55 protein-coding genes, 1 rRNA gene, 1 pseudogene and 2 riboswitches (1 of these 59 running past the window's edge) are annotated in these 57,671 nt (G+C 46.2%); of the genes and pseudogenes, 53 read left to right on the top strand and 4 right to left on the bottom strand.

From position 1 onward, the window contains the following. Positions 1 to 2,858 carry the 3' end of a cellulose binding domain-containing protein gene (locus ACFVSO_RS27540; protein WP_387479939.1) on the top strand. 3,706 nt of this gene lie to the left of the window's left edge, so 2,858 of the gene's 6,564 nt are visible here — the last part of the coding sequence; the start codon falls outside the window, past its left edge; it ends in the stop codon at positions 2,856 to 2,858. Positions 2,859 to 2,888: 30 nt separating this feature from the next. Further along, positions 2,889 to 3,515 carry a hypothetical protein gene (locus tag ACFVSO_RS27535; RefSeq protein WP_387479938.1) on the top strand — a complete coding sequence of 209 codons (627 nt, stop codon included), beginning with the start codon at positions 2,889 to 2,891 and terminating at the stop codon, positions 3,513 to 3,515. A 1,012-nt stretch (positions 3,516 to 4,527) separates the two neighbouring features. Here ACFVSO_RS27535 and ACFVSO_RS27530 read toward each other — a convergent pair. The 3 genes and pseudogenes from ACFVSO_RS27530 to ACFVSO_RS27520 all read right to left on the bottom strand — a co-directional run. Further along, a pseudogene (locus ACFVSO_RS27530) lies at positions 4,528 to 4,674 on the bottom strand (IS3 family transposase); the annotation flags it as partial. Then, on the bottom strand, positions 4,675 to 4,899 hold the full coding sequence (locus ACFVSO_RS27525; protein ID WP_387479937.1) for a helix-turn-helix domain-containing protein: 225 nt from the start codon (positions 4,897 to 4,899) through the stop codon (positions 4,675 to 4,677). A 39-nt stretch (positions 4,900 to 4,938) separates the two neighbouring features. Continuing rightward, positions 4,939 to 5,166, bottom strand: a complete 228-nt coding sequence (locus ACFVSO_RS27520) for a helix-turn-helix domain-containing protein (protein ID WP_387479936.1) — start codon at positions 5,164 to 5,166, stop codon at positions 4,939 to 4,941. A gap of 375 nt (positions 5,167 to 5,541) precedes the next feature. Between ACFVSO_RS27520 and ACFVSO_RS27515 the strand changes: the two genes are divergently transcribed. Then, complete coding sequence (locus ACFVSO_RS27515) at positions 5,542 to 5,781, top strand: hypothetical protein (RefSeq protein ID WP_387479935.1); 240 nt, start codon at positions 5,542 to 5,544, stop codon at positions 5,779 to 5,781. 109 nt (positions 5,782 to 5,890) lie between these two features. Here ACFVSO_RS27515 and ACFVSO_RS27510 read toward each other — a convergent pair whose 3' ends face one another. Next, positions 5,891 to 6,490 (bottom strand): DJ-1/PfpI family protein, encoded by a 600-nt coding sequence (locus ACFVSO_RS27510; RefSeq protein ID WP_387479934.1) that lies wholly within the window; start codon positions 6,488 to 6,490, stop codon positions 5,891 to 5,893. Between the two features lie 308 nt (positions 6,491 to 6,798). On the opposite strand from ACFVSO_RS27510, the gene ACFVSO_RS27505 reads away from it, so the two are divergent. From ACFVSO_RS27505 to ACFVSO_RS27260, 50 genes are all read left to right on the top strand, one after another. Next, entirely contained in the window at positions 6,799 to 7,533 is a 735-nt protein-coding gene (locus tag ACFVSO_RS27505; RefSeq protein ID WP_387479982.1) for a vWA domain-containing protein, read from the top strand. Next, positions 7,517 to 8,446 (top strand): serine/threonine protein kinase, encoded by a 930-nt coding sequence (locus tag ACFVSO_RS27500; protein WP_387479933.1) that lies wholly within the window; start codon positions 7,517 to 7,519, stop codon positions 8,444 to 8,446. The genes ACFVSO_RS27505 and ACFVSO_RS27500 overlap by 17 nt, the downstream gene beginning before the upstream one ends. Positions 8,447 to 8,466: 20 nt before the next feature. After that, on the top strand, positions 8,467 to 9,879 hold the full coding sequence (gene tilS, locus ACFVSO_RS27495; RefSeq protein ID WP_387479932.1) for a tRNA lysidine(34) synthetase TilS: 1,413 nt from the start codon (positions 8,467 to 8,469) through the stop codon (positions 9,877 to 9,879). Between the two features lie 50 nt (positions 9,880 to 9,929). Beyond that, positions 9,930 to 10,469 carry a hypoxanthine phosphoribosyltransferase gene (gene hpt, locus ACFVSO_RS27490; protein ID WP_387479931.1) on the top strand — a complete coding sequence of 180 codons (540 nt, stop codon included), beginning with the start codon at positions 9,930 to 9,932 and terminating at the stop codon, positions 10,467 to 10,469. 100 nt (positions 10,470 to 10,569) lie between these two features. Then, on the top strand, positions 10,570 to 12,585 hold the full coding sequence (gene ftsH, locus ACFVSO_RS27485) for an ATP-dependent zinc metalloprotease FtsH (RefSeq protein ID WP_387479930.1): 2,016 nt from the start codon (positions 10,570 to 10,572) through the stop codon (positions 12,583 to 12,585). Positions 12,586 to 12,837: 252 nt separating this feature from the next. Next, the gene (locus ACFVSO_RS27480; protein ID WP_387479929.1) at positions 12,838 to 13,878 is read left to right on the top strand and encodes a BMP family lipoprotein; all 1,041 of its coding nucleotides are present in this window, start codon (positions 12,838 to 12,840) and stop codon (positions 13,876 to 13,878) included. A gap of 132 nt (positions 13,879 to 14,010) precedes the next feature. Further along, positions 14,011 to 15,546, top strand: coding sequence for an ABC transporter ATP-binding protein (locus tag ACFVSO_RS27475; protein WP_387479928.1), 1,536 nt, complete (start codon positions 14,011 to 14,013; stop codon positions 15,544 to 15,546). Positions 15,547 to 15,551: 5 nt separating this feature from the next. Then, on the top strand, positions 15,552 to 16,634 hold the full coding sequence (locus ACFVSO_RS27470) for an ABC transporter permease (protein WP_387479927.1): 1,083 nt from the start codon (positions 15,552 to 15,554) through the stop codon (positions 16,632 to 16,634). A 1-nt stretch (position 16,635) separates the two neighbouring features. Then, the gene (locus ACFVSO_RS27465) at positions 16,636 to 17,598 is read left to right on the top strand and encodes an ABC transporter permease (RefSeq protein ID WP_387479926.1); all 963 of its coding nucleotides are present in this window, start codon (positions 16,636 to 16,638) and stop codon (positions 17,596 to 17,598) included. A 201-nt stretch (positions 17,599 to 17,799) separates the two neighbouring features. Next, a complete protein-coding gene (locus ACFVSO_RS27460; RefSeq protein ID WP_387479925.1) occupies positions 17,800 to 18,192 on the top strand; it encodes a VOC family protein in 393 nt (130 codons plus the stop codon). Between the two features lie 288 nt (positions 18,193 to 18,480). Next, positions 18,481 to 19,419: a quinolinate synthase NadA gene (nadA, locus tag ACFVSO_RS27455; protein ID WP_387479924.1), complete on the top strand. Its 939-nt coding sequence runs from the start codon at positions 18,481 to 18,483 to the stop codon at positions 19,417 to 19,419. A 75-nt stretch (positions 19,420 to 19,494) separates the two neighbouring features. Next, positions 19,495 to 21,108 (top strand): L-aspartate oxidase, encoded by a 1,614-nt coding sequence (gene nadB / locus ACFVSO_RS27450; protein WP_387479923.1) that lies wholly within the window; start codon positions 19,495 to 19,497, stop codon positions 21,106 to 21,108. Continuing rightward, positions 21,101 to 21,985, top strand: a complete 885-nt coding sequence (gene nadC, locus ACFVSO_RS27445; RefSeq protein WP_387479922.1) for a carboxylating nicotinate-nucleotide diphosphorylase — start codon at positions 21,101 to 21,103, stop codon at positions 21,983 to 21,985. The genes nadB and nadC overlap by 8 nt, the downstream gene beginning before the upstream one ends. Continuing rightward, positions 21,982 to 22,752, top strand: a complete 771-nt coding sequence (locus tag ACFVSO_RS27440; protein WP_387479921.1) for a type III pantothenate kinase — start codon at positions 21,982 to 21,984, stop codon at positions 22,750 to 22,752. The genes nadC and ACFVSO_RS27440 overlap by 4 nt, the downstream gene beginning before the upstream one ends. 3 nt (positions 22,753 to 22,755) lie before the next feature. Further along, positions 22,756 to 23,661, top strand: a complete 906-nt coding sequence (gene hslO / locus ACFVSO_RS27435; protein ID WP_387479920.1) for an Hsp33 family molecular chaperone HslO — start codon at positions 22,756 to 22,758, stop codon at positions 23,659 to 23,661. A 19-nt stretch (positions 23,662 to 23,680) separates the two neighbouring features. After that, positions 23,681 to 24,643 carry a peptidylprolyl isomerase gene (locus ACFVSO_RS27430; RefSeq protein WP_387479919.1) on the top strand — a complete coding sequence of 321 codons (963 nt, stop codon included), beginning with the start codon at positions 23,681 to 23,683 and terminating at the stop codon, positions 24,641 to 24,643. A 139-nt stretch (positions 24,644 to 24,782) separates the two neighbouring features. Beyond that, complete coding sequence (gene cysK, locus ACFVSO_RS27425; RefSeq protein WP_387479918.1) at positions 24,783 to 25,721, top strand: cysteine synthase A; 939 nt, start codon at positions 24,783 to 24,785, stop codon at positions 25,719 to 25,721. Positions 25,722 to 25,852: 131 nt separating this feature from the next. Then, complete coding sequence (locus ACFVSO_RS27420) at positions 25,853 to 27,442, top strand: anthranilate synthase component I family protein (RefSeq protein ID WP_387479917.1); 1,590 nt, start codon at positions 25,853 to 25,855, stop codon at positions 27,440 to 27,442. A gap of 53 nt (positions 27,443 to 27,495) precedes the next feature. After that, on the top strand, positions 27,496 to 28,077 hold the full coding sequence (gene pabA / locus ACFVSO_RS27415; protein WP_387479916.1) for an aminodeoxychorismate/anthranilate synthase component II: 582 nt from the start codon (positions 27,496 to 27,498) through the stop codon (positions 28,075 to 28,077). Beyond that, a complete protein-coding gene (locus ACFVSO_RS27410) occupies positions 28,074 to 29,006 on the top strand; it encodes an aminotransferase class IV (protein ID WP_387479915.1) in 933 nt (310 codons plus the stop codon). The genes pabA and ACFVSO_RS27410 overlap by 4 nt, the downstream gene beginning before the upstream one ends. A 48-nt stretch (positions 29,007 to 29,054) precedes the next feature. Then, positions 29,055 to 29,903 carry a dihydropteroate synthase gene (gene folP, locus ACFVSO_RS27405; protein ID WP_387479981.1) on the top strand — a complete coding sequence of 283 codons (849 nt, stop codon included), beginning with the start codon at positions 29,055 to 29,057 and terminating at the stop codon, positions 29,901 to 29,903. A gap of 57 nt (positions 29,904 to 29,960) precedes the next feature. Continuing rightward, positions 29,961 to 30,347 carry a dihydroneopterin aldolase gene (gene folB, locus ACFVSO_RS27400; RefSeq protein WP_387479914.1) on the top strand — a complete coding sequence of 129 codons (387 nt, stop codon included), beginning with the start codon at positions 29,961 to 29,963 and terminating at the stop codon, positions 30,345 to 30,347. Then, positions 30,325 to 30,879 (top strand): 2-amino-4-hydroxy-6-hydroxymethyldihydropteridine diphosphokinase, encoded by a 555-nt coding sequence (folK, locus tag ACFVSO_RS27395; RefSeq protein ID WP_387479913.1) that lies wholly within the window; start codon positions 30,325 to 30,327, stop codon positions 30,877 to 30,879. Before folB ends, folK begins: the two co-directional genes overlap by 23 nt. Then, positions 30,831 to 31,043 (top strand): helix-turn-helix domain-containing protein, encoded by a 213-nt coding sequence (locus tag ACFVSO_RS27390; RefSeq protein WP_116050149.1) that lies wholly within the window; start codon positions 30,831 to 30,833, stop codon positions 31,041 to 31,043. The genes folK and ACFVSO_RS27390 overlap by 49 nt, the downstream gene beginning before the upstream one ends. Before the next feature lie 8 nt (positions 31,044 to 31,051). Beyond that, entirely contained in the window at positions 31,052 to 32,083 is a 1,032-nt protein-coding gene (dusB, locus tag ACFVSO_RS27385; protein WP_387479912.1) for a tRNA dihydrouridine synthase DusB, read from the top strand. Positions 32,084 to 32,367: 284 nt separating this feature from the next. Then, positions 32,368 to 32,844 (top strand): transcription elongation factor GreA, encoded by a 477-nt coding sequence (gene greA, locus ACFVSO_RS27380; protein ID WP_387479911.1) that lies wholly within the window; start codon positions 32,368 to 32,370, stop codon positions 32,842 to 32,844. A 76-nt stretch (positions 32,845 to 32,920) separates the two neighbouring features. Further along, complete coding sequence (gene lysS / locus ACFVSO_RS27375; protein WP_387479910.1) at positions 32,921 to 34,432, top strand: lysine--tRNA ligase; 1,512 nt, start codon at positions 32,921 to 32,923, stop codon at positions 34,430 to 34,432. Positions 34,433 to 34,780: 348 nt separating this feature from the next. Further along, positions 34,781 to 35,575, top strand: coding sequence for a tyrosine-protein phosphatase (locus ACFVSO_RS27370; protein ID WP_387479909.1), 795 nt, complete (start codon positions 34,781 to 34,783; stop codon positions 35,573 to 35,575). Between the two features lie 117 nt (positions 35,576 to 35,692). Beyond that, the gene (locus ACFVSO_RS27365; protein WP_387479908.1) at positions 35,693 to 37,804 is read left to right on the top strand and encodes an S-layer homology domain-containing protein; all 2,112 of its coding nucleotides are present in this window, start codon (positions 35,693 to 35,695) and stop codon (positions 37,802 to 37,804) included. 98 nt (positions 37,805 to 37,902) lie between these two features. Then, the gene (locus tag ACFVSO_RS27360) at positions 37,903 to 38,670 is read left to right on the top strand and encodes a YveK family protein (RefSeq protein ID WP_387479907.1); all 768 of its coding nucleotides are present in this window, start codon (positions 37,903 to 37,905) and stop codon (positions 38,668 to 38,670) included. Continuing rightward, positions 38,651 to 39,343 carry a CpsD/CapB family tyrosine-protein kinase gene (locus tag ACFVSO_RS27355; protein ID WP_387479906.1) on the top strand — a complete coding sequence of 231 codons (693 nt, stop codon included), beginning with the start codon at positions 38,651 to 38,653 and terminating at the stop codon, positions 39,341 to 39,343. Before ACFVSO_RS27360 ends, ACFVSO_RS27355 begins: the two co-directional genes overlap by 20 nt. A gap of 221 nt (positions 39,344 to 39,564) precedes the next feature. After that, positions 39,565 to 40,446 carry a UTP--glucose-1-phosphate uridylyltransferase GalU gene (galU, locus tag ACFVSO_RS27350; protein ID WP_387479905.1) on the top strand — a complete coding sequence of 294 codons (882 nt, stop codon included), beginning with the start codon at positions 39,565 to 39,567 and terminating at the stop codon, positions 40,444 to 40,446. 25 nt (positions 40,447 to 40,471) lie between these two features. After that, positions 40,472 to 41,182, top strand: a complete 711-nt coding sequence (locus ACFVSO_RS27345; RefSeq protein ID WP_387479904.1) for a sugar transferase — start codon at positions 40,472 to 40,474, stop codon at positions 41,180 to 41,182. Positions 41,183 to 41,208: 26 nt separating this feature from the next. Then, complete coding sequence (locus ACFVSO_RS27340; protein WP_387479903.1) at positions 41,209 to 42,459, top strand: glycosyltransferase; 1,251 nt, start codon at positions 41,209 to 41,211, stop codon at positions 42,457 to 42,459. 29 nt (positions 42,460 to 42,488) lie between these two features. Next, positions 42,489 to 43,751 carry an oligosaccharide flippase family protein gene (locus ACFVSO_RS27335; RefSeq protein WP_387479902.1) on the top strand — a complete coding sequence of 421 codons (1,263 nt, stop codon included), beginning with the start codon at positions 42,489 to 42,491 and terminating at the stop codon, positions 43,749 to 43,751. Between the two features lie 18 nt (positions 43,752 to 43,769). After that, complete coding sequence (locus ACFVSO_RS27330) at positions 43,770 to 44,381, top strand: acyltransferase (protein ID WP_387479901.1); 612 nt, start codon at positions 43,770 to 43,772, stop codon at positions 44,379 to 44,381. 19 nt (positions 44,382 to 44,400) lie between these two features. Next, a complete protein-coding gene (locus ACFVSO_RS27325; RefSeq protein WP_387479900.1) occupies positions 44,401 to 45,516 on the top strand; it encodes a glycosyltransferase family 4 protein in 1,116 nt (371 codons plus the stop codon). A 6-nt stretch (positions 45,517 to 45,522) separates the two neighbouring features. Then, positions 45,523 to 46,680 carry a glycosyltransferase gene (locus ACFVSO_RS27320; RefSeq protein WP_387479899.1) on the top strand — a complete coding sequence of 386 codons (1,158 nt, stop codon included), beginning with the start codon at positions 45,523 to 45,525 and terminating at the stop codon, positions 46,678 to 46,680. A 31-nt stretch (positions 46,681 to 46,711) separates the two neighbouring features. After that, on the top strand, positions 46,712 to 47,914 hold the full coding sequence (locus ACFVSO_RS27315) for an O-antigen ligase family protein (RefSeq protein WP_387479898.1): 1,203 nt from the start codon (positions 46,712 to 46,714) through the stop codon (positions 47,912 to 47,914). Between the two features lie 12 nt (positions 47,915 to 47,926). Further along, positions 47,927 to 49,012, top strand: coding sequence for a glycosyltransferase family 4 protein (locus tag ACFVSO_RS27310; RefSeq protein ID WP_387479897.1), 1,086 nt, complete (start codon positions 47,927 to 47,929; stop codon positions 49,010 to 49,012). Continuing rightward, positions 49,012 to 50,202: a polysaccharide pyruvyl transferase family protein gene (locus ACFVSO_RS27305; RefSeq protein WP_387479896.1), complete on the top strand. Its 1,191-nt coding sequence runs from the start codon at positions 49,012 to 49,014 to the stop codon at positions 50,200 to 50,202. Before ACFVSO_RS27310 ends, ACFVSO_RS27305 begins: the two co-directional genes overlap by 1 nt. Then, a complete protein-coding gene (locus tag ACFVSO_RS27300; RefSeq protein WP_387479895.1) occupies positions 50,199 to 51,131 on the top strand; it encodes an NAD-dependent epimerase/dehydratase family protein in 933 nt (310 codons plus the stop codon). Before ACFVSO_RS27305 ends, ACFVSO_RS27300 begins: the two co-directional genes overlap by 4 nt. A 23-nt stretch (positions 51,132 to 51,154) precedes the next feature. Beyond that, positions 51,155 to 52,531 carry a sugar phosphate nucleotidyltransferase gene (locus ACFVSO_RS27295; RefSeq protein ID WP_387479894.1) on the top strand — a complete coding sequence of 459 codons (1,377 nt, stop codon included), beginning with the start codon at positions 51,155 to 51,157 and terminating at the stop codon, positions 52,529 to 52,531. 78 nt (positions 52,532 to 52,609) lie between these two features. After that, positions 52,610 to 53,668 carry a hypothetical protein gene (locus ACFVSO_RS27290; protein WP_387479893.1) on the top strand — a complete coding sequence of 353 codons (1,059 nt, stop codon included), beginning with the start codon at positions 52,610 to 52,612 and terminating at the stop codon, positions 53,666 to 53,668. A 19-nt stretch (positions 53,669 to 53,687) separates the two neighbouring features. After that, positions 53,688 to 54,638: a copper amine oxidase N-terminal domain-containing protein gene (locus ACFVSO_RS27285; RefSeq protein WP_387479892.1), complete on the top strand. Its 951-nt coding sequence runs from the start codon at positions 53,688 to 53,690 to the stop codon at positions 54,636 to 54,638. A gap of 226 nt (positions 54,639 to 54,864) precedes the next feature. Next, positions 54,865 to 54,943, top strand: a riboswitch (cyclic di-GMP riboswitch). Positions 54,944 to 55,022: 79 nt separating this feature from the next. Next, positions 55,023 to 55,101, top strand: a riboswitch (cyclic di-GMP riboswitch). 319 nt (positions 55,102 to 55,420) lie between these two features. Further along, complete coding sequence (locus ACFVSO_RS27280; RefSeq protein WP_387479891.1) at positions 55,421 to 55,921, top strand: transglutaminase-like domain-containing protein; 501 nt, start codon at positions 55,421 to 55,423, stop codon at positions 55,919 to 55,921. Positions 55,922 to 56,071: 150 nt separating this feature from the next. Further along, on the top strand, positions 56,072 to 56,311 hold the full coding sequence (locus ACFVSO_RS27275; RefSeq protein WP_387479890.1) for a TetR/AcrR family transcriptional regulator: 240 nt from the start codon (positions 56,072 to 56,074) through the stop codon (positions 56,309 to 56,311). After that, complete coding sequence (locus ACFVSO_RS27270) at positions 56,308 to 56,523, top strand: hypothetical protein (RefSeq protein ID WP_387479889.1); 216 nt, start codon at positions 56,308 to 56,310, stop codon at positions 56,521 to 56,523. The genes ACFVSO_RS27275 and ACFVSO_RS27270 overlap by 4 nt, the downstream gene beginning before the upstream one ends. Positions 56,524 to 56,863: 340 nt before the next feature. Continuing rightward, positions 56,864 to 57,295 carry a hypothetical protein gene (locus ACFVSO_RS27265; protein ID WP_387479888.1) on the top strand — a complete coding sequence of 144 codons (432 nt, stop codon included), beginning with the start codon at positions 56,864 to 56,866 and terminating at the stop codon, positions 57,293 to 57,295. Between the two features lie 284 nt (positions 57,296 to 57,579). Further along, positions 57,580 to 57,671 (top strand): 16S ribosomal RNA (locus ACFVSO_RS27260); the annotation flags it as partial.

Raw genomic sequence — 57,671 nt, 5'->3', positions numbered from 1 at the left:
GCGAGAAGATCGTAAGAGATGGGTTCGGTCAGATCACTGCAAGAATCAATAAGCTGAACCAGAAGACGGAGTACAAGTATGATGCGCTGGGGCAACTGCTGTCGACGACTGATCCCGCAGGTAAGACGACCCGATACGAATATGATCCGATTGGCCAGGTCAAACGTCAGATTCTGGCGGACGGCTCTGTTTCTTCTTATTCGTATGATGGCTCCGGTCTGATCGTTGAACAAAACGATCAAAGCGCCATAACCCGGTATGAATATGACGAGCGTGGTGCACTCATTAAGGAAACGAATGCACTCGGATATTCGATTTCCAGGGTCTACAACGCAAATGGTTTAGTAGAGAAAGTGTTTAATGCTTCCGGTCATGAGACTTCTTATGAATACGATGCATCGGGGCGTTTGTCGAAGAGTATCAACGCGCGTAGTCAGGCTACCACGTATGAAAGAGATAAGCTGGGCCGAACGCTTGCCGTTACCGATCCAAGCGGTATGGTTACACGATATGTGTATAATGACAGTGGTCAGGTAGCTGGTGTCGTGAATGCGGAAGGACATGCCACTGAGTACCAGTATGATGCACTGGGCCGCAAGTTGTCTGAACGCGACCCGCGAGGCAACATCACGCGTTATGACTATGATGCTTTGGGACAATTAACTTCGGTGACGGATACATGGGGGACGAAGGCGATTTACCGATACGATGCTGCAGGCAATCTGGTGAAGCAGGTTCGTCAGGACGCTAGCGGAGTGAAGGAACAAATTACGTCGTATACGTATAATGCGATCGGCCAGCGCCTCACCATGACGAACCCGTTGGGCAGTGTTACTAAGTATGCCTATTATGGCACAGGTGCATTGGCATCCATGACGGATGAGGATAGTTATATTACAAGTTATGCATATGACGAAATGGGACGCAGAACGGCTATAGACTATAATGGGGTCTCCTCGGAGACATTCCGTTATGACGAGAAGGGAAGGCTTGTTGAGACAGTCGATGCCTCCGGCAAAACCACATATGCTTATGATGTGCTGGGTCAATTGTTGACAAGCACCAACCCTAATGGAAAAGCAGTAAACTATACCTGGACACCGACAGGTCGAAAAGCTTCAGTTGCTTACCCTGGTGGAAACAAGTTCTATTATGAATACAACGAACTGGATCAGATCATCAAAGTAACAGGGCCGAAAGATATGTCGGCTGAATATCGTTATGATGCCAATGGCAACGTATCGGAAAAATATTCGGCTGACGGTGTTACCACATCTTATAACTATACAACGCTTGGTCAACTGGAGTTGCTGAAAGAGCAATTACCTTCCGGAGAATTGTTGCGGTCGATTACGTACAGCTACGATGCTGCTGGCAATATCGTTAAACAGGATGAGAAGGCAAGAGGCAGCGCTCGCAATCGGCAATATGCGTATGACGGTTTGAATCAGCTTGTCGAGGCGACAGATCAAGGTGTTAAAACTTCTTATGCGTACGATGCCTTCGGCAACCGCACTCAGATGCAAGAAGGAAGCTCATCTCCGGTCCGTTATGAGTATAATGGAGCCAATGAATTGCTCAAGCGAACACAGGGTATGGATGTGACAGCCTATAGTTACGACAAGCGCGGTAATCTGGTGGAAGAGAAACGGAATAGTGTGACAGCTGCGGCGTATACCTTCAACGAAGCGAATCGTCTTATTGAACTGAAGAAGAATGGCTTGACTACGACCTATTCGTATAACGTTGACGGTCATCGCACGGGCAAATCTACAGGAGCAGATCATTTCGTTTACTTGCTTGATCCGCTGAGTCATTATGGAGAAGTGCTTGAGACGTATCGAAACGGTATTCAAACCGACACCATCGTATATGGTGAGGACCGTTTGGGCGTAGTGAACGAATACGGCGATTTCTATGGCTATAGCCTTGACCATCTAGGCAGCGTGCTTGAGCTTCGCGATTCGGACGGGACTGCCGCGGAGAGCTATAAGTATGATGCATATGGTAGGTTGCTTGCGGAGCCAATTGGGGATTCTGTCGTAAAGACTCATCTGTCCTACACTGGTCATGAATATGACCCTGAAAGCCATTTGTATTATGCTAAGGCACGATATCTGGACGCTGAATTAGGTAGGTTTGTTAGTGAGGATACGTATGAAGGAGAGTTCGATATTCTTCTTAGTCTGAATCTCTATACGTATGTGCATAATAATCCTTTGAAGTATGCTGATCCAACGGGCCATAAAGTTTGGCTTATTCATGGGACATTTTCAGATCCTGACACTTGGGGTAAAGAAACTGGGGATTTTGTAAATTATATTGAATTACTGTTCGAGGAACCTGTAGAGAGATTAAAATGGAATGGAGAAAACAAAGAGGATGAACGTTCAAAAGAAGCTAAGAGGTTGACGGAGAATATTTATAAGTACCATAAAAAGAAAGAGAATTCCGGGGAACCGATTAGGTTGGTTGGTCATAGTCATGGAGGGAACGTAGCGATACTAATTACAAATCTTTTAGCGGACAAAGGTTTATCGGTAGAAACATTAATTACAATTGCAACTCCAGTACGTGAATATCAACTTGAAACAACAGTGAGACAACGTATAAACGTATATAATGAATATGATGATGTTCAAATTAGTGGCGGGAGGAAGGGGAATTTATTAATAGCTAATCGACAATTTAATGATGCTGAGAATGTATTGGTAACGATGCCTGCATATCGAAGAAACACCTGGTATGGGGTCTCTAATCATTCATACATGCATAGTAATAAAAAAGTTTGGAAGGAATATATTGAACCCGCCTTAGGTATATCCTCTAAGGGTAAGGGTTCAAAAGGCTCATTTTAATATCGGAGGTTATAACGCGGGAGGGAGACTGTGCAGAACTTCAAAAAAAGAATGTTCATATTCTCTACTTTGACAATTGGAATCTCTATTCTTTGGTTTTTACTTGGTACTACCGCTAACTTTCAACGAGGAATAGATTTAGTCACAACCATTAAATTTGCAGTAATTTGGGTTCCTGCTATTCTATTATTCTTGATTCCTCTAATCATCATAAAAAGTCGAAAGGGAACGGCATTTCAAATTCTAATATGGCCGCTAATAATCGCGCATTTTTTTCTAGCCATACAACTATTCAAATCTGTTGAGATTGAAGGCTGGTTAATAAATGGAGTATCTAGCGAACCCGTTAAAACAACATCAGATGGTTTGTTGGATTATCGTCTAGAGTTAATAAACTTGTATCAAAAAAATAGTCGTGTTCGGCTTTTCATCCATGATAACAGTACGGGACAGGATATTTATATACCAATAGATGCTGAAGCAAGCGAAGTCCAAAGAGAATGGGTTGGTGAAGGAGAGATGTGGCAATGGTCTTCATTGTCAGGCATAACTGATAATAATCATCGTCAGTTGAGTGTCTGGCGCATGGAACCTTTGCCTCAACTAGAGTTTCTAATAGATATCGAAGATGTAATCTCAACCCGTTTAACACAATAAATTTGAATACTGCTGTTACAAAAACCACGTGTGAGTATGAACTGCATTCCATTTGTTTAGATGCTATCTAACGTAAGGGTGCGGTTCATAACTCTAAGTGGTTTTTCTAATTCCATTCAAAAAAAAGTTTTTGGATGCTGACAATATCACGATATATCAAACGGGGTTCAAAAACAGAGATTTTATAGTTAAATTCAAAGATGAATACTATATCAATGAGGAAAAGTATTTAGAGCTGGTTGAAATTGCAAATTCCACTTAGAACAGCGAAATCGAACATATCATCTAGGCAACACAGTCGGATTGCGTAAAAGTGCAACCGATCAATATGCAGTCACAGTGGATGCGATCGAGGTGGAGACGGTTGATGAAGTGGGATATACACAATTAAATTTTCCGTAGACCATGTTGATTATGCAAACCAGAGGATGCAGTTTTTGGATCATGTTGAAACGGAAAGCGGCCAGATGATTAAGGATTTTATCTTTGTAAATGAGGAACAGTGCAAGTTAGACTTCCAGCAGGGGATAAAATCAGGTAAATCTCTTCGTATTACTACTTTTGATTATTATTTTTCTATCATTATTATTTTTACCCTCGGTGCTTATCTATGTTGTAAATCTATTTGAAAAGAGTCCGGAAAAACCTGCAATTACCTACGGTGAATTTCCATTTCGATTAGTATATGATATAAATGGTCGGAGGGAAGTTATGGAAGACACCTTAATAATAGAGTATAAGGGTGTTGGAATAGATGCAGGTCGTGGTAAATTCAGAAGATGGGAAGATAGATTAGCAAGCGGAAATGAGAGAATCACATTATTCAAAAGTGATCTCATTGAAATATACTACCCACATGGCGGTTCCAAATATTACATGGGAGATTTAGAGGAATACGTATCGTTCAATCCAGCTTTTCCTAATGCAGCATATATGACAATTGAGAAGAATATAACTCAAAGCGGTTTAATCACTGAAGATGAATTGATGGGGCAACATGGAATTAAATTAATTAGTTGGGACATTGCTGACCCGATTGTAATTCATTTAAGTAATAGTAGGCGGCTTCTAGGGCATGAGTCCGGTACTGTACCGGACTCATGCCCTTTAGTTTTGCTTTAACCGGCTTGTGATTATAGTACGTTATATATTGGTCTAATTAGGTCTCTGACTCTGAACAATCCTCAACCGAAACAACCAATTGATCGACCGTAATTTCCAGTGCCGTACAGATTTGTTCCAGCGTGCGGATATAGACCCTGTCCACAGAATCGGAGCAGAGGTGGTTGATGGTTGCAATTCGCATATTCATGGAAAGCGCGAATTGCCTTTGAGAGATGCCGCGTTCCGCCAGTATTTCACGCAAGCGTATATGAATTTTCATACTTCCTCCATTACCGTTAAGCAGGGGGTTAATCATTGATCAATTATCCTCAGAATCTGCATCATCTTCAACGGAAACAATCAGTTGATCTACAGTAATATCCAATGCGTCACATATCTGTTCCAACGTACGAATATAAACCCTGTCTACGGAATCGGAACATAGATGACTAATGGTTGCGGGGCGCATATTCATTTTAAGGGAGAGTTGACGTTGGCTAATGCCTCTCTTTTCAAGAATCTCTTTTAAGCGGATTTTGATTCTCAATATAAGTTCCTCCACAAAATATTACGTTTAACAGTATACATCTGAAAGTAATATATCATAAGCATTAAAGAATATCATTGAAACTTACGCTTAAAAGTAATATAATATTTACATACTCTTAAGAGTAATACTTATAAGCGTAACAACAACGATTGGTTATATTGTTACTATCGGAGGAGGAATCGATATGAGAGGCAACCAATATGTCAGCATTTCAACATGCGTACAAGCAACAGACGAAGACAACTTATATCAACAGGATAAAATCAGAATTTACGATCTGGAGCCAAGTTGGAGATTTCAAAACAATACGATTGACGTTGCGAGGGAGGAGCCTCGAATTCCTTCATATTTTAGTCGCCCATGACCAAACCAATGGACACCTACAATCTCTACATCGAGCAGGAGGATACGTTCTATCAACAGCTGGAAACGCTGGAGCAATGCCAGGTTGCTGTGTATGACCATATCTTTCGTTATGGCGAGCGCTTCAACAAAGCGATGGTCGAGGAAGTGCTGAGGAGCGTTCACCAACTGGAAGTGAACGTACGGCTGGAATTGATGCAATTGCGGCTGGACAAAGCATTCTTAGCCTACGACATGAAACATAACTAAACGCAATAACCGAACCGCTCTTACTCAATCCCATGAAGAAAGGCTACCCCAACAGGCCCCAATGAACCCGCTAGAATAGCCTACTGCCTTCTTATAGCACTAATGTCTCTTATAGCACTAATGTCTCATCTTCTTGACGTGCAACCTGCTCTTCCCGAACAAGCCGGATGAACTCTCTCATGAAGCCTGGCAGGTCCGGCCAGGCGTGGCCGCTCACCAGCTTGCGGTCGGCATGCAGCGTGTCCGTCGTGTACGTGGCGCCCAGGCGCTCGACATCCGTCTTCACGGCGTTGTAGCACGTCATCGTGCGGCCCTCGAAGTAGCTTGTATCCTTCAATGCCATGAACACCAGCGCGCCGTGGCAGATGACGCCGATCGGCTTGTCCTCTTGGAGGAAATGCTCGACGATGCGCGGCAGCTCAGGATGGTTGCGTATATATTCCGGGGCGCGGCCGCCGGGAATGACAAGTGCGATATATTCTGACGGATCGATATCCGCGAAGGAAGCATGAGACGGCAGCAGATGGGCAGGCTTCTCCGTGTAGGTCTCCCAGCCCTCGATAAAGTCATGAACGACGGTATTCAGCACTTTTTTCTCCGGGGATGCAATGACAGCATCATAACCTTCCTCTAGCAGGCGGTAATAGGGATAAAAAATTTCCAAAACCTCTGTTCCGTCACCCGTAATCAGCAGAACCTTGTTCGACATGCGCTCACTCCTTCAAGGAATTTTTTGGCATACACTCCTATTATCTATGGGGCGTCCAAGTCTGTAAATCTATCCGAAGTCACCGTGTCCTTCTGCCCAATTCGGTTCGAACCCTGTCAGATTCGGGCGATGGCAACCCCCGATGGGATGGGCTATACTAATATGAAGCTTACCTTGGAGCGGCGAAAAGCCGATAAATACGGGTAAGGAACAGGAAAATGATAGGTAAGAGGCGTTTATCTCTCTCAAAAAAGGCAAAGCTGATAGAAAAGGCTTTATAACTTTGCTATGCGGAGGGATAGACGATGATGAGGCAAATATTGCTGATAACAGATGGCTGTTCGAATGTGGGACTCAGCCCGGTGGTGGCGGCGGCTCATGCCAAGTCGGAGGGCATTCATGTCAATGTGGTAGGTGTGCTCGACCATGGGGATGTAGGCGAGCTAGGCGCGGCAGAGATTGAAGAGATCGCGCGTGCCGGCGGCGGACTGAGCCGTATGGTCAATACGCGGCAATTATCGCAGACGGTCCAGATGATGACGAGGAAGACCGTGGTACAGACGATTCAGATCGCGGTGCAGAAGGAGCTGCAGCAGGTGCTTGGCAATGGCTCTATTGAGGCGCTGCCACCGGAGAAGCGAGGCGAAGTCGTGCGCGTCATCGATGAGCTTGGCGAGTCGTCGGGTCTCCGAGTGGCGCTGCTGATCGATGCCAGCGCGAGTATGAAGCCGAAGCTCGCCGCTGTCGAAGAAGCAATTCACGATTTGATGCTTAGCCTACAGGCCAGACAGGGTAAGAGTGAGATATCGGTGTTCCATTTCCCAGGCTCGCGTCATGGCGATGATTGCATTATGGATTTGGCTTGGACCAGCCATCTGAGTGGCGTGCATTCGATATTTCCCAAGCTGCAGATGGGCGGGACAACGCCGACAGGACCTGCAATTATGCAGGCGGTCGATTATTACAGGCAAGGCGAAGCGGGGGACTACGGCCGCAGAGGCAGACATGAAACGGATGGGATGATGGGTGACTACGTCGTTTAAGCTGGAGCTGCGGCGCGGAAGCGTCGTAATCGGCAAGTGGAGACAAGGCAAGTACCGGGTGGAACGGCTGCTGGGAGAAGGGGCCAACGGGAAAGTCTACCTGGTCCAGAAGGACAGGGATTGGTACGCGCTCAAGGTGGGAGCGGATGCAGTAGACATGCAATCCGAGGTGAACGTGCTGAAGTCGCTTGCTCAGCAGAAGGGTCAAGGGATGGAGCCGTTCCTGTTCGACGTCGATGATCTGTACGGACCGGGCGGGAAGGAATATCCGTTCTACGTGATGAGATATGTGCGCGGAACGACACTTGCCAGCTACCTGAAGGAGCAAGGGGCGGAATGGTTCCCTCTGGTCGGGCTGAATCTGCTGAGCAAGCTTGGCAGGCTGCACCGGTCAGGTTGGGTATTCGGCGATCTGAAGGTGGAGAATGTGATGGTGGCCGACTACGGTCATGTTGAGCTGGTAGACTTCGGGGGTGTGACGGCTGCCGGCAAAAGCATCCGCCAGTTCACAGAGATCTACGACCGCGGGTATTGGAACAGCGGCTCGCGTTCGGCCGATCCGAGGTACGATCTCTTCTCGTTCAGCGTATTATGTATCCAGTTGCATGAACCAAAGCGCCTCCATCAGCTCACGAAGGAGCTGCTGCCTCAGAACCGATCAACAGTCGAGCTTATGGCGTTAGCGGAGGGGTGCGCGATGCTTAAGCCGGTGGCTGGCTGGATGCGCAAGGCACTGCATGGCGAGTTCAGAGACGCAGAGGAAGGTGCGGCTGCGTGGCGGTTGCTGATGCACCGGAAGGAGACGCGCAGATCCTCCACAATGCCGGGCTGGCTGAAGGGGCTCGTTGCGACCTCCGGGATTCTGCTCGCGGCCTCGATCTTCGTCTGGTTGCTTCGCAATGTATGGATGTAGCAGAGGAGGGCAATAGAATAATGAATGAACCGCTTCAGATGGAACTTGCGAAGGAAGCGGCTGCCCACAGCATGTGGGAGAAGGGCGATACCATTCTGGTGGCCGTGTCCGGAGGGCCCGATTCTATGGCGCTGCTTCATATGCTTCATGCGCTGTCTGACCAAGGCATTAAGCTGGTTGCTGCTCATGTGAATCACGGGTTTCGGGCGGAAGAGTCCGCCTTCGAGCTGGAGGTTGTTCAATCGTTCGCTAAGAGCCTTGGGGTGCCATGCGAGACCATTGTCATGGATCTGCCTTCTTATATAGAAGAAAACCGATTGAATCTGCAAGCTGCCGCGAGGGAGAAGCGATACGAATTCCTGTACCGGACAGCGACTCAGTACGGCGCGTCATGCATTGCGCTCGCCCATCATGCAGATGATCAGGCGGAGACGGTGCTGATGCGGCTGATCAGGGGAGCGGGACTATCGGGACTCTCAGGCATGAGCAGCGTCCGTCGCGAAAAAAATGTGCAACTCATACGCCCCCTCCTTCGTATGAACAAGTCAGACCTTCTGCGTTATTGCGAGGAGCACGAGATTCCGTACTGCGTTGACAGCAGTAATCTGGCCCGGTATTACTTCCGTAATACGGTTCGTCTGGATGTCATTCCTTATTTAATGCAGTTCAACCCGCAGCTTCCTCAATCTCTCCAAAGACTGGCTGAAGTAGCCGGCGCGGAGGATGATTGGATGGAGCAGCAGGCATCGGAATGGTTCAGCCGCATCGTACGCTGCGGAGAAGGCGAATGCCAGGTGGAATGCCGGGAGCTGTCCGGTCTGCACGTCGCTTTACAAAGGAGATTGATTAAACTAATATTAAATTATCTGTCTCAGGATACGGAAAACATAACCTATGGCGCCGTCGAGACGATGCGGCAGGCGGCATCTTCGCATGCTCCAGCTACATGGCGGATGGACGCCGCAGGCGGGATCCAATGCTTGCGCGAATACAGCGTAATGAGATGGGTACATACGAATGCAATACCGGATATGGCAGGCTGGTACAATTACGTCATCGAACAGGGAAGCGATGAACGAATTGAAGCGGCGCCAAGCGGATGGAGCTTCCGGTTAGATTGGTTGGAGACTGCGGCTGCGAAGCCGGCATCCCGCATGGAAGCACATTTCGATGTGGCCGGACTGGTCTTTCCGCTGCATGTGCGCAACCGCGTGCCGGGAGACAGAATTCATGTTTTAGGATTAAATGGGTCGAAAAAAGTGCAAGATATGTTCGTTGACGAGAAGGTACCGCCCTCCCGTAGAGAGCTGTATCCGCTGCTCTGCGACGGTGACGGCAAGCTGCTGTGGATTCCCGGCATCCGCCGATCCGCGCATGCCCTTCCAGGGAGCGGAAGCGCACAAGTTCTGCGTATTACGGCACTCAACGAATAAGGAACAAGGGAATACACATAAACATAGGTAACGCGTAGGAGGCTTTTGAAGTGCAGAACGACATCCAAGAAGTGTTATACAGCGAAGAGCAGATTGGCGCCAAGGTAAGAGAACTGGGGGCTAAGCTTAGCGCTGATTATGAAGGGCGGAATCCGCTCGTTATTTGCGTCCTCAAAGGCGCGTTTATTTTTATGTCCGATCTGGTGAAAACTATTACCGTTCCGCTTGAGATCGACTTTATGGCCGTCTCCAGCTACGGTGCTTCCACCAAATCATCCGGCGTCGTCAAGATTATTAAGGATCTGGACGTGTCGGTGGAAGGACGCGATGTCCTCATCGTCGAAGATATTATCGACAGCGGCCTGACGCTTAGCTACTTGATCGACGTATTGGAGCGTAGAGGCTCGAAGTCCGTGACCGTGGTCACGCTGTTCGACAAGCCGGCGCGCCGCACGGTTAGCTTGGAGCCGAACTACAAAGGCTTTACGCTGCCTGACGAATTCGTCGTGGGCTATGGCCTGGATTATGCGGAGAAGTACCGCAACCTTCCTTATATCGGCATTCTGAAGCCGCAGGTTTACGAAAAGTAATTCGCGCTGGAACCGTACATGTCCGCCCTCCGGTAGCCTCTATTGTGATGGAAAGTCATGCTATGGTAAAATATCTAAAGCGTCTGAGAGGAGGTAGGGGATGAATCGGATTATCCGAAATACTGGTTTTTATTTGATCATCTTTTTGGTTACCGTTGGTGTTTTTCAATATATTAGCGGTCAAGGGGATTCCACCAAGCCGCTGAGATACGATGAATTCCGCCAAGTTGTGGAAGCGGGAAATGTAGCATCGATTACCGCGAAGTACGATAAGGAATCGTATTACATTACGGGTAAATATAAGACAAAGCCGGAGGGTGCGGACAATGATAACTTCACGTCCCGCATGAACACCTACGCAGCAGAGCAGAACCTCGATGCTTGGCAGAAGGAATACGGCTTCGAGTATAAGGCCGAGCCGATGGATACCCCAAGCTTCTGGGTGACGTTCCTGACGTCCATTATTCCGTTCATTCTGCTCATCGTACTGTTCTTCTTCCTGATGAATCAGGCTCAAGGCGGCGGCGGCAAAGTGATGAACTTCGGCAAGAGCCGTGCCCGTCTGTACAACGAGGAGAAGAAGCGCATCACGTTCGAGGACGTGGCAGGCGCAGACGAGGAGAAGCAGGAGCTGGTGGAGGTCGTCGACTTCCTGAAGGATCCTCGCAAGTTCAATCTCGTCGGCGCACGCATTCCGAAGGGCGTATTGCTCGTAGGTCCTCCAGGTACAGGTAAGACATTGCTTGCCCGTGCGGTTGCGGGTGAGGCGGGCGTTCCGTTCTTCAGCATCTCGGGCTCCGACTTCGTGGAGATGTTCGTCGGTGTCGGCGCATCCCGCGTACGTGACTTGTTCGAGAACGCGAAGAAGAATGCGCCATGTATTATCTTCATTGACGAGATCGACGCAGTCGGCCGTCAGCGCGGCGCCGGACTTGGCGGCGGGCATGACGAGCGCGAGCAGACGCTCAACCAGTTGCTGGTTGAGATGGACGGCTTCGGTGCGAATGAAGGCATTATTATTATCGCAGCGACGAACCGTGCTGATATTCTGGACCCTGCGCTTCTGCGTCCGGGCCGCTTCGACCGTCAGATTACGGTTGACCGTCCAGACGTGAAAGGCCGCGAAGCGGTACTGAAAGTCCATGCGCGCAACAAGCCGCTTACCGGCGAGGTGAAGCTGGACGTTATCGCGAAGCGTACAACAGGCTTCAGCGGTGCGGATCTCGAAAACCTGCTTAACGAAGCGGCGCTTCTTGCGGCACGCCGCAACAAGAAAGAAATCAACATGGTGGATATCGACGATGCGATTGACCGCGTGATTGTCGGCACGGAGAAGAAGAGCCGTGTCATCAGCGATCGCGAGAAGCGTATCGTGGCCTACCACGAAGCAGGCCACACGATTGCAGGCTTCTTCCTGGAGCATGCCGACCTCGTGCACAAGGTAACAATCATCCCGCGGGGACGCGCAGGCGGATATGTCATCATGCTGCCGAAGGAAGACCGCATGCTGGTCACGAAGCAAGAGTTACTTGATAAAGTTACTGGATTGTTAGCTGGCCGGGTAGCGGAAGAAGTATTCATCGGTGAGATCGGTACCGGCGCATACAGCGACTTCAAGTCAGCAACTGGCATCGTGCGCAGCATGATTATGGAATACGGCATGAGCGACAAGCTCGGTCCGATGCAGTTCGGCAGCTCGCAAGGTCAAGTGTTCCTGGGCCGTGACATTGGTCATGAACAGAATTACTCTGACGCCATTGCGTACGAGATTGACCAAGAGATGCAGAACATTATCAATGATTGCTACGACAGAGCGAAGAAGCTTCTCACAGAGAAGAGCAAAGAGATGCATCTGATCGCGAATACGCTGCTTACGGAAGAGACGCTTGAGATGGAACAAATCAAATCCTTGATCGAAAAAGGCGTGTTGAAGGTAGAAGGCGAATCGCCATCCGGCGAAGGCTCCTCATCTGCTGAGGTTACAACTGCCGAACCGATCATCGACGAGATTGGCGATGTGAAAGTTCGCATCCAGCCTCGTGACGAGGCGGAAGTGAAAGACGCGACGCCACCGGTTCAATCCGGCAACAATTCCGACGATCCAGATAAAAAGTAAACCATTTTCGTCCCGTTGCTCCTTCATGGAGCCGCGGGACGTTTCATTTTTTAAACTAGCGTGATTATTCATGCAATTCATTACATAAACATGCAGTAGCGGTGTTAATGTATCTAACACAATTTGATTGACGTAAATTTTTTTGTCACTATAATGAAATAATAGCGGCAAGAAACAGCAATACTGTAAAGGTAATGCTGTGCTTGTTGTTGTCATGTTCAAAAACAATTTAATTAAGGGGAGAATTGAAGCATGAAAAAGACATTCAGCTTTATGCTCATGCTAGTAGTCGCTCTGTCGCTTGTATTGTCTGCTTGCGGACAAGCCAAAAACGGCGGAACAAATGAGGGTGGAAACAAAGTCGAGTCTGACGGAAGCGGCAAAGACTTCAAGATTGGCATGGTAACAGACGTAGGCGGAGTTAACGATAAATCGTTCAACCAAAGCGCATGGGAAGCTCTTCAGAAGCTGAAAGCCTCCACTGGCGCTGATACGAAGTTCCTGGAGTCCAAAGGTGAAGCAGACATGGAGCCGAACCTGAATAACTTCGTTCGTGAAGGCTACAGCCTGACTTGGGGCATCGGTATGCTGTTCGAAGACGCTCTGAAAAAAGTAGCGACTGAGAATCCGGATGCTAAGCTTGCTGTAATTGACGCTGTTGTAGAAGCTCCGAACGTAACATCCGTTACTTTCGCAGAACAAGAAGGCTCCTACCTGGTAGGCGTTGTAGCTGGCCTCATGACAAAGTCGAACAACATCGGCTTCGTAGGCGGCATGGAAATTCCGGTTATTACTCGCTTTGCGAAAGGCTTTGAAGCTGGTATTAAAGCTGTGAATCCTGAAGCAAAGGTAACGATTACGTATTCTGGTGCTTTCGATAAGCCTGACCTTGGCAAGAGCATTGCAGCTACCATGTACAACGGCGGCGCGGACATCATCTTCCACGCTTCTGGCGGTACAGGCAATGGCGTATTTAACGAAGCTATTGAGCGCAAGAAAAGCGGCAAAGAAGTATGGGTTATCGGCGTAGACAAAGACCAATCGCTGGAGTTCGGCGACGAAGTCACGCTGACATCCATGATGAAGGGCGTTGAAGCGGCGGTAACGAAAGTATCCAAAGACCTGATCGACGGCAAATGGCAAGGTGGATCGCATCAAGTACTTGGCCTGAAAGACGACGCAGTAGGTCTTCCTGAGACTTCCACGAAGAATGTTCCAGAAGACGTTTTGAAAAAAGTGGAAGAGTACAAAGCAAAAATCGTCAGTGGAGAAATTACGGTTCCGGGTGAATAAGATCGATAGATCGGACTCACGATAAAGCTTGGCATGGGTCACAGAGGCAAGACCGGCATGAGCCGGTCTTGTCCTGTTTCTCTGATCAGAAAGAGCGAATAACTATATGTGATCCCGGGAGATGATGAACGCATGGATCAGAGCGGGGCAGTCGTACAACTGAAGGGCATTACCAAGAGGTTTCCTGGCTTGGTTGCGAATGATTCCATTAACTTCGAGCTGAAGAAAGGCGAGATTCACGCTTTGCTTGGCGAGAACGGTGCAGGCAAGTCTACGCTTATGAATATCTTGTTCGGCTTATATCAGCCGGATGAGGGAGAAATCTGGATTAACGGAGAGCAGACGGTTATCGACGGCGCCTCCAAAGCGATTGAGCTGGGCATCGGCATGGTGCATCAGCATTTCAAACTTGTGCAGCCCTTCACGGTAGCGGAGAACATCGTTCTTGGCAATGAACCGAAGAAGGGGCTTACGATTGATTACAAGCTCGCGAACGAGAAGGTTAAGTCGATCTCCGAGCGCTATGGTCTGAAAGTAGATCCGCAGATGCGGATTCAAGATATTACGGTTGGCATGCAGCAGCGGGTTGAAATTTTGAAAACGTTATATCGGGGCGCGGAGATTCTCATCTTCGACGAGCCGACAGCTGTTCTAACCGTTCAAGAAATCGAGGAACTGATCGAAATTATCCGTAATCTCGCTGCAGAAGGTAAGTCCATCATCATTATTACGCATAAGCTGAAGGAAGTTATGGCGCTGGCTAATTCGGTCACTGTTATCCGAAGAGGCAAGGTCATCCGGTCGCTCAGCACAAGCGAGACGAGCGAGCGCCAGCTGGCCGAGCTGATGGTAGGACGCGACGTCAACTTCCAGGTCGAGAAGTCGAAGAACAAGACTGGCGAAGTGGTGCTCTCGGTTGAAGGGCTGCGCATGAAGGGTGATCAGGGCAAGATGGTGCTGGACGGCACCAGCTTCCAGGTACGCTCCGGTGAAATCTTCGGCATTGCAGGCGTAGACGGCAATGGACAAAGCGAGCTGATCTATGCGATTACGGGCATGCGCAAGGTGCAGGATGGTCATGTGAAGCTGAATGGCACAGACGTGACGAACGATACGCCTCGCAAAATCTCCAATGCCGGTGTCGGCCATATTCCGGAGGACCGTCATAAGCACGGACTTGTGCTTGATTTCAAGCTGAGCGAGAATATGATACTCAACACATACTTTAAGCCGGAATACGGCAAGTCGGGCTTGATTGACGAGAAGGCAATGGACAATCTGACTACCCGGCTGGTAGAGGAGTTCGACGTGCGCACCTCCGGCATCTATACGCATGCGCGCGCGCTGTCCGGCGGCAATCAGCAGAAGGCGATTATTGCCCGCGAGCTGAACAAGGACCCGGATTTAATCATCGCGGTTCAACCGACGCGTGGTCTGGATATCGGCGCGATTGAGTTCGTTCATAAGCGGCTCATGGAAGCCCGCAACGAAGGCAAGGCTGTCCTGCTTGTATCCTTCGAGCTGGACGAGCTGTATGCGTTGTCCGACCGGATTGAGGTTATGTATGAAGGCAAGCTGGTTGGTGCGGTGGATGCCGATCATAGGGACGATGAGCGTCTCGGCTTATTGATGGCCGGCAATTCCGATCATGATGGGGAAAGGAGCTAGCGGCAATGGACGTAATCAAGAAGATTTTTAATGAAAAAAGATCGCTGCTTGTGCCGGTTGTCTCTATCGTGCTCGGCTTGCTGATCGGGGCCATTGCCATGCTGGCAGGCGGCTATAATCCGATTCTGGCGTATAGCTCGCTTTTCAATCGGGTGATTGGCAGCCCGTATCATATGGGTGAGACCATTCGTGCGATTACGCCCTTGATCTTTACGGGGCTGGCGGTAGCCTTTGCTTTCCGTACGGGTCTGTTCAACATCGGGGTAGAAGGACAATTCGTTATGGGAATGACAGGTGCGACGCTGGTTGGCGTCCTGCTTGATTTGCCATGGTATATTCATGGACCGCTTGCCGTTATTACGGGCGCCGTATTCGGCGGGCTCTGGGCAGGCATCGTCGGCTACTTGAAAGCGAAGCGTGGCGTGAACGAGGTTATTTCCTCCATCATGCTGAACTGGACGGCTCTATATCTGGCCAACTTCATCGTAACCAGGTTCCTTACCGACCCTGGCCAGCAGAAGTCTAGAGCGATTCATGAATCCGCTCTGATGAATATTGAATGGCTGGTTCAACTGATGGACAAAGCTCGGATTCATTGGGGCACGTTCGTGGCGCTGGCATGTGTCATTATTTTCTACATCATCTTGTGGCGTACGAAGCAAGGCTACGAGCTGCGCGCAGTCGGACATAATCCGGATGCTGCGCTCTATGCTGGCATGAACGTCAATCGTACGATTGTGAAGTCGATGATGATCAGCGGCGTGTTCGCAGGTCTTGGCGGCGTGTTCGAGGTGCTTGGCGTATTCGGTAATCAGACCATTATGGCGGCATCGCCTGGTTATGGCTTTGACGGTATCGCCGTTGCATTACTTGGCGGCAACACGCCGGTTGGCGTTCTGCTCGCGGCTATCCTGTTCGGCGGTCTCAGCTATGGCTCTGCCGGCATGAGCTTCGGTGCAGGCGTGCCTCAAGAGATTGTCCGGATCGTTATCGGATCGGTTATCTTCTTCGTGGCGGCGCATGGCATCGTGAAGTTTATTCTTAAACCGTTCATGAGCAAGCGCGCGAAGCGGAAGGAGGCGGCGTAGGATGCAGTTTATTGAAGTGTCTGGCCAGCTTATTAACATTACGCTTGTATTCTCCACCGCACTGATCTTCGCCGCTCTCGGAGGTATGTTCTCGGAACGCTCCGGCGTAGTCAATATCGGTCTGGAAGGCCTGATGGTATCCGGCGCTTTCGCGGCTGCGGTCGCGACGGACTATGCCACGCAAGCAGGACTTGGCGGCATCTCGCCATGGATTGGATTAATTGCGGCGATAGTCTTCGGCGTTGTGTTCTCCCTTCTGCATGCCGTAGCGACGATTACATTCAAGTCGGACCAGACCGTAGTCGGCGTGGTGATTAACATTCTGGCGCTAGGAACGGCTATTTATTTCACCCGGAGCCTCTATGACGGCTCGGCTCAGACGAGCCAGCTGACAGAAGTGTTTCATAAGGTGGCGATTCCGTTCCTGTCCGATATTCCGATTATCGGGGAAGGCATCTTCCGTTCCTATCCGACGACGTACATCGTTATTGTGCTTGTGATCATCAGCTATTTCGTGCTGTTCAAGACGCCTTTCGGATTGCGTCTTCGCGCGGTTGGCGAGCATCCAAGCTCGGCTGACACGGTTGGCATCAGCGTAACGAAGTATCGTTATATCGGCGTTATGCTGAGCGGCGCGCTTGCCGGTCTTGGCGGAGCGACGATTACGCTGACAACAACAAGCAGCTTCGCGCATAATACGATCTCGGGCCAAGGCTTTATCGCGCTTGCCGCCCTGATCTTCGGCAAGTGGAATCCGCTTGGCCTTGCAGGCGCAGCCGTATTCTTCGGCTTTGCGCAGGCGCTGCGGAATTTCGCGCAGCTGTTCGATTTCTCGAAGCAAATCCCGACGGAAGTGTTCTATATGCTTCCGTACGTCCTTACGCTGATTGTCCTTGCGGCGGCAGTCGGCCGTTCCAGCGCTCCTGCGGCGCTTGGACAGCCATACGACCCGGCGAGAAGGTAGCGTGAATCAAGAGCGGCCTGCCTTGGCCGCTCTTATGCAAAAGATCGTACTCCATTGCATCCAGCGAAGGAGTGCGATTTTTTTGATCGAGGCCAGGGTGATGATGCCGCAGCTGAATGGATAATACGCAGCTTGGTTTGAAAAGCTTTGTACAAGGGCGGCATTACGCCGATCATTCTGAATGCTGGAGGAGAAAAACACATGCAAAAAATCAATACGTTTCTAATGTTTGAAGGTCAAGCGGAGGAAGCCATGAACTTCTATCTGTCGCTATTCGAGGATTCCGAGGTCATCAGCATCTCCAAGTACGGCCCGGAGGGACCAGGCGAGGAGGGCACGGTCATCCATGCGACGTTCAAGCTGGCTGGCACCACTTATATGTGCATCGATAGTCATGTCAAACACCAATTCAGCTTTACGCCTTCGATCTCTTTATATGTAAATTGTTCCTCCGAGGCCGAGATCGAGACGTTATGTGCGAAGTTGTCAGAAGGCGGAAAAGCCTTGATGCCTCTTGGCGAATACGGCTTCAGCCGGAAGTTTGCTTGGCTAGCCGACCGCTTCGGGGTCACATGGCAGTTGAACCTGGCATAAGGTCAGACGCTGCTCGGCATGTGGCGGTCATGTATAGCGATGAATGGGGGCTCGTCCGGCAAGGACGGGCTTCTTTTCTATAAAATGAGGAAACATCCATTGACAGAGCCATCTGCCAAGTGTAAATTAAATCTTAATCAAATGAATTTATCCCTTTTGGTTTAAACTATAGGCAAGCGAATCCCTAAGTTTGTGCATCATTTCACAAAGTCGCTATGCCGCATAACGGAATGGGACCATCGTTCATCAAATGGAAGGCCCATCCCTCATAAGAGGAGAGGATCTATCGTGGAAGCATTGGCACTGGAGCGCAAAGCGGAGCAGAATCGCGAGCTGCGCGAGAGGCTGTTGCAATTAAAGAAAGAGCGTAATGCCATTATTCTTGCTCATTATTATCAGCGGGATGAAATACAGGAAGTAGCGGATTTCCGGGGGGATTCCTTCTTGCTAGCACAGAAGGCCGCTCAGACGGATGCCGAGGTTATCGTGTTTTGCGGCGTTCACTTCATGGGTGAGAGCGCCAAGATTCTGGCTCCGAACAAGACGGTCATTATTCCGGACGAACGCGCCGGCTGCCCGATGGCAGACATGGTGAACGTGGATGGCCTGCGCAAGCTGAAGGCTCAGCATCCGAACGCCAAGGTGGTTACGTATATCAACTCTTCGGCAGAGATCAAAGCGGAGACGGATATTTGCTGTACATCCGCGAACGCCGTGAAGGTCGTCAATTCGGTTGAGGGCCATGAAGTGATCTGGGTACCGGACAAAAACCTGGGCCACTACGTTCAGCAGCATACTGACAAAAAGATGATCATCTGGGAAGGCTACTGCAACACGCATGACATGCTGACGGTGAAAGACGTAGAGGAGATGAAAGCCAAGTATCCGAACGCGCAATTCGTCGTCCATCCGGAATGCCGTCCGGAAGTTGTGGAGCTTGGTGATTTTGTCGGAAGCACAACTGCTATTCTCAAATACTGCAAGGAATCCGATGTTCAGGAATTCATCGTAGGAACAGAGGATGGCACCGGTTATCAGCTGAGACTCGATAGCCCGAACAAGACGTTCCACTTCGCATCGAAATATTTGGTATGTCCGAACATGAAGGTGAACAATTTGAAGAAGCTCGTCAAAGCGCTTGAGACGATGCAGCCGCAAATCTACGTTCCGCCGGCTGTTGCGGACAGTGCCCGTTTGTCGCTGGAGCGCATGCTGCAAGTGAAGTAGCATGCGCTGCTTCACTTATAAGCGATAATTGCAGGCTACAGATCAAGATGACCCCGAGGTGAAGGAGCTAGCGTGATGATTCCTAGATATTTGGTCGACGTGGAGCTGGACAAGCTGCCCGTCTTAGATAAAGATGTCATCGTTATTGGGGCCGGCATTGCCGGTCTTTTTACCGCTATACGGGCAAGCAGACAGCATTCGGTGCTGATGATTACGAAGAAGTCGCTGCTCGACAGCAATACACGATACGCGCAAGGCGGGATTGCCGCCGTTATCTCTGATGAGGATTCACCCGCTTACCATAGACAGGATACGCTTATTGCGGGCGCAGGGCTGTGCTCGGACGAAGCGGTTGATGTATTGGTGCATGAAGGACCGAAAGGCGTGCAAAGCCTCATTAAGATGGGAACGCAATTCGACCTGGAGAATGGAGAATTCGCCTTGACCAAGGAAGGCGCCCATAGCCAGCGGCGCATCTTGCATGCGAATGGCGATGCGACGGGCTATGAGATTGTACGTGCGCTGTCCGAGAATGCAGTCGCCAATGAGAAGATCGAAGTATGGGATGACCATTTCGTCATTGATCTGGTTACGCAGGACGGGGAATGCTGCGGGGCAATCGTTCAGAAGCCCAATGGCGAGCGGTTGTTCGTTCGCGGCAAAGCGACGATTCTCTGCTCCGGCGGTGCAGGTCAGCTCTATCGCTACACGACCAATCCGGAAGTCGCAACGGGAGACGGTGTCGCGATGGCCTATCGAGCGGGCGCCTACATAAGAGACGCGGAATTCGTTCAGTTCCACCCGACGGCGCTATGTTATCCTGGAGCGCCGCGTTTCCTGATCTCGGAAGCGGTGCGTGGGGAAGGCGCAGTATTGCGCAATATTAAGGGCGAGCGCTTCATGGAGCGCTACCATGAACAGCTGGAGTTGGCACCGCGTGATGTCGTTGCGCGCGCAATCGTCAGCGAGATGGAAGCGACCAAGTCGACCTTTGTCTATCTTGATGTGACTCACGAGCCTGCAGAGATGGTCAAGCACCGCTTCCCGACTATCTACGAATATTGCTTGAAATACGGGCTGGACCTTACCTCCGACTGGATTCCGGTCGCGCCTGCCATGCACTATATGATGGGCGGCGTGAAGACCGATCTGAATGGCGAGACGAATATCAAGCGGCTATTCGCCTGCGGTGAAGTGTCATCGACCGGGGTGCATGGCGCGAATCGGCTTGCGAGCAATTCATTGTCCGAAGCCATCGTATTTGGCCGCCGCATTGTGAAGCGGATCGAGCATTCACCGCCGCTTGAGATGGAGCCGAAGTTCTATAATGAGGTGGAGCGCAATAGCGCTTCTATGCAGGCTGTTGTCGAGAGGCGGCTTAAGCTGCAAAAGATTATGGTGCGGTATGTCGGCTTGAAGCGGAATGAGACAGGCCTTAGAAAAGGCTTGGAGGAGCTGAAACGGCAGCTGCCGATCTTCCAATCCATTCTGACCGATCGCGAGGAGTTCGAATTCGCGAATATGCTCACTTGCGCGCTGCTGATGACGGAGTCAGCGATTACACGGGAAGAGAGCCGGGGGGCGCATTACCGGGAGGACTTCCCGGCGCGCGATGATCTGGTATGGAGAAAACATACGGTGCTGCACCGTACAAAAGGCATGACTGAGGAGCGAATTGAAGATGTTTGAGTGGACGACAGGCGGATATGACGCGCAGATGAGAGACCAGATCAGAAGCTGGCTTGCTGAGGATATCGGCAGCGGGGACATCACGACGGAGACGACGATCGCGGCAGGCTCCCGTTCGACAGCTGTCATTCATGTGAAGGAGGACGGCGTGATTGCGGGAATTCCGCTGGCGAAGCTGGTGTTCGAGGTTGTTGACCCTAAGCTTTCCTTCCAAGCACGAGTGGAGGATGGCGATCACGTCACCAAAGGGACGGTTCTGATTGAAGTGGAAGGCAGTACGCACAGCATTCTGACAGGCGAGCGGCTTGCGCTTAACTTGATGCAGCGGCTCTCCGGTATTGCTACGAAAACTAAGTCTTATGTTGATGCGCTTCAAGGACTGCCTGTCCGCCTGGTTGATACGCGCAAGACGACGCCGGGCCACCGCATGCTGGAGAAGTATGCCGTACGTGTCGGCGGAGGCTCCAATCATCGATTCGGCTTGTATGATGCCGTCATGATCAAGGATAATCATATTAAGGGTGCCGGAGGCATTACTGCCGCGGTCACCTCGGCACGACGCCAAATTCCCCATACGATGAAGATCGAAGTGGAGACGGAGTCCCTGGTACAGGTAGAGGAAGCAATCGCTTGCGGCACGGACATCATCATGCTTGATAATATGACGCATGAGTTAATGCGGGAGTGCGTCGCTCTGATCAAAGGGAAATCGCCGCATATTATTGTAGAGGCATCTGGCGGCGTGAAGCTTGACACAATCCATGGCATCGCTGCTTGCGGCGTAGATGTCATCTCCGTCGGAGGACTGACTTATTCGTTCCAGGCACTGGACATTAGCTTGGACCTGAACGAAAAGAAGGAGGTCGGACGGGGTTGATTCTGGTTATCGATGTAGGCAATACGAATATTGTGCTTGGCATCTACCGTGGCCAGGAGCTGTTGTACCACTGGCGGCTGAGCACGAACCGTTCGGCGACTGTGGATGAGTACGGCATGAACATTCATAATTTATTCCTGTACGCCGGAATCAAGATCGAGCAGGTCGACGGTGTGATTATTTCCTCCGTTGTTCCGCCGCTTATGCGGACGCTGGAGCAGCTATGCTTAAAGTATGTGCGCAAGACGCCGCTTATCGTCGGTCCAGGCGTGAAGACAGGGCTGAACATTCGTTATGAGAATCCGCGAGAGGTCGGAGCGGATCGAATCGTCAATTCAGTAGCGGGTATTGAGAAATACGGCTATCCGCTTATTGTGGTAGACTTCGGTACGGCGACAACCTTCGATTATATTGATACAACGGGCAGTTATCTGGGCGGAGCGATCGTGCCCGGCATCGGCATCTCTACGGAAGCGCTCTATCAGCGTGCAGCGAAGCTGCCGCGCATTGAGCTGCAGAAGCCGAAGAGCGTAATCGGGCGTAATCCGATTACTTCGATGCAAGCAGGTATTATATACGGCTATGCTGGACAGGTTGATGGTATTGTGAACCGGATTCGTGCCGAGTTCAGCGTGAATCCTCGTGTTGTAGCTACAGGCGGGCTTGCAGAGCTAATTGCCGCTGAATCGGATACCATTGAAGAAGTAGACCCGCTGCTGACGCTGGAAGGCTTGAGAATTATTTATGAACGCAACCAGGAGGGCTAATAGATGGAAGAGCAGCTGAAGGACATATTGGTGCGGGGCACGGCTTGGGGCGGGAAGATTCGCGTATTCGCGACCCGTACAACCCATATCGTGGAGGAGCTGCGGCGCCGTCACGATTCGTTTCCTACTGCGTCGGCGGCACTGGGCCGTACACTGTCGGTAGGCGCGATGATGGGCGCGATGCTGAAGGGCAAGGAAAGACTGACGATTCAAGTGAAGGGCGACGGTCCGATCGGTCAGGTTGTTGTGGATGCAAACGCTGACGGAGAGATTCGCGGTTATGTTGATCATCCGCAAGCTCATCATGGCAGCAATGAGAAAGGCAAGCTCGATGTGGCCGGAGCGGTAGGTACTTCCGGATATATCCACGTGACGAAGGACCTCGGTCTCAAGGAGCCGTACCGGGGCAGCGTTCCGCTGATCTCGGGAGAGCTTGCAGAGGATTTCACGTATTACTTCGCTGTATCGGAGCAGACACCATCGGCAGTAGGTGTTGGCGTATTGGTAGAGAACGACAACTCCGTGCTGCATGCAGGCGGATATATCGTTCAACTGATGCCGGGTCTGACAGATGCCGAGATTACGCGCCTGGAGCAAGCTGTGGCGAAAATGCCGCCGGTTACGACTCTGCTGGCGCAAGGCCAGACGCCGGAGGATCTGCTGAAGTGGCTCGTAGGCGAAGAGGACTTGGTCATTCATGATACGATGCCGCTAGTGTTCAAATGCCAGTGCTCCGAGGATAGAGTGGAGCAGACGCTAATCAGTCTCGGCGAATCCGAGCTGCGCATGATTATTGAGGATGATGCAAAGGCGGAAGTGGTATGCCACTTCTGCAATGAGAAGTATTCGTTCGGCAAGGAGCGGCTGGAGCAATTGCTGGTACAAGCAAAGCCGAAGCCGGTTCAATAATAGAAAGGCAGTCCAGGCCATGAAGAGAAATGAGGTTCTGAAGGCTGTGGTCATCCTTCAAGCCGTCTGTATGATTGCTCTGACGGGCATGGTGATGGTTAAGGTATGGCCCCTGCCTGGGTTAAGAGGAAACGAGCAGGGTGAGCAGACTTCTCCGCCGGCTCCGACCGGTACGGAGGGGAGCGGGCAGAAGCCTGTTGCATCGGTGGGAGGTCAGCCCATTACCGGTGCCGAGCTCACGAGCGAGCTGTACAAGCAATATGGAGACGAAGTGCTTCGCGTCATGATGCTGAGGCGTGCACTTGAATTGGAGTCGAAGGCTACGGGCCTTCGCATCTCGCAGGAGGAGCTGGACCGGGAGATCGCCGCCGCCGCTGAGGGCTACGGGGACGAAGAGTCCTTCTACTCCATGATGAAAGAGCAGCTTGGTTTGTCCAAGGAGCAGATTCAAGAGGAGTACCGTTACCGACTGCTGCTGGAACATATTACGATTAAGGATATAACGGTCGCCGACCATGAGGTGGATCGCTATATGCAGGATCACCCGGAGCAGTTCGAGCCGCAGCTGCAATTTCATTTGCGCTGGATTGTGACGAACACCAGGGAGCAGGCGGAGAGCGTGCTGGCGAAGCTGATGGACGGGGAATCGTTCGCTGCCATGGCGAGGCTTTACTCCAATGATCAATTTACAGCCGAAGACGGTGGCGATCTGGGTATGATCGACGCGGATGATCCGTTTTATGATGATGAGGTTTTAGTTGCTGCAGCTGGAATGGCAGTAGCGGAGATAGCCGGTCCAATCGAATTGACGGAGCAAGGCTACGCGATTATCGAGCTGGCGGGCCGGAAGTCGACGTCCAATCTGGCCAGCGACCGGCTGTTCGAGCAGGCGCGAAGGCAGCTTGCACTGGAGCGGGCCAAGCCGCTGAATGTCGTAGAGGACGAGCTCTTGAAGCGATATGATGCGATGGTGATGAAGTGAACACGACCGTGCTGGGAGCGCGGTCGTTTTTTTCCAATAGAAAGCAAAAGTGACTATTGACAACATTGGCGCGACATTGATAAGATGTAATTAGTCAAAAACCAACTATTTTAGTCGGAATAAGGAGGACTTTCATTCCATGGCCAAAATTGTACAAAGCGTAACAGATCTGATCGGAGATACACCCCTTGTTCGTTTGAACCGTCTCGTGCCGGAAGATAGCGCGGAAATTTATGTGAAGCTGGAGTACCAGAATCCGGGTGCCAGCGTGAAGGACCGCATTGCGATCAGCATGATCGAAGTGGCGGAGCAAGAAGGACGCATTAAGCCGGGCGACACGATCGTTGAGCCTACAAGCGGCAACACAGGCATCGGCCTGGCTCTTGTAGCGGCTGCCAAAGGATACAAAGCTATTCTCGTTATGCCAGAGACGATGAGTATCGAGCGCCGCAACTTGCTGCGCGCTTACGGTGCTGAGCTGGTGCTGACGCCAGGCTCCGAAGGTATGAACGGCGCAGTGCGCAAAGCGGAAGAGCTGGTTCAAGAGAACCCGTCGTACTTCATTCCGCAGCAATTCAAAAACCAAGCGAACGTGAAAATCCACCGCGAGACGACAGGACCTGAGATCGTGGAAGCGATCAACTCCCTGGACGGCAAGCTGGATGCCTTCATTGCGGGCATCGGCACAGGCGGAACAATCTCCGGCGCTGGTGAAGTATTGAAGGAAAACTACTCGGATATCAAAATTTATGCGGTTGAGCCTGCAGCATCCCCGATTCTGTCCGGCGGCAACCCTGGTCCTCATAAAATTCAAGGTATCGGCGCGAACTTCATTCCGGATATCTTGAACCGTGAGATCTATGACGGTATCATTACCGTTGAGAATGAGGATGCGTTCGAATACGCGCGTCGTGCGGCGAAAGAAGAAGGCATTCTGTGCGGAATCTCCTCTGGCGCAGCGATCTATGCAGCGCTGAAGGTAGCGAAAGAACTGGGCAAAGGCAAGCGCGTGGTCGCTATCGTACCAAGCAACGGCGAGCGTTACCTGAGCACGCCTCTGTTCAACTTCGAGAACTAATCGCTTTGTTGCATTTATAAAGCTAACGATAAGAAGGGCCTTTCATTCTTCGGGATGGAAGGCGCTTTTCTTTTGCCGGGCATTTCTGTATACTGAGCGAAATAAGCATCAGGGATCGGGGGATTTACAAGATGGTCACCGCTTGGGAAGAGTGGATTCGGTGGCGCGCCGAACAAACCTATACAACACTGCCGCTAGTGAAGGAGCTGTCTCTTCAGAGGGAGCCTGGGGGCAAGGTCATCTCTTGGGAGGAGGCTTGGCAGGACGCATCGCCGTATGCCTTTGTTCTGGAGAGCGGCAAGGACGGAAGATTCACCTATCTGGGCTTGCATCCGGACAGCGTCATCAAGGGCAAAGGCTTGCAAGCGGAGTCGATTGACTTCCGTGGACTGGACGAGCAGTCACAGGGACGCAGGCAGTGGAAGGGTAAGCCGCTGGAGGTGGTCCGCGCATGGATGAGCGACGGTAAGGGACCTCGGCTCGCCGATGCTGACGGGCCGAAGTGGCTGGGCGGCTGCGCGGGCTTCTGGAGCTATGATATTGTGCGCAGCATCGAGCGTCTGCCGGAGATTGCGAAGGATGATTCCGGCTTGCCAGATTATTTGTTCTTGAGAATGAATGAGATCTGGGTCGTCGATCATAAGCGAAGTGTCGTCTATTGCGTCGTACATAGTCCGGTGTCGTTCGGCCAATCGGATGAGGAACTGAAGGCTGTCTATGATCAGGCCTCGCTGAGAGCGGAGGGAATGGCGGATTATTGGCTGACCTGGTTCGAGGAAGAGAAGGCGCGCGAGAGAGCGGAGAAGCTGCAAGCAAGCCGTCTGGCCTATATGGACGGGGAATCGCTTCATATAGACGTCAATACGATACCGGGCATTGAGTCTCCTACTTCCAAGGAAATGTATATGGACGCTGTGCGGGCTATACAGCGCTATATCGGGCAAGGAGACGTATTCCAGGTCAATCTGGCCCAGCGGCAGTCCAAAGCCGTGTCGACACCGCCAGAGGAGCTGTATGAATGGCTCAGACTATTCAACCCGTCGCCCTATATGGGTATGCTGCGTTCGCCGGATTTCCAGCTGGTATCGGCTTCGCCGGAGCTGCTAGTCGAGCTGAAGGGACGCCAGTTGGGTACGCGGCCGATCGCAGGTACGCGCAGAAGGGGACGCACGGAGGAAGAGGATTTGTTGTTCGCCGAAGAGCTGCGCACGAATGAGAAGGAGCGGGCTGAGCATATTATGCTGGTCGATCTGGAGCGCAATGATTTGGGCCGTATCTCCACGTACGGAACGGTCAAGGTGAAGGAACTGATGGTCATCGAGCGATACTCTCATGTCATGCATTTGGTGTCACAGGTGGATGGAGAGCTTGCCGAAGGCAAGGATGCCTATGATGTCATTGCAGCGACTTTCCCTGGAGGTACCATTACCGGCGCTCCGAAGATCCGTACGATGGAGATCATTGAAGAGCTGGAGCCTGTGCGCAGAGGTCCCTATACGGGATCGATGGGATGGATTGACTATAACGGGGATATGGAATTTAATATTATTATTAGAACGATGGCTATAAAGGATGGAACCGTTCATATTCAAGCTGGAGCGGGCATCGTCATCGATTCGGACCCGAACCGCGAATATGAGGAATCGATGAACAAGGCGAAGGCGCTGTGGAAGGCGATTCAGTATAGCGAGCGGTTCACAGACAGAGAATCGGAGCAATAAGGACCCAAGAGCTTTGCTTCTATAAATAGGTTCGGACAAAGGGGATGTGGAGCATGATACTCGTAATCGATAACTATGATTCGTTCACGTACAATCTGGTGCAATACTTGGGCGAGCTGGGAGAGGAGATCATCGTCAAGCGGAACGATGAGATCGATCTGGCCGGCATTGAGGAGCTCGCGCCTGATCATATCCTGATCTCGCCGGGACCTTGTTCGCCGAATGAGGCGGGTATTAGCCTGTCGCTGATTGACCATTTCAAAGGAAAGATTCCGATATTCGGCGTTTGTCTCGGCCATCAGTCGATCGGACAAGCATTCGGTGGCGAGGTTGTGCGCGCGGAGAAGCTGATGCACGGCAAGACATCCCCGATTCTGCATGACGGCAAGTCGATCTTCGATGGTATGGAGTCGCCATTCACAGCGACGCGCTACCACTCTCTAATCGTTCGCAGGGAGACGCTGCCGGATTGCCTGGAGATCAGTGCGGAGACGGCAGAGGGCGAAATTATGGGGCTGAGGCATAAGGAGTATGCGATCGAGGGCGTGCAATTCCATCCGGAGTCCATTATTACAGACCATGGGCATACGATGCTTCGCAATTTCCTGCGCCACCGGTTGGGCGTTGTGCAATGAAGATCGGTCTGAACGGTAATGTGGTTGAAGCACACGAAGCTGTGATCTCAGTCTATGATCACGGCTTTTTGTACGGTCTGGGCTTGTTCGAGACGTTCCGTACCTACAAGGGAAGGGCATATTTGCTAGAGCGGCATATGGAGCGCTTGAAGGCGGGCTGTACGGAGCTGGGCATTCCTTTCGGTATGAGTATCGGTGAGTTGGAGGCTTGGATAAGCAGACTATTGCGAGAGAATGAGTTGAAGGATGGCTACATACGGTTGACGGTAAGCGCCGGGGAAGGCGCGCTGGGACTGCCGACTGGAGATTATGAGCAGCCGAATATCATCTTGCTTGTGAAGGAACTGCCCCCAGTGAATGAGGAAGCGATGCGTTCTGGCAAAGAGCTGCGCCTACTGCGTACCATGCGGAATACGCCGGAAGGATCGGTGCGATTCAAATCGCTTCATTATATGAACAATATTATGGCGAAGAGAGAGCTGCTCGGATTGGCTGGCGAAGAGGACGCACATCCCATGCCGGCACAGCCGGGAGCTGAAGGGCTAATGCTGACTCGGGAAGGCTGGCTGTCTGAGGGAATCGTAAGCAATCTGTTTTTCTTCCTTGGCGGCATCGTCCGAACGCCTGCTATTGACACGGGAATATTGCCCGGCATCACTAGACAGCGTGTATTGGAGCTTGCTGCAGAAGCGGGATATGTAGCAGAGGAAGGCCATTATCGGTGGGAAGAGCTTGCAGCGGCCGATGAGATCTGGATGACCAATTCCATTCAGGAGCTGGTTCCTATTACACAGCTAACGCGCTATGATTCCGACACGAGAATGGAGATGAGCGGCGGTTCAGCCGGTCCGGTGACGATGAAGCTGCTGGCGCTGTACCAGGCGGATACCGGGAAGCGACCGCCGTATAATGGGCGGTTGGCAGATTAGGGTATGCTAGCCGGTAGAGACGATTGAGCAGGAGGGACGTGACAGATGATGAAGACTAGACCGACTTATTGGAAGCGATCCTACGACTTGGGCGGCGGTGTAAAGCTTGAGCTGGGCACACGTACGCTAATTATGGGAATCTTGAACGCAACACCGGACTCGTTCTCGGATGGAGGCCGCTATAATGATGTGGAACGAGCGGTTGCTCATGCCAAGGAGATGGTGGCTGCGGGCGCGGATATTCTGGATATCGGCGGCGAGTCGACAAGACCGGGTTTCGAGGCGGTTAGCGCAGAAGAAGAGCTTAAGCGGGTGCTGCCCGTCATCGCGGCCGTCCGCAATGCCCTTCCGGAGGTCGCAATTTCGGTAGACTCCTATAAAGCCGTAACGATACGCCAGTGTCTGGAAGCGGGCGCTCATATCATTAATGATATCTGGGGGCTGAAGGGCGACCCTGATATGGCGGCTGTGGCAGCGGAGTATGGGGCGCCAGTCATCATTAGCCATAATCGTCATGCGAGGGATTATACTGATTTTGTTCCCGATGTTCTGGCGGATCTCCAAGCTAGCGTTGGCTTGGCCCGCAGAGCGGGGGTAGATGAACAGCAAATATGGCTGGATCCCGGTATTGGTTTTGCCAAGACCTATGAACATAATCTGGAACTGCTCGATCGTCTGGACGAGTTGAATGAGCTTGGATACCCGGTGCTGCTGGGCACGTCGCGCAAGCGATTCATCAAGCAGGCGCTCGATTTGCCAGTGGATGAGCTCGTTGAGGGAACGGCGGCGACGGTAGCCCTTGGCATCGCGCGGGGCTGCCAGATCGTACGCGTGCATGACGTGCAGGCAAACAAGCGCACGGCATTAATGACAGACGCGATCCTCTATCGCGGATAATGATAGCAGCCGAGCCATATAGGCGAGAGTTGCAAACCGGAAGGAGCACAACATAACATGGACCGAATGATCGTAAAGGGTATGCGCTTTTATGGATACCACGGCGTATTCCCGGAAGAGAACAAGCTGGGGCAGCATTTCTATGTCGATCTGGACCTGGGAATCGACCTGGAGCAGGCCGCCAATACGGATGACCTCACTTGTACAGTGAATTATGCAGAGCTGCACGCGCTGGCGAAGTCGATTGTGGAAGGGGCCCCCTTCAAGCTGATTGAAGCGCTGGCAGGGCACATTGCATCGCGTGTACTGGAAGCTTATACTATGATCAATGACGTCACCGTCCGTGTGACGAAGCCGCATCCGCCGTTCGATATCCACTTTGACGGGGTGACGATCGAGCTGGCGAGAAAGCGGGATGCCGATGGCCGAATCGTACGAGCATAAAGCCGCAGGCGCCGAAGCTTATATTGCCCTTGGCTCCAATATGGGGGAGCGCGACAAGCTGCTGATGGATGCGATCGAGCGCATCGATTCCCATCCGGATATCCGCGTGCTGCGCGTATCGGGCATGTATGAGACGGAGCCGGTCGGCTATACCGATCAACCTTCTTTTCTGAACATGGTGATTGCCGTGTCCACGACCTTAGAGCCCTTGGCTCTGCTGCGCGAGCAGCTGGAGCAGGAGCGCCTCCTCGGGAGAATTCGACATGAACGTTGGGGACCAAGAACCATTGACCTCGATCTTCTCCTATACGATAATGTCAGAATGGATCAAGAGGAGCTGACGCTGCCGCATCCGCGCATGATGGAGCGGGCGTTCGTGCTTGTTCCCTTGCATGATGTGATCTCGAATTCGCATCCTTTGCACGAAGGGGTTCAGGCTGCGTCTTATGCGGCGCTTCGGGAAGGAAAGGAAGGCATCACGTTATGGAAAACAATCAATTGGCGCAGCGCGTCAGAGCCTTTCGAAAGCTGAAGGGCTATACACAGCTAGAGCTGGCCAAGGAGCTTGGCGTATCGGTAGCGGTGCTGGGATCGCTGGAGCGAGGCACACGGAAGAATGATCCCAAGTTGCTCAACCATATCGCGAAGACGCTGGGGATCAGCTATGAGGAACTCATGACCATGAAGGAGGAGTAAGGAGCCGCATGCTGAAAATCGGAGACATCGAGATGAAAAACAGAGTGGTGTTGGCGCCGATGGCAGGCGTGTGCAACCCGGCTTTCCGACTGATTGCCAAGGAGTTCGGCACAGGGCTTGTATGTGCGGAGATGGTAAGCGACAAGGCGATTCTGCACGGTAACAAGCGCACGATGGAGATGCTGTTCGTAGACGAGCGGGAGAAGCCGCTCAGCTTGCAGATCTTCGGAGGCGACCGTGAATCGCTGGTTGAAGCGGCTAAGGTCGTCGACAAGCAGACGAATGCCGATATTATCGATATTAACATGGGCTGTCCGGTGCCAAAGGTGACCAAGTGCGACGCAGGGGCGCGCTGGCTGCTGGACCCTAATAAAATATATGAAATGGTATCCGCGGTAGTGGATGCCGTCGACAAGCCCGTAACGGTGAAAATGCGGATCGGCTGGGATGACGAGCATGTATACGCAGTTGAGAACGCACGGATGGTAGAGAAAGCGGGCGGCAGCGCCGTCAGCGTGCATGGACGCACCCGCGAGCAACAGTATACCGGCAAGGCGAACTGGGACATTATAAGAGACGTCAAGCAAGCGGTATCGATTCCTGTTATTGGCAACGGTGACGTATTCTCGCCTGAGGATGCCAAGCGGATGCTAGAGCATACCGGCGTAGATGGCGTTATGATCGGACGCGGCGCGCTGGGCAATCCGTGGATGCTGTACCGCACGATCCAGTATCTGTCGACCGGAGAGCTCCTGGGCGATCCGACCCCGCGTGAGAAGTTGGATGTGGCGATTCTTCACCTGGACCGGCTGATCGCACTGAAGAACGAGGCGGTAGCGGTAAGAGAGATGCGCAAGCATCTGGCCTGGTATCTGAAGGGGCTGCCTGGAGGCGCTCGCGTGAAGGATGTCATTATGGAGGAGACAGGTCGCGACCGTATGGTGACGATTCTGGAGAATTACATCCATTCGCTGGATAATGAGGGCGTTGGCTCAGAAGCCGGAACGTCCGGCCGCGCAGCGGAGGAACCTGTACATTAACCCATGGGAAAGACACGTCAGGCGGTTATTCGACAATGGTCGACAATAACCGCTTGTCGTCGTCTTTCCTTTTTGGCGGGGAAGTGAAACGGTTTCAATGGCGGGGCTGGCTCCGATTGACATTCAAGTTACCATGCAATATAATCGTGCAATATAATCTAACAAATAGTTGCAAGACACTATAGTCACCAGCAGGTATGATGGTCATCATGCGTAATATATTAAGTAACAGTGAATTCATACAACGTATGAAAAATTAGTCACACGACAGGAGAATCGGAAAGATGAACGATAAGCAAATCATTCTGACTCAGGACGGGTTGAAGAAGCTTGAAGAGGAGCTTGAGTATCTGAAGTCGGTGAAACGTCGTGAAGTAGCCGAGCGGATCAAGGTCGCGATCGGTTACGGCGACATTAGCGAGAACTCGGAGTATGAGGATGCGAAGAACGAGCAAGCTTTTATCGAAGGCCGCGTTATTACGCTGGAGAAGATGCTTCGCAACGCCCGCATCATTAATAATGATGACATTGATATCGATACCGTCAGCATTGGATCGATTGTTACGGTAGAAGATCTGGAGTTCGGCGATACGATGGAATATGCGATTGTCGGCACAGCGGAATCCGATCCGCTCCAGAACAAAATTTCGAATGAAAGTCCCGTTGGCAAAGCGATTCTGGGCAAGAAGAAGGGCACAGTCGTAGAGGTTAACGTTCCGGCGGGCATTATTCAATATAAGATTATCGATATCAAAAAATAAGGTGTGCGATTCACGATTTCGAAAGCTTCCTTGCCGGAAGCTTTTTGAGCGTTTGCCGAATGTATTAAGGAGATGAATGAAAGTGGAACATGATAACAACCAGAACAGCGAGCAGGAGCTGAGCGAACTTCTGCAAATTCGTAGAGACAAGCTGGATGAGCTTCGCGGACTAGGCGTCGACCCGTTCGGCCAGAAATTCGAGCGTACGCATAATGCCAAGGACATTCTGAGTGCCTATGAAGGATTAAGCAAGGAAGAGCTGGAGGAGCAAGGCAATAAAGTCAGCATCGCCGGCCGTATTATGCAGAAGCGCGGTATGGGCAAGGCTGCTTTCGCTCATATTCAGGATCTGACAGGCCGTATCCAAATCTATGTCCGCAAGGATTCCGTAGCCGAGAACAAATTCGCGGCATTCGACCTGCTCGATATCGGCGATATCGTAGGCGTACAGGGCGTTGTCTTCAAGACGAACACGGGCGAGGTGTCGGTTAAGGCTCTTGAAGTGGACGTGCTGACGAAGTCGCTGCTGCCGCTTCCGGATAAGCATCACGGCCTTAAGGACGTGGAGCTGCGCTACCGCCAGCGTTATGTCGATCTGATTGTGAACCCGGATGTTCAACAGACGTTCATCTCCCGTTCCAAAATCATCCAATCGATGCGCCGTTATTTGGACTCCCTGGGTTACCTGGAGGTAGAGACGCCTACGCTGCATTCTATTGCAGGCGGCGCTGCTGCGCGTCCATTTATCACGCATCATAATGCTCTGGACATGCAGTTGTATATGCGTATTGCCATTGAGCTTCACTTGAAGCGCCTCATTGTCGGCGGCTTGGAGAAGGTATACGAGATCGGCCGCGTCTACCGCAATGAAGGCATCTCCACGCGCCATAACCCTGAATTTACGATGATTGAGCTGTACGAGGCTTATGCCGACTACAAGGATATCATGGCACTTACCGAGAATATGATTGCGCACATTGCGCAAGAGGTTCTCGGCACGACCCAGATCAAGTATCAAGGACATGACGTTGATCTTACGCCGCAATGGCGCAGAGTCAGCATGGTCGACCTTGTCAAAGAGGTAACGGGCGTTGACTTCAGCGTTCAAATGACGGATGAAGAAGCGCATGCCCTTGCAAAGGAACATAAGATTCCTGTAGAGCCGCACATGACGTTCGGCCATATTCTCAACGCCTTCTTCGAGGAACGCTGCGAGGCGACTCTTATTCAGCCAACCTTCGTAACGGGACATCCAGTTGCGATCTCTCCGCTGGCGAAGAAGAACGACCTCGATCCGCGCTTTACGGACCGCTTCGAGCTGTTCGTCGTGGCGCGTGAGCACGCGAATGCGTTCACAGAGCTGAATGATCCAATTGATCAGCGCGAGCGCTTCGAGGCTCAGCTGGAGGAGAAGGAGCAGGGCAACGACGAGGCGCATGATATGGACGATGACTTCATCCGTGCACTGGAGTACGGCATGCCGCCAACCGGTGGTCTGGGCATCGGTATTGACCGTCTGGTCATGCTGTTGACGGATTCTCCGTCCATCCGTGATGTCCTGTTGTTCCCTCATATGAGAGAGCTGTAGTTGTCTCAAAACAGCCTAAACTACAGGTTAAAATCAATGCCCCACAGCAGTGGGGTATTTTTTTGAAAAAAAAGTTTTCTGGAAAGTGCAACCAAATGACCCTTCATAGCGTTATATAGTAGAGTGAGTTCTAATAATTTCTCGACAAATTCTAAACAAATTCTGAAAAAAAGCTCGACTCAGGCGCCAAATTGTCAGTTTTTGACTTTACCAGGATGGAAATAGTGGGATATACTGATAGGTATTAAGAAGACCGGGATATGTTACCTGCTATGAATGTCAATCCTTGATAAAGTATTGGTCAATTTTTGCCGATAACTAGATTGACACCAATTCTAGCAGGAAGACGTGAATCAATTGATAGATATCCATACACACATTCTACCCGGGTTAGACGATGGCGCTCAAAATGTTCAGGATTCTCTTCAGATGGCTCATGCAGCTATTGCGGAGGGGATCGACGTCATTATCGCAACTCCTCATCATGCAAATGGAGTCTATATCAATGCTGCTGCGGATGTGTCCAGGCACGTGCAGACATTGAATGACAGATTTTCTGCAGAGGGAATGTCCCTTCGAATCGCACAGGGGCAAGAAATACGCGTACATGACGATTTGTTGGAAGCGTGGCACAGAGGCGAGTTGTTAACATTGGCCGGCTCTGCGTACGTATTGTTGGAAATGCCCTCGTCTCGTATTCCGAGGGTGATGACAGAACTCATTCATGAGCTGGGCATTCTGAAGCTGAAGCCGATTATCGCTCATCCAGAGCGCAATGCGGAGGTAGTGCAGCATCCCGGCAGATTGACTGAATTGATTGAACTGGGGGCATACGCCCAGGTCACAACCCACTCTTTGCTTGGCGGATTCGGAAAACGAATCGAGCAGGCTGCATGGTCGCTCCTGAGAAGCGGCAATATCCATATCGTTTCCTCCGATGCTCATCATGTGGAGCGTCGCGGATTTCGCATGCAGGAGGCCTATCAGGCCATAGAGAAATCCATGGGTGAACAATGGTCCGAGTATCTGAAGAGAAACGCGGCCGCCGTCTTGGTGGATAACCCGTTCGAGGAAGCTCCGCAAGCGAGCACTTCGACAGGTTTTCATATAAAAAAGTTCTATTCTTTCTTCTTCAAGAAGTAGAAGGAAAGGCATCCAAGACCTACAAGATTCCTACATAGGGAAGTAAGTTGGCTTTCGGTTTTACTAGTCTTTCATCTTTGCGATGGGGACCTAAACTAATTATAGAGGTGAGAGAAAGTGACTTTAAGAAGAAAATTAGCAGTAACTACAATTGCGGCAAGCGTTGCTATGTCTGCATTCGCAGGCATTCCGCTTAGCAACAAAGGTTTGGCAGAAAAGCTGGGAGTAAGTAATGTTGCTTATGCGGCTTCCGCTACATTCCCGAATCAAGACATTATTAAACAATTGCAAAAGGTTGAGAAAGCTCTTACAGCTAAAGAGAAGGATCATCTTAGAAACCTTCGCAATGCACTTGATGCACTTGACGATGCAACTAAAGGACAAGTTGTAGCTCCAATCGTTAACAAACTTGTTGATGTAAATGCACCTGATGCACAAGCACAAAGAGATGCTCTGAGAGAGGTATTTGTTGATGCAATCGCTCTAGCATACCTTCCATCCGAAGAAAAGCTTGAGGAATTCCGCGTGAAACATCATGACGCAATTCAAGCATATGCAACAGCAGTAGGTGTACCTGATCTTACAGTTAATGACATTGCAGGATATTTCTTTGCGATCCAAAACGAAACTTTCAAAATTTTGAAAAACAAGAATGAGCTAGAATTGTTGGAACTTCTTGGAGATAAAGTAAGTGTAAACAAACTGTTTGAAGATGTTCTAGCAGCAATTCCGAATAATAAATATGAAATCGAAAAAGTGTTCCTGGAATACGGTGTGACAACAGAAGACGTTGTTGAAGTAGTATCCTCTGTTAAAACAGCTGTAAACCAACCGCTACTTTTTGAAAAAGCTGCTGTTTCCTTGTATCAAGCATATAAGAGACTTAACGCTAGCCCTGGTGGCGGTACTGGTGAAGCTGGTCCAATCGTAGACAACACGATTACAGCTGAAGCACAAACTCTTATCAACAACCTTTCTGATCTGAAGGCTAAGCTTGCTGCTGCTACTGAAGAAGAGAAAGCTAAGCTGATTGAAGAAGCTGTGAAGCAAGTAAGTGATCTTGTTAACAAGCTGGCAGTTATCTCTGTAAAGGTTGATATTGTTGAAGGTAAAGCAACGGTTAGCCTTGATGAAACTAACACAGTAATCGCTCTTAACAGCATCGGTGCAGTTATCGCAAAACTTCAAGATGCTGCTGGCGTATCCTATGATGCTCCAAAATTAACAGCTAACGCTGGTGATGTAACTGAGAATGAAGTTGCAGTTAAGTTGTCGGCAAAGATCGTAGAAGCTGCAATTAAAGCAAAAGTTCCTGCGTTCTCCTTGAAAGTTGGAGCATTCGGTGTTGAGTTGCCATTCGGCGGCACATTCTCCAAGCAAATCGACTTTGGATTCAAAAAATCCGATGCTAATGAATCTGCTTTGGGTGGACTGAAAGCCGCTTCCCAAGTATATGATTTCAGCCTTTCCGTAGGTGGCGTAGCAACTACAAGCTTTGACCGTCCGATCGTAATCAGCATTCCGCTGGGCAGCACTACTGGCCTGGACAAAGAACTGTTGTCCGTAGCTAAGATCGTTGAAGGCGGACTTGAGTTCCACGGCGGTCGTGTAACGGATACTTCGGTAATCGAATCGCGTGACAGCTTCTCCTCCTATGTAGTTGTAGAAAACAAAGTAACTTTCGGTGACATTGCTCATGTATCTTCGTGGGCTGGCCGTGCAATTGAAGTAGTAGCGGCTAAAGGTGCGATTAACGGCAAGGCAGACGGCGTATTCGATCCGAATGCAAATGTAACTCGTGCTGAATTCGCTAAAATGCTGGTTCGTGCTCTTGATCTGGAGAACGGCTCCGCTACTGAAAACTTCGCTGACGTAAATGCAAGCGACTGGTTTGCTCCTTATGTAGCAGCAGCAGCAGATAAAGGCATTATCAAAGGCAAAACTGCTACAAAATTCGATCCATCCGCTCCTATCAAGCGTGCTGAGATGGCTACAATGATCACTCGTGCACTGCAACTGGTAAACGGTTCGAAAGATGTTGCTAATATCGATGCAGCTCTGGCAGTATTCTCTGACGCAGCTCAAATCAACGAAACGTTGAAAGCTGGCGTTGCATTCGCAGCTAGCAAAGAAATCGTTGTAGGCAGCGACGGCAAATTCGCACCAAATGCAAATGCAACACGTGCGCAAGCAGCTGTTATTATCTACCGTGCAATTAACGCTAACTAATATTGCGTAAACAATTTAGATCTTCCTCTCATGTAGATGGGAGGAAGATTTTTTCTTGAAAGCACGAGCTTACTATAGTCAACGGAGGAGTAGTCAGAGTGACTAATGAATTGGACTTTAAGCAGTACTTATTAATTATCCGTAAGCGTTTGGTTTTGATCTTGGCAATCGTAGTACTTTGTTCCACATTGGCGGGCGTCTATAGTTTGTACTTCAAGAACCCAATTTACGAGGCTTCTACTAAAATTATTGTAAATCAAACTTCTTCTCAAATTGCTACGCAACAACTCGATATTAACCAAATAAATACGAACATAAGAATGATTGATACCTATAAAGAAATTATTAAAACACCTGCAATTTTAGATAAAGTAGTAGCGCAATATCCTGAACTTGGTTATTCGGCAGGGGCATTGGCTAGTCATATCCAAGTAAGCTCTGTTAATAATACGCAGGTCATGACACTCGCTGTACAAGATGTAGATTACAATCGGGCAGCTCAAACTGTAAACGCTGTATCCAAAGTTTTCCGTAGTGAAATTCAGCACATTTTTAAGGTTGAAAATGTATCGATTTTGAATGAAGCAGATGTCAATGCTAATCCAGGCCCTGTTTCGCCAAACGTAAAGTTGAACATTGCAATTGCATTTGTGGTATCACTCATGCTTTCTGTTGGATTTGTATTCTTAATCGAGTATCTGGACGATACAATTAAGACTGAAAAAGATGTTCTGGAGCATCTTGGACTACCAACTATTGCTATGATCTCCAAAATGAATCCGGAGGAACATAAATCAAATCAGACTCAGGAAACTACCCGAACATACAAGGCTGGTGAATTAGAGCGTGTCACAGTTGAAAAGTAAACGTCAGCTTATTACATTAAGCAATCCCAAATCACCAATTTCTGAAGCTTATCGTTCTCTTCGAACGAATATTGATTTTTCATCAATCGATGAGAAGTTACAAGTTATTATGGTTTCATCAGCAGGACCTGGTGAGGGGAAATCTACCACAATAACGAATCTGGCTATCACATTTGCTCAATCTGAAAGAAAAGTTATTCTTATTGATGCGGATTTGCGCAAGCCAACCGCGCACCATACGTTTTCCATATCCAATAGACATGGATTGTCGACCGTATTATCTCAGCAGTGTACACTTGATGATGCCATACAGAACACTAATGTACCAGGAATGGATGTAATGACTTCCGGCTTTATTCCTCCTAATCCGGCCGAAATGCTTAACTCCAAGCGAATGACAGCACTTATACAGGAACTTCGTGAAAAGTACGATGTCGTACTGATTGATACACCACCTTTGCTGGCTGTAACAGATGCACAGATCGTAGCTACAAAGAGTGATGGCGCTATACTAGTAGTGGATCAAGGAAGAGTGAAGAGGGAAATTGCTAAAAAAGCTGTTCATAATTTGCAGACGGTAAATGCCCGTATTTTGGGCGTGGTATTAAACAATGTAAAACGGAGAGCAAAAGAAGAAGCCTATTATTATTATTATGGTGCTCCTGAAAAATAAATCAATATGTCATTTAGGTAATGCTCGGTGAACCTTTATCACTCCGGGTACTCGGTTACGCTGTGGGTTTTAGGAACCTTAGGCATGTATTGCCGGTGGTGTGACGTGAGGACGGGTTAGATGCCCCATTTCTTTATCTATAAATTAATGAGCTATGCTTTTCTTTGACAGGAGGAAACTATAGCTCATTCATTTATATAGTGAAAGTGAGGAGAGCAACAGTGGCCAAGGTTAGAAAAGCAATTATTCCAGCAGCAGGATTAGGAACCAGATTTTTGCCGGCAACAAAGGCGATGCCAAAAGAAATGCTCCCCATTGTGGACAAGCCTACCATTCAATATATTGTTGAAGAGGCTATCCAATCCGGAATTGAAGATATTATTATTGTGACTGGCAAAGGGAAACGAGCTATAGAGGATCATTTTGACAATGCGTTTGAATTGGAGCAAACGCTGCTGGATAAAGGAAAACATGAACTATTAAGCGAAGTGCAAAAATCATCTATGGTTGATATACATTATATTCGGCAAAAAGAGCCAAAAGGTTTAGGGCATGCGGTATGGTGTGCGAGAAATTTTATTGGAAACGAGCCATTTGCAGTTTTATTAGGGGACGATATTGTTAGAGCAGAGGTTCCTTGTACCAAGCAACTAATTGAGCAGTATGAAGCGGTACAGCAGTCTGTCATCGGTGTGAAGCCGGTACCTTTTGATGAGACTAGCAGATATGGGATTATCGATATTGCTTCTTCCATTGGACAACTATACAAAGTAAATCAGTTAGTTGAAAAGCCGCCAATCGGTAAAGCTCCTTCAAATTTAGCTATTATGGGAAGGTATATTCTGACTCCTGAAATATTTAATTATTTGGAGAATCAAGATGCAGGTGCAGGCGGAGAGATTCAATTAACGGACGCCATTCAGCGGGTTAATGAGAGCACGGGTGTATTTGCTTATGAGTTTAGTGGACATAGATACGATGTTGGTGAAAAATTGGGCTTTATTAAAACGACATTGGAGTTTGCCTTACTGAATGATGAACTACGAGGCCCCCTTACTCAGATTATGCAAGGTTTGCTCGAAAAGGAAATGTTAAAGAATTGAAATTACATAATAGAGGTGATATTTAATGGCACCTACGCCACTAAGAAATAAACTTGAGGCAGCATTGGAAGGTAAGACTTCATCTGCGTACAGAGAAGAATTGCTAATAGGAGAAAAGAAGAAAAGTCGACGGCCATATCTTATTGCCAAAAGAGCAATGGATTTAGTTGGTGCAGGCCTTGGCCTAATCTTAATATCTCCATTGCTTCTAGTCATTGCAGTCATGATCAAACTAGAAAATATAAAGGCTCCTGTTTTCTTCTATCAGGTGAGAGTCGGCCGTGGAGAAGCGCCGTTTCGAATGTATAAGTTTAGATCCATGGTACCAGATGCGGAAAAGTTGCTTGAAAAATTACTGGATCAAAATGAAGTAGAAGGCGCTATGTTCAAAATGAAAGAAGATCCTCGTATAACTAAAGTTGGGAAATTTATTAGAAAAACAAGTATCGATGAATTGCCACAGTTATGGAATGTGATTCGTGGTGATATGTCCTTAGTCGGGCCTCGCCCGCCACTCCCCCGAGAAGTAGAGGAATATTCCTCAAGAGACAAAAAGAGATTGCGTGTCATTCCAGGGTGTACCGGCTTGTGGCAGGTAAGTGGACGGAATAATTTGAGCTTCAAAGAGATGGTTGATCTTGATTTAAAATACATTCAAAAAAGAACCATTTGGATGGATATTAAAATCATATTTAAAACAGTAAGTGTCATGATAAAATCCAAAGATGGGGTCTAACCCATGCATAGTATTAAAGGAGAAGTATGAAGACGATACTCTTTATTACCAACCGACCGCCTTTTCCTAATACGGATGGCAGAAGAAATATTCTTCTGCAGTACATTAAACAAATTAAAGAAATACATCCGGAATCGCAGATTATTAATTTAACCTTTAAGGACAAACACGAAGTTGTAAACAAAATTCCGAAAGAAATTCATAAAGTCCACATGTTGGAGAAACCAGGTTTTGTGGAGAAGATACTAAATATATTGAAGAATTCTGTAATCCGAAGAAAATGGCCTATCCAAACCTCGGTATTTTATAGCAAGAAGACACATCGTACGGTAGAATCCTATATTCAATCCTATAAACCCGATATTGTTATATATGATATGGTACGGGTTGCAGAATATACGGTAGATGCCAATCACGTAAATGTATTAAATTATGATGATTTGTTGTCTGTCAGATACCAAAGGCAACTAAAATGGCTTCAATATATACCTAGTATGTTTGGGGGGTTCGAAAAGAATATCCCTCCTTTTTTGCGGAAAATTTTAAATAGCCGTCTTTTAAAATATGCAATTATTCAAAATGAGTCTGTGTTGCTCAAAAAATATGAGATTCAAGTGTCCAGCAGATTTAATCATCTGCTATTTACCTCCCCCCTTGAAGCGCAAAGGTTTAAAGAACAAACGGGCCATAACTCATGTATTGGCATTCCTATGATATTTGAGAAGACGGAGACGCAGAAGCCACGCGTGTTTGATGAGAACAAAATGGTTTTTGTAGGGAGAATGGATATTCCGCATAATGTCTCGGCTATGCTGTTTTTTTGCAAGGAAATGTGGCTGGATTTAAAAAAGTCATTACCCGCACTGAAGTTATACATTATTGGCAAGAGTCCGTCGAATGAAATAAGACTATTAGCAGAACGGTATCCTGACATTATTATTACAGGAGAAGTTGCAGATGTCAGACAGGAGATCTCTGACTCGGCATTAATGATAGCTCCACTTGTTTATGGAACGGGTATAAAGACCAAAATCATTGAAGCTATGGCTGAAGGAATACCAGTAGCGACTAATTCAATAGGTTCCGAAGGAATCAATATTACTCATAAAGTTAATATTGTGTCGACAGATGATAACGAGGAAATTAAAGCAGAAATCATTAAGCTCATTCAAGATAAGGAATATAATGCGTCTATTGCAAGGAATGCAAAACAATTTATTGAGGATGAATTTAATCAACAGCGTATGAATGATAGGATGAAAAAAATATTAGTTTAATTACTCCACGCTAAAGGTTGCAAAACAAAATGAAGAATAAGAATCTAGTTGCTATCATTAGTGTTTTTATGAGTAAGGTAGTGGGTCAGGGACTAAACTATCTAACAAATATATTGTTAGCAAGAGCTTTAATGCCCGAGACGTTTGGATTATGGGTAACTTTACTTAGTATCATGACCTTGGCGGCACAGTTTTCAGACATGGGACTTAACACAGGCTATGTTACTCTTGCATCCAAGCGAAGCAAAGGCTCAATAGAGAAGAATATACTTAATAGATATACCTTGTTTTTAAAACTATCCATTGCAGCTTTAATTATTATAGTGTCACTTTTCTTCTCAGGTCATATTGCTGAGTTGGTCTTTAATAATAAGGACCATACTTACTTTATTGTTTTGGCATTTATATTATCAATTGGCCTATCGCTCTTTGGATATTCTAATAGTTTTCTACAAATATATGATAAATTAAAACTGTTCTCTATACTAGATTTCTCAAATAACGTAATAAAATTTGTGCTTTGTTTTATTCTGATCCAAGCTGGTAACTTTCAATTGGATTGGTATTTAATCATATATGCCATTATTCCGTTTGTCTTATTTTTTTTCATTTTCTTTAAAATGATTTATACAGAGCTATCAGTCAAAACGGAAGACTTATTGCTTCATAGAAAAGAACTGCTAGGCTCCATGTTCACATTTACGAAGTGGTCATTAATAGCAAGCTTGTCGGTCATTATATTGACGCGAACAGATATTTTTCTGATTCAATATTTCCACTCTTCATATGAAGTTGGTCTATTTGCGAGTGCAAATCAATTAGCAATGATTTTCCCGGTCATTTCAGCGAGTATATCAACTGTGTTACTCCCTAAGGTCGCACAGTTGCAAAGAAAGCATGATTTTAAGAACTATTACAAAAAAGTTCTTATGTTTATACCCGTATTATTGATCATGCTTCTAATCATCATGTTTTGCTCTGAGTTGCTAGTGGACATTGTATTAGGTAATGATTACGCCAGCATTGTACCTGCGTTTAGAATATTGATCGCAACTTACATTATAAGCGTATTTATTAACCCACTCAGCTTAATTTTATATTCACTTCGAAAAGAAAAGATGTTTACTTTACTTAATCTATCTCAATTGCTCATAAATGTAGTGCTTAATCTCTTGCTTATACCGAAGTATGGAATCATAGGTGCATCTGTAACAAGTTTATGTGTGTATTTGTTTGCTGCAGTTTTTATCATATTACTGACCAAAAAATACATAAATGAACTAGCCCAATAAATAACTGGAGGCCAAAAAATGATAAAGAAAATGGCATATCAAGCAATCCGTTCCGTATATCATTTTTTGAATCCGCGTAATCCTAATAAAATTAAGTTCAAGTTGAAGGGAGATAACGTTGAAATTTCTGGCGGTTCATTTTTCAATCCAGAGAACATGTCAATTGGACATAATGTGTACATAGGACATGAGAGTTACTTTGCCTGTGTGGGCGGTCTTACGATTGAAGATAACGTAATTATTGGTCCGAGGGTAAGCATACATACTAGTAATCATAGATACGAGGATGCTTATACGCTGCCTTATGATGGAGTATCGATTAAACGCCCTGTTTATATTGAATCAAATGTATGGATTGGAGGCCATGTAACTATTATTCCTGGTGTCAGAATTGGCGAAGGAGCAGTAATAGGGCTAGGCTCGGTTGTCACAAAGGATGTGCCTAAATGTGCTGTAGTAGGCGGCAATCCAGCCAAGATAATAAAATATCGTGATCAAGAGCATTATGAACGTTTAAAAGAACAAGGCCAGTATTATATGAACTATAGAAAGCAAGGTTTGATTAAACATAAATATATTGACCAATCAGATCGAGCTTTTATAGAAAAAGCGGAAATTTTCAAAGGCTAATAAAGATGAGGATGCATAGATGAAAAAAATCCTATTTATATCGGATCTTGTTGGAATTGGCGGGGGAGAAACAAGCCTTATTAATATAATTGAAGAATTGAATCACAGGGATTATGAAATAACGGTAGTAACTCCAACACGAGGAAAGCTGGTAGACATCTTAGAGAATAAAAACGTAAACGTACAAATTAACAATCGGCTATTTGCAAAGAAAAAAACATTCTTTCTGTTGCCAATGGTATTGATACTGATCTTTATATTTTTGCATAGAGGGAAGTACGATATTGTACATTCTAATTCACATGGCCAGTGTTATCCTTTTGGTTTGATGTCTTTGATACTTGGCAAGAAATTTATTTATACCTGTCATGGACAGTGGATCACATTTAGTACATGGCAACAAATTTATTTTAATACGGTATGTCACCAAATAATTGCAGTGTCTAAAAATGTACAATCTAATTTATTGCGCTATAGCATCGACAATAAAAAAATTGTTCAAATATACTTGGGGATTAAAATCGAGAATTATAAAGTGAATAACAAGAAAATTAGACATGAACTAGGGTTAGATGCCAATCATAAACTGGTTGGAATGATTGCCAGATTTCAAGAAATAAAGGGTCATGATATTTACATTAAAGGAATTAAAGAACTCCTCATGCGAGGAGATCATAGCAATACAACTTTTCTTATCATAGGAGGCGAGACATTTAACAATAGCAGTGATAAGAAGTTTATGGATGATGTTGTAGATGAAGTAACAAATAGCTCTTTATATACAAAGGTGAAGCTGCTGGGTGAACGACAAGACATCCCAGATATTCTTTCTGAAATGGATCTTTTAGTTGTTCCCTCACGTAATGAATCGTTTGGTATGGTTATTATTGAGGCTATGGCAGCACGATGTTCAGTTATTGCATCAAACTGTGATGGGCCAAGGGAGATTATCGAGGATGAGACAACAGGGATGCTGTTTGACAATGGCTCTTATAAACAGCTTGCAGAGAAAATGCATCTAATGTTGAAGGATTCTCAACTATCCCAACGAATGGTGGACTCAGCTTATAGCATGGTGCAAGAAAACTTTTCAATTGAGAAAGTCGTAGACAAATATGAGTTAATCTATAGGTGATTACTAATGAGAATAGCAATATTAACCAAAGAATTACCATACCCCGCTCATAAAAGCGGAGGCGCTAATACTATACTAAATTTATTTAAAAATATGAATGGCCCTCAAATTGACATCGTCTATATTAAAACAGCTGAAGAGAAGGATGAAGCTCATAGCCTAAACCAGCTGAAAAAAATATTTAATGATATTATCATAATCAATCATCGTCCGCCCAACCATTTGATCTTAAAAATAAAGGCATTATTGAGCATGCAATCAGTGAAATCATTGGAGCTTTATAATGAAGAAGTCAGCAACAAATTAAATGAATATGATTTTGTTTTTATTCATGATCTTCCAATGATTAAGTATTGCTCAATTATAAAGAAAAATAAGATCTTTTTTGTTTGTGATTCCCCATTCAAATTGACTGATTCGTATTTGAAAAATGAATCGTCACCTTTAAAGAAAGTAATTTTGCATTTGAAAAAACGAGTATATCATAACATGTTCAGAAAGAATATGAGGCATTTTGGGAAGCTGTTATACATCTCTGAGGTTGATCTATATCACGATAGACAGATCTACCCGGATCTTAAAGGCATTAGCGACTATATTAACAATGGAGTGGATCTAGATTACTTTAAGCCTGTTTCTGAGGACGTAATCTACGATGTAGTATTTGTAGGAAATCTAGGGTATAAACCCAATGCAGATGCGGCTGAACATTTAGTGAAAAACATAGTTCCAAAGCTTGTAGAGTATAAGAATAATATCAAGTGCATTGTAGTTGGAAAAAACCCCTCAGATCATTTAAAAAGCTTCACGAGTGAGCATGTTGCATTCACAGGGTTTGTGGATGATATAAGGTCTTACGTCCATAAGTCCAGTGTGTTTGTGTCACCGTTGTATTCTGGTGCTGGCATGAAAAATAAAATTTTAGAAGCAATGTCTATGAATAAACTGATTATTGGGAGCAGTATCAGTTTTGAAGGAATTTCAATAAAAACGGAATACATGATTGAAGCAAACAATGATGACGAATTTATTGAAAAGATTGCACGCTATTTAAAGGATTATGATATGTACAAGGATGACATTAATAATCGCCAAGAGTTAGAGAAAGAGTATTCATGGTTAAGTCAATCAAACAAACTGTTGTCCCTTATTAATTCCCGGTAGAGTAAGTCTATAGAAACAAGGAGAAAACAACGTGATACTATTATTTTTAATATACATTTTCTTACTACCTTTTACTTTCTTAATCGACAGTATTTTAGATATCCGAATATTAGATATTAGTATTATGAATATATTCTCCTTAAGTTTCTATGCCGTAGCGATTGCTGCTGTAGTTGCAAATAAAAACAAAATGGAAAAAACAAAGTTGTGGCCAATGTACTTGCTTTGTTTTTTTTATTTAATAATTGGACTGAAAATAATTGAACTATCCGATGTATCGACCACAGTAGCATGGCTGGTAAAAAACAATTATTACTTTGTGCCGGCCGTCTTATGGATGTTCATGGCCAAGTTTAATGTAAGCATTGAAAAAATCGTGAGGACGGTTTTTATCAGCAGCAGCATAGTTACCTTAATAGGCATATATTCCTTCTTAACCAGCAATTACTTTGGCTTTGTAGATTATACTACATTGCTACAATATTCAATTCCTGGTCTTGGAAAAGTCCGACTTATGTCCATTTTTGCAAACCCTAATGCAGCTGCATACTATTATATAGCCGTACTGATAGTTTTATTATTATACATAAAAAAGTTACTGGAAAAGTATAATTCATTACTTGTATGGGGAATAGTTCTCCTTCAATTATCCTCTATAATTCTAACCTTTAGCCGGTCAGCTTATATTACTTTGATATTATTGGTTGTAATTACAGTGATGTATTACATCTATAAAGGGAAAGTAATTTGGCTCTACGGAATAATAGTTAGTTCGGTTGTAGGACTTCTTTTGTTTTTCGTTTATTTTAATTTTAATGAGTTGTATTTTTTCAAAGCAGATATTACTGACAATTCGCGGCTTGAAAAATGGGGCGCAGGTTTAAATATTTTACGTGATAGTCCTTTATTAGGCGTTAAGTTAAATAGTGAGGTGTCAAGTGGTACCTGGTTAACCACTTTTTCAGATAATGAATTCCTAAAGTCATTTATATGGTTTGGCCTATTAGGCGGGGGTATTCTATTCCTGTTGTTCTTCAGTTATTTGAAATACAGCATACAATCACTTATGCGCAATACAAATTTTTCGAATAAGTTTTTCCCTTTATTTATTTTTATTCTCATAGCGATTGGTGGGTTCTTTAATAATATTCTAGAATTCTATCCAAATAATATGTATATTTTCATTTTTATCTTTATGCATCTACTGTCCAATAGGAAAAGCGAGGAAACATGAGGAGGGAAACCAATGCGTACAAAAGTACTTTTTCTCATGGACAAGCTCACTACGGGCGGTGCAGAAATTTACTTTACTACAATAGAAAATAATGTGAATAAAAACCAAATTGACATGTATACTGCAGCCGGGCCTGGAGAGTTATATGATCGGCTTAAGAATAAAGATAAATTCAAATTTCTCTCCCGGAAAAATCATCTTATTAATATTTATCATATTGTTAGAATACTCCTAACAAACAATATCAAAGTGGTTCATGCGAATTGCTTAAGAATAGCATTATATATGGTTGTTATTAAGTTGTTCTTCTGGAACGTCAAGGTTATGTATACTAAGCACAATGTCACAATGCTCGAGAAAAAACCAAAATTATTTTCATTTATACTAAATACTTTTGTGGACAAAATAATAACGGTAAGTAACTTTGAAAAGGATAATTTGTTAAATCTAGGTGTTAAGGAAGAGAAGATACGCACCATTTATAATGGGGTAGAGCTAGAAAAGTTTGAATATCATATGCCCGTAGACCACACCCGAATTATTAATATTGGTATCCTTGCACGATTATCAGAAGAAAAGAATCACAGTTTATTTTTGGATACTGCGCTATTATTAAAGCAAAATAGTAATCGGCCAATAAAATACTACATTGCTGGAGATGGACCTGAAAGGAAGAATATAGAGACATTTATAAAAGAGAACGGTTTGAGAGACGATGTGGTCTTATTGGGTAATGTTTCTGATCCTGATCGCTTTCTTCAGGAAATGGATATTCTTTTACTGACCTCCAAGAGGGAAGTTTTTCCTATGACCATTATTGAAGCAATGGCTAAAGGCACTCCAGTAGTATCGATTAATGTAGGCGGAATTCGAGAAGCGATTCAGGATGATGTTAATGGTTATTTGGTTAACGCACCCTTACCAAGTGAATTTAGTACAAAGATTGAGATGTTGTTAATGAGTTATGATAAAAGATTGGATTTTTCGAGAAGATCAAGATCAAGAGTAGAACAAGAATTTACACTTCAGTTCATGTTAGATGCTATATGTGAAGAGTACCAGGAAATGGACTACAGGTTAAGTACTAGGAGGATCTGATGAATCGGATTGTTATATCAGGATGGTACGGTTATAAAAATCTAGGGGACGAAGTCATTCTTAATTGCATGAGTGAAGAAATTCGTAGCTCCTTGGACAATGCTGCAATAACGGCGATGAGTTTTGACCCGGGATATACAGAGCAGCAAGGTATTCATGCGGTGAGACATTTGCCGTTTACGTTCAAAGGCATAGTCGCTCTATTTGTAAAAGGAAGAATACCAGCATTTTTTAAAACAATTAAAGCGATCAAAGACGCAGATCTAATATTAATAGGTGGAGGAGGATTCTTGTCTGATTGGAATCCTATAGCCATTAAACCTTGGTTATGGCAAATCTATTTGTATAAAAAAGTGTTTAAAAAGAAAATAATGATTTATGCAATTGGTGCAGGGCCATTTATTCATCCTCATTATATGAATAGAGTTAAGGACACGCTAAAGTATGTAGATGTTATAACGGTAAGGGACGAGGAGTCTTATCAGCAGCTTAAGAAATGTGGAATTGATAATGTAGTCGTTACAACGGATCCCGTTGTAAGCCTGTCGTTGCCTTCCGAATATAACAAGGTGAGCTCTTCTAAGAGAAGGATTGGAATCTCCATAGCACCATTGTTTATAAGTGGGTTATGGAAGGATAGCAGAAACAAGTATAATAACTATTTTCAAGCGATTGTAGAGCTAATTAATAAAATAAATGACCACTATAAGAATGAACTCGAGATCATCTTTATTCCTATGGAAGATGAGTATGACTACAATTTTAATCAAGAAATAATTGAGAAACTTAATGATTCAAGCAATGTTTCAGTGGTCAATAAAGGAAAGACGATAAACGAAAAATTAGAAATTATGAATACAATTGATCTGATGATTGGAATGAGATTGCATTCTATTATTATTTCCTCTACTTTGGGTATTCCATCATTGGGAATCGTCTATCATCACAAGGTATATGAGTTTTTGAGAAGTGTTGGGCTTGAGGGGCTAAGTGTAGGAGTAGGGGATGGAGATAACTGGGCTGATATAGATCTGGATTCCGAATTGCTTTTCCGCAACTTCAAAGAGCTCTACGAAAATCTGGATGATTATAGTCAGAATGTTGCCAATGCGGTAGCGAAATTAAAAATTAAAAATAAGGAAAACACCAAATATGTCAGACAATTAATAGGGCGGGATGCACCATTATGAAAGTTTTAGTGACTGGCGGGGCCGGATTTATTGGATCTCAAATTGCAGACAGTCTGATAGAACGTGGGGATCAGGTAATCATTGTCGACAATTTATCAACGGGAATGCTGAAACATGTATCTGAACATGCAAGTTTTTATAATTGCGATATAACAAGTGAACAGTTGAGTCATGTGTTTGAATTAGAGAGTCCCGATTATGTTATTCATCATGCAGCCCAAATTGACGTTCAAAAATCAATGATTTCCCCCCGTGATGATGCCAATATTAATATTATTGGCACTTTAAATGTACTAGAGAACTGCAAGAAATATGGGGTTAAAAAAATTGTATATGCTTCCTCCGCGGCAGTGTATGGGCAGCCTCAATCTCATTCTATAGATGAGAATCATCCCATAGCTCCCATATCTAATTATGGTATCTCAAAGTACGTTCCAGAGATATATATAAAGACGTATCAGCAATTATGCGGTCTTAAGTTTACCATTCTTAGATATGCCAATGTATATGGTGTAAGACAATCGTCTAAAGGTGAGGGCGGTGCTGTATCCATATTCATGGATAGAGTAATGAGAAATCAAGCTATCACCGTCTATGGAGACGGCAATCAAACAAGAGACTTTGTAAATGTCTCGGATATTGTTCAAGCGAATTTGATGTCACTAACTTCTGGTGATAACCAGACTTTTAATGTGAGCACAAATACCTCTCTAAGTATAAATGAATTAATTGTCGCTATTGAAACGGTAGCCGGAATTAAGCCGGTGGTTTTATACGAAAATATGCGTTCTGGAGACATTGTCCACAGTAGATTAGATAATCATCAAATAATCAAGGCTTTAGGATGGCAACCAAGAATTCCAATTAAACAAGGATTACAGGAGATTATTAATCTTGAATCCAACCAAAATAGAGTAAATTCTCGCTGAGATTTACGACAGAGGTGTTAAAAATGAAGTTAGTATTATTATCTGGAGGTTCGGGTAAGCGTCTTTGGCCGTTATCTAATGATACTCGTTCCAAGCAATTTTTGAAGGTGCTTGAAAACGAAAAACATGAGCATGTTTCTATGGTTCAGCGTGTATGGTCCCAAATTTCCAAAAGCGGGCTAGAAAACAAAACATTTATTGCAACAGGATATTCTCAAGTTGAGAATTTACGCAGTCAAGTAAACTCAGATGTTCCTATTGTAATTGAACCTGAACGAAGAGATACTTTTCCTGCAATAGCGCTTTCGGCTGCTTACTTATATTCCATAGCTAAAGTTGATTTAGACGAGACCGTTCTCATCCTTCCTGTTGATCCTTATGTAGAGGATCATTTTTTTGATATTTTAAAGAAAACGGAAGTACTACTTAATCAATCAAATGCAGATATTGCGTTAATTGGTGCTTCACCGGTGTATCCTTCTTCGAAGTACGGCTATATTGTGCCTGATAAGGATCAGGAAGACGGATCTGAATATTATTCTGTTAGCCATTTTAGGGAGAAGCCATCAGAGGAAGATGCTCAAAAACTAATTGAGCAATCAGCCTATTGGAATTGCGGCGTTTTTGCTTTTAAGCTAGGGTACTTAATTAAATTGATGCAAAACGAAAATTATTCCACTGATTATTCCGTTTTGATGGCCAACTATGCAGAACTTCCAAAAATAAGCTTTGATTATAAGGTAGTAGAGAAGGCTTCAAACATTATAGTCATTCCTTATGAAGGGTACTGGAAGGATCTTGGTACGTGGAACACACTTACAGATGAGATGAAAGATAACCAGATTGGCATAGGAACAATTAGTGAGGATTGTAGTAACACACATCTTATAAATGAGCTTGATATGCCCATAACTGTACTTGGAGTTTCCAATGTTATCATTGCGGCTAGTCCTGATGGTATTCTTATATCCGACAAAAAAGCCAGTCCTCGTCTTAAGGATTATATCGACCAGTCACAGAGTCCGCGCTATTTAGAGAAAGAGTGGGGATGGATACGAGTATTAGATCGTGAGGAATATACAAATGGTCGCAGAGTGACCGTAAAAAGAATTGGTATTCACCCTGGTCATTTCCTCTCTTATCAAATGCATACTAACAGAGATGAAGTGTGGACTGTTGTAAAAGGGACGGGAGAGTTTGTCCAGAACGGGTATTATATGCAAGTGCAGGCGGGAAATGTTCTTCATATTCCAAGCAAAACGATGCATGCCATAAAAGCAGTAGATTTTGTTGAGGTTATTATTGTACAGCACGAATCTGAAACAGAGTCCCAAAATGAGTCTATTAAGACGGCATTTTCTACTTGGGATGAAGTGGCAGCTAGCTGTACAAACATCTAAGAAAAAAACGTGGCAACTTTTTCTAAAAAACTTCGTCTATTAATAGTGTAAGACATTCAACTAACAGAAGGTGAAGTAATGACAGAATCATTTGAAACAAAACCAAAGCATAAAAAGCGTCGCTGGTTAAAATGGACTGCAATTGTAGTAGGAGCTCTATTAATTATCGGGATAAGCATATTAATTTATATTTATAGTTATCTTAAGTCAATTAGCATCGAAGATATTGCTGCCCGACATGAAATTGAAGGACAAGAGAATATTCCTCATGAGACTCCCAAAATACCCGTAATCATCAAGAAGCCTGTTGAGAAAGCGAGTGATCTCATTGGCGGTGAGGATATCGAAACCCAAGATGCGGTTGACGTAGCTGCAATTTTGCTTAATTCAGGTCTGTCATTTAAAGAAATTTCCTATTTGCAAGGAAATGCAAATTATGATTTGTCCAATGAAGAGAAGCAGAAAATTAGAGATTTGTTGTTATCTAAGTTATCGGCAGAGGAAATAGAGCTACTAAGAAGCATTACAGTAAAGTATGGAAAATCGCTTCATATTCTGAATCCAGATTACCCTATTGAGTGGGTAGGGGAGAGGGACCCAGAGAAGATAAAATTGATTGAAGCTCAATGGGCAGAAATGTTGAAAGAAAAGAAGAACCCCAATGCAAATACGGGGAGTAATAATTCTGGGACACCATCTCCAAAACCAGGAGATACAAATGTGAAGACACCTGAAGTTGATGAAGATAACAAAAACGAAGAGCCTGTAAAAATAACGGATGAACAGAAAAAGGCGAAACAAAAGATCGATGCCAAATATGAATCGCAAATGTCTGATCTTTCGGCATCTTGCAAGACGAAGAGTGCAACTTTAATGAATCAAATCGTAGCGGAACTAAAATCAAATAAAGATGCGAGTCTGGAAACCATTCAATCAAACTTCTTGACTAAAGTATTAGAAGCAGAAGCAGAGTGTGATGCGAAATTCTCATCTATTCTTGCAAATGCAAAATCAGATTACAAGAAGGAAAGTATTAACGAAAAAGAAATGCCGAACTGGAGCGCTTCTTACGAAAAGGCAAAAGCCGACGCTCGATCGGCCGCTATGGGAAGTATTGCGGCTGCACTAACATCTTAATACATAGGAGGCAGAATAATTGAAAAATAAATACTTTGCTCTACTGTCATTAATTATTGCATTGGTGGTTGCTTCTATACCTACAGGGGCGTGGGCAGCTAGTGAACCAGCTTCTAAGCCAGCTCAAATCAAGACACAACCTATAAATCTAATTTTTGATGGACAAGAACTAAAGCTTCCGGATGGCCAGTATTCATTTATTTATCAGGGGCGTACCTATATTCCAATCCGATATATTTCATATGCCCTGCTTAAAACAGTTGGATGGAATGCAGAGCAGTTCATGGTTTCGATTAACGATCCGAATACGCAAGAATTAGCCGAGTTGAAGAAGGAGTTGCTCCTAGTAACGGGTGGCACCAAGAAACCTCACGAGAGTATTGCCTTATCAATGAAACAAGCTAATGCAAAGCTCGTTTTTAATGGAAAAGAAAAAAGTCTTCCAAAGGGCCAGTCCATATTCATTTATAAAGGCTCAATTTATGTTCCGCTTCGGTTTCTATCGGAGTCAGTAGGCAGTGAAATTACATGGGATGACAAAACAAGAACTGTAACATCAGAGTCAAAAGCCTACCGTGAGGGTGAATCTGGGGAGACTAAACCAGGCGATAATGGATCAGTGGAAGTGCCACCTAGTGTGCCACCTGGAGAAGAAGTTCCAAAGCAGACTTATGAGCAAATTACAGCTAATGCAGAAAGTAAGCTAGTAGTACTGCGTGACAGCTGCAAGACGGAACTTATAAATTTGGCACTGGAGTATTTTTCTGCTGATGATGATGCACAAAAGCAAATAAAGACAAAAATTTCTCAGAAGGTAAATAGTTGTACATCAAAATTCGAAGCCCTAGTATCTGATACCACTTCTAAACTCGAAGCAAATGGATATAGTACTGATATTATAGCTCAGTATCGTAATGAGTTTGAAGCAGAATTAGAAGCAGGCAAGAAAATACTGGAGCAAATGAGCTAACACTATAGTTAGGCTCCCCTGGTCATTTCTGGCCAGGGGAGCCTTTTTTTTGTTCAGTTCATCCGACTTAAGCAGAGGCATCGAGTTTCACAGCTGTTCATCTCTTCGACGCGCTAGTTCTCTCGCTCGACAGAAAGGTCCAGTCCTAATGCTATTCTTCCAGATTTGGACAAGTCATCTATTGATTTACTAGAAAAATGTGGTAGTATAGAACCATATAAGCAATACACGATAACGGCAAACCTATTGAAAGATAGGGACGCAAAGCTATAGGGCCTTCCGGATGATGGCAGCCAGCTACCGAATGGACATGCTTATTTTTGTTTTCATAGGACTATATCGAACATGGAATAGGTCTATATCGAACGAATCGTCGAATAGTAGACTCGATAATGGCAAACCTGGCGAAAGTCAGGGACGCAAAGCTATAGGGCCTTCTGGATGATGGCAGCCAGCTACCGAAAGGAGTGTTGTTCGTGCGTAAGTTCACTCTGCTATTTATTGCGGCATTATTTCTGTTCTCAACCGTACCTATAGCAACATCATATGCTAATGCCGGCAATAGCTGGTTGGATAAGTCAAATGCATCGAGTGGAGTTATATCAGTCTCCTATGATGTGAAGAATAACGTAAAGACAAAGGTAATGATCACGAAGGGCCAAGAGAGCTATACGTACAACTTAGCAGTTGGTCAAAAAACTGAATCTTTTCCACTGCAGCTCGGGAATGGGGAGTATACGGTCTCATTGCTAGAGAATGTCTCAGGGAAGTCTTATAAGGTAATGAAACAAGACAAGCTTCATTTGAAGCTGAAGGATGAAAATATCATATATTTGAACTCCATTCAGAATATACGCTGGACAAGCTCGGATAAGCCGATTGAGAAGGCGAAGGAGCTCGCGAAAGGGAAGAAGTCAGACGAGGAAAAGGTAAAGGCCGTGTATGATTTCATTACAGCTAATATCGTATATGATCAGGCACTTGCCAAAAATGTACCGTCCGATTATCTCCCTAGCATTGAACGAACCTTTGATTCTAAGAAAGACATTTGTTACGGATATTCCTCTCTATTCGCAGCTATGCTTCGCAGTATGGACATCCCGACTAAGTTGGTCATGGGTCAGACAGAGTACCTGGATGTGTACCACGCCTGGAATGAAGTATATCTGAACGGCAAATGGGTGACGATCGACACGACACTTGATGCAGGAACAGTACAAAGCAAGAAGAAGGCAGCCATGATCAAAGACAGCAAGATGTATACAAAAGCGAAGCAATATTAGCAGTGCTATGTAATCCAGCCATCATATTATAGAAGCTCGCCGAATGGCGGGCTTTTTATATTGTCTAAAACTTCAGAGACTACTGCTTATCTATCTAACGTTCGTTAAATGAAGAGGGAGGTGGTGTAGTTAGGTACCAAGGAGAAAATTATGGAGGTCTCGATTGACTTGTTCTCTCGTCAGGGATTCAATGCAGTTTCGATTAGAGACATTACTGGACTGGTAGGAATCAAGAAGAGCACGCTCTACTATCATTTCAAAAACAAGGAACACATTTTAAGTTCGATTTTTGCTGAGTATCGTGAGGTGTATAGAAACATGTTTCCACCTGCGTTCGGAATTCTGCAATTTGTGGATAGCGCATTTCAAATCATGATAGACAAAGGTTGATCCATCCATTCCCGCCAAGACAACTAGCTTATGAATATCAATATACGGTGTTTGCCGTGTATGCGGAATACCAGTTGCATCAATATGACGACAAAGACATGGCAGAATTGGAGAGGCGGATGGATGAACATGCGGAGTTCTTTATAGAAAGAATTTTGCCCAAGGAGGATGGTAAGGATGCGGATAAGCAGCAGGCGCACAAGAGATTATAAGCTACCAAGTGAACGAATTGAGGCTATTGAGACGTTGAAGATCGGTGGCATCGATCAGACGCTACTTATACAAGGTCATTCGAAAAATAATCCTATTCTTTTATTTTTGCATGGGGGACCGAGTATGCCCATTCCCGGGGTGTCGTGTAGGGGAGTAGATTATACACTAGTCACGTGTACAAAGGAGCTGGTGAAGCATATTACAGTTGTATATTGGGATCAAAGAGGGATGGGCAAATCCTATTCAAATAAAATTCCTTCATGAGGAACCATACTTGGCCTCAAGCTGATATGTGTTTATTCGGAATACCATGCATCCCATAAGGCTTTTTAGCAAATTGTGAATTGGACAGAGAATGACAAGCTGTGCTATCAGTGGTTGTTGGAAGAAGCGAACGCAAAAACGACAAGAAGATGCGTAGATGTTTCATTAGACGGAAGACGGGCAATCACCAAAGATGATGTCTATCATTCTTTGGTATCGGGTTTTAAGCTGGCTTACAATGAGAGATTGCTGAAAGAGATTCAATCGATAGACTTTCGTAAGGAATCCGGAAGCTTATCGGTTCCCGTGCAATTTATTCATGGAAGGCAAGAACGCCATTTGATGTCTTCTCTTGTAGAAGAGTACTATGAAACGTTAGATGCTCCACTAGGCAAACGGCTATTATGGTCAGAGCAATCCCCGCATGCCTTTCATTATATAGATGCGAAAAAGAATGAAGAATCAATGCTAGAATGGTTGTATATATATGAAGATAATATTCTATGAAAACTTTTTTAAAAAAGTACTTGCAATCGTATAGGCATCCATGATATATTATCTAAGTCGCCGCTGAGACATACGGCTGACACGGAAGACTTTCACATTGGCTCTGCCAAGTGCGAAAGCTTCATGTAAGAAACGAAAGACAAATGATTGTTCTTTGAAAACTGAACAACGAGCGAAACTGCCCGATACAATCGCAAGATTGAATCGATATCGAAGTTTCCTTAATCAGCTTGCTGGTTATGAGAGATTTCGAAGCAACAACGTTATTGAGCAAGTCAAACACTTTTATGGAGAGTTTGATCCTGGCTCAGGACGAACGCTGGCGGCGTGCCTAATACATGCAAGTCGAGCGGACTTGATGGAGTGCTTGCACTCC

The sequence above is a fragment of the Paenibacillus sp. NPDC057967 genome (assembly GCF_042887015.1).
Taxonomy (GTDB): domain Bacteria; phylum Bacillota; class Bacilli; order Paenibacillales; family Paenibacillaceae; genus Pristimantibacillus.
This window is presented reverse-complemented; position numbering and strand designations above follow the sequence as displayed.

Coding starts and splice junctions, on each gene's coding strand:
- ACFVSO_RS27525 (WP_387479937.1), bottom strand. CDS start 4,899: ATGAAAATTCATATACGCTTGCGTGAAATACTGGCGGAACGCGGCATC.
- ACFVSO_RS27515 (WP_387479935.1), top strand. CDS start 5,542: ATGGACACCTACAATCTCTACATCGAGCAGGAGGATACGTTCTATCAA.
- ACFVSO_RS27510 (WP_387479934.1), bottom strand. CDS start 6,490: ATGTCGAACAAGGTTCTGCTGATTACGGGTGACGGAACAGAGGTTTTG.
- ACFVSO_RS27505 (WP_387479982.1), top strand. CDS start 6,799: ATGAGGCAAATATTGCTGATAACAGATGGCTGTTCGAATGTGGGACTC.
- tilS (WP_387479932.1), top strand. CDS start 8,467: ATGAATGAACCGCTTCAGATGGAACTTGCGAAGGAAGCGGCTGCCCAC.
- ftsH (WP_387479930.1), top strand. CDS start 10,570: ATGAATCGGATTATCCGAAATACTGGTTTTTATTTGATCATCTTTTTG.
- ACFVSO_RS27480 (WP_387479929.1), top strand. CDS start 12,838: ATGAAAAAGACATTCAGCTTTATGCTCATGCTAGTAGTCGCTCTGTCG.
- ACFVSO_RS27475 (WP_387479928.1), top strand. CDS start 14,011: ATGGATCAGAGCGGGGCAGTCGTACAACTGAAGGGCATTACCAAGAGG.
- ACFVSO_RS27470 (WP_387479927.1), top strand. CDS start 15,552: ATGGACGTAATCAAGAAGATTTTTAATGAAAAAAGATCGCTGCTTGTG.
- ACFVSO_RS27465 (WP_387479926.1), top strand. CDS start 16,636: ATGCAGTTTATTGAAGTGTCTGGCCAGCTTATTAACATTACGCTTGTA.
- ACFVSO_RS27460 (WP_387479925.1), top strand. CDS start 17,800: ATGCAAAAAATCAATACGTTTCTAATGTTTGAAGGTCAAGCGGAGGAA.
- nadB (WP_387479923.1), top strand. CDS start 19,495: ATGATTCCTAGATATTTGGTCGACGTGGAGCTGGACAAGCTGCCCGTC.
- nadC (WP_387479922.1), top strand. CDS start 21,101: ATGTTTGAGTGGACGACAGGCGGATATGACGCGCAGATGAGAGACCAG.
- hslO (WP_387479920.1), top strand. CDS start 22,756: ATGGAAGAGCAGCTGAAGGACATATTGGTGCGGGGCACGGCTTGGGGC.
- ACFVSO_RS27430 (WP_387479919.1), top strand. CDS start 23,681: ATGAAGAGAAATGAGGTTCTGAAGGCTGTGGTCATCCTTCAAGCCGTC.
- cysK (WP_387479918.1), top strand. CDS start 24,783: ATGGCCAAAATTGTACAAAGCGTAACAGATCTGATCGGAGATACACCC.
- ACFVSO_RS27420 (WP_387479917.1), top strand. CDS start 25,853: ATGGTCACCGCTTGGGAAGAGTGGATTCGGTGGCGCGCCGAACAAACC.
- pabA (WP_387479916.1), top strand. CDS start 27,496: ATGATACTCGTAATCGATAACTATGATTCGTTCACGTACAATCTGGTG.
- ACFVSO_RS27410 (WP_387479915.1), top strand. CDS start 28,074: ATGAAGATCGGTCTGAACGGTAATGTGGTTGAAGCACACGAAGCTGTG.
- folP (WP_387479981.1), top strand. CDS start 29,055: ATGAAGACTAGACCGACTTATTGGAAGCGATCCTACGACTTGGGCGGC.
- folB (WP_387479914.1), top strand. CDS start 29,961: ATGGACCGAATGATCGTAAAGGGTATGCGCTTTTATGGATACCACGGC.
- folK (WP_387479913.1), top strand. CDS start 30,325: ATGGCCGAATCGTACGAGCATAAAGCCGCAGGCGCCGAAGCTTATATT.
- ACFVSO_RS27390 (WP_116050149.1), top strand. CDS start 30,831: ATGGAAAACAATCAATTGGCGCAGCGCGTCAGAGCCTTTCGAAAGCTG.
- dusB (WP_387479912.1), top strand. CDS start 31,052: ATGCTGAAAATCGGAGACATCGAGATGAAAAACAGAGTGGTGTTGGCG.
- greA (WP_387479911.1), top strand. CDS start 32,368: ATGAACGATAAGCAAATCATTCTGACTCAGGACGGGTTGAAGAAGCTT.
- lysS (WP_387479910.1), top strand. CDS start 32,921: ATGAAAGTGGAACATGATAACAACCAGAACAGCGAGCAGGAGCTGAGC.
- ACFVSO_RS27345 (WP_387479904.1), top strand. CDS start 40,472: ATGGCACCTACGCCACTAAGAAATAAACTTGAGGCAGCATTGGAAGGT.
- ACFVSO_RS27340 (WP_387479903.1), top strand. CDS start 41,209: ATGAAGACGATACTCTTTATTACCAACCGACCGCCTTTTCCTAATACG.
- ACFVSO_RS27335 (WP_387479902.1), top strand. CDS start 42,489: ATGAAGAATAAGAATCTAGTTGCTATCATTAGTGTTTTTATGAGTAAG.
- ACFVSO_RS27330 (WP_387479901.1), top strand. CDS start 43,770: ATGATAAAGAAAATGGCATATCAAGCAATCCGTTCCGTATATCATTTT.
- ACFVSO_RS27325 (WP_387479900.1), top strand. CDS start 44,401: ATGAAAAAAATCCTATTTATATCGGATCTTGTTGGAATTGGCGGGGGA.
- ACFVSO_RS27320 (WP_387479899.1), top strand. CDS start 45,523: ATGAGAATAGCAATATTAACCAAAGAATTACCATACCCCGCTCATAAA.
- ACFVSO_RS27310 (WP_387479897.1), top strand. CDS start 47,927: ATGCGTACAAAAGTACTTTTTCTCATGGACAAGCTCACTACGGGCGGT.
- ACFVSO_RS27305 (WP_387479896.1), top strand. CDS start 49,012: ATGAATCGGATTGTTATATCAGGATGGTACGGTTATAAAAATCTAGGG.
- ACFVSO_RS27300 (WP_387479895.1), top strand. CDS start 50,199: ATGAAAGTTTTAGTGACTGGCGGGGCCGGATTTATTGGATCTCAAATT.
- ACFVSO_RS27295 (WP_387479894.1), top strand. CDS start 51,155: ATGAAGTTAGTATTATTATCTGGAGGTTCGGGTAAGCGTCTTTGGCCG.
- ACFVSO_RS27290 (WP_387479893.1), top strand. CDS start 52,610: ATGACAGAATCATTTGAAACAAAACCAAAGCATAAAAAGCGTCGCTGG.
- ACFVSO_RS27280 (WP_387479891.1), top strand. CDS start 55,421: ATGAAACAAGACAAGCTTCATTTGAAGCTGAAGGATGAAAATATCATA.
- ACFVSO_RS27275 (WP_387479890.1), top strand. CDS start 56,072: ATGGAGGTCTCGATTGACTTGTTCTCTCGTCAGGGATTCAATGCAGTT.